General features: G+C 71.0%; 42 protein-coding genes, 5 pseudogenes and 1 riboswitch. Of the genes and pseudogenes, 26 read left to right on the forward strand and 21 right to left on the reverse strand.

What is annotated here, in order from left to right:
* Positions 1-3: 3 nt before the first annotated feature.
* From IEJ02_RS42110 to IEJ02_RS42120, 3 genes are all read left to right on the forward strand, one after another.
* Positions 4-3,201: a type I polyketide synthase gene (locus IEJ02_RS42110; protein ID WP_223865351.1), complete on the forward strand. Its 3,198-nt coding sequence runs from the start codon at positions 4-6 to the stop codon at positions 3,199-3,201.
* A gap of 55 nt (positions 3,202-3,256) precedes the next feature.
* A complete protein-coding gene (locus IEJ02_RS42115; RefSeq protein ID WP_191069614.1) occupies positions 3,257-4,048 on the forward strand; it encodes an arylamine N-acetyltransferase family protein in 792 nt (263 codons plus the stop codon).
* 61 nt (positions 4,049-4,109) lie between these two features.
* The gene (locus IEJ02_RS42120) at positions 4,110-4,220 is read left to right on the forward strand and encodes an FAD-dependent monooxygenase (protein WP_191069615.1); all 111 of its coding nucleotides are present in this window, start codon (positions 4,110-4,112) and stop codon (positions 4,218-4,220) included.
* A 426-nt stretch (positions 4,221-4,646) separates the two neighbouring features.
* Here the strand turns inward: IEJ02_RS42120 and IEJ02_RS42125 are convergent.
* Together IEJ02_RS42125 and mhpA are read right to left on the reverse strand one after the other, a co-directional pair.
* Positions 4,647-5,243 (reverse strand): annotated as a pseudogene (locus tag IEJ02_RS42125) (transposase); the annotation flags it as partial.
* A gap of 222 nt (positions 5,244-5,465) precedes the next feature.
* Positions 5,466-7,094 (reverse strand): bifunctional 3-(3-hydroxy-phenyl)propionate/3-hydroxycinnamic acid hydroxylase MhpA, encoded by a 1,629-nt coding sequence (gene mhpA / locus IEJ02_RS42130; protein ID WP_191069616.1) that lies wholly within the window; start codon positions 7,092-7,094, stop codon positions 5,466-5,468.
* A 268-nt stretch (positions 7,095-7,362) separates the two neighbouring features.
* Between mhpA and IEJ02_RS42135 the strand changes: the two genes are divergently transcribed.
* The 5 genes from IEJ02_RS42135 to IEJ02_RS42155 all read left to right on the forward strand — a co-directional run bounded on the left by IEJ02_RS42135 (position 7,363) and on the right by IEJ02_RS42155 (position 11,327).
* Positions 7,363-8,052: a thioesterase II family protein gene (locus tag IEJ02_RS42135; RefSeq protein WP_317986060.1), complete on the forward strand. Its 690-nt coding sequence runs from the start codon at positions 7,363-7,365 to the stop codon at positions 8,050-8,052.
* Between the two features lie 125 nt (positions 8,053-8,177).
* Positions 8,178-9,533, forward strand: coding sequence for a crotonyl-CoA carboxylase/reductase (ccrA, locus tag IEJ02_RS42140; RefSeq protein ID WP_191069617.1), 1,356 nt, complete (start codon positions 8,178-8,180; stop codon positions 9,531-9,533).
* Between the two features lie 27 nt (positions 9,534-9,560).
* Positions 9,561-10,406 (forward strand): 3-hydroxyacyl-CoA dehydrogenase NAD-binding domain-containing protein, encoded by an 846-nt coding sequence (locus IEJ02_RS49425; RefSeq protein WP_317986061.1) that lies wholly within the window; start codon positions 9,561-9,563, stop codon positions 10,404-10,406.
* Positions 10,288-10,722, forward strand: a complete 435-nt coding sequence (locus IEJ02_RS42150; RefSeq protein WP_223865347.1) for a winged helix-turn-helix domain-containing protein — start codon at positions 10,288-10,290, stop codon at positions 10,720-10,722. Before IEJ02_RS49425 ends, IEJ02_RS42150 begins: the two co-directional genes overlap by 119 nt.
* 38 nt (positions 10,723-10,760) lie before the next feature.
* A complete protein-coding gene (locus IEJ02_RS42155) occupies positions 10,761-11,327 on the forward strand; it encodes a transposase (RefSeq protein ID WP_317986056.1) in 567 nt (188 codons plus the stop codon).
* Between the two features lie 207 nt (positions 11,328-11,534).
* Here IEJ02_RS42155 and fxlM read toward each other — a convergent pair whose 3' ends face one another.
* The 5 genes and pseudogenes from fxlM to IEJ02_RS42180 form a co-directional block, all read right to left on the reverse strand.
* Positions 11,535-13,832 carry a methyltransferase, FxLD system gene (gene fxlM / locus IEJ02_RS42160; protein ID WP_191069620.1) on the reverse strand — a complete coding sequence of 766 codons (2,298 nt, stop codon included), beginning with the start codon at positions 13,830-13,832 and terminating at the stop codon, positions 11,535-11,537.
* Positions 13,833-13,865: 33 nt separating this feature from the next.
* Entirely contained in the window at positions 13,866-14,021 is a 156-nt protein-coding gene (locus tag IEJ02_RS42165; RefSeq protein ID WP_191069621.1) for a hypothetical protein, read from the reverse strand.
* Between the two features lie 138 nt (positions 14,022-14,159).
* A complete protein-coding gene (locus tag IEJ02_RS42170; protein WP_191069622.1) occupies positions 14,160-15,677 on the reverse strand; it encodes an NUDIX hydrolase in 1,518 nt (505 codons plus the stop codon).
* Between the two features lie 50 nt (positions 15,678-15,727).
* A complete protein-coding gene (locus IEJ02_RS42175; protein WP_191069623.1) occupies positions 15,728-17,737 on the reverse strand; it encodes an ABC transporter ATP-binding protein in 2,010 nt (669 codons plus the stop codon).
* 648 nt (positions 17,738-18,385) lie between these two features.
* Positions 18,386-19,155 (reverse strand): annotated as a pseudogene (locus IEJ02_RS42180) (transposase).
* Between the two features lie 198 nt (positions 19,156-19,353).
* On the opposite strand from IEJ02_RS42180, the gene IEJ02_RS42185 reads away from it, so the two are divergent.
* Entirely contained in the window at positions 19,354-19,776 is a 423-nt protein-coding gene (locus IEJ02_RS42185) for a mycothiol transferase (RefSeq protein WP_263408035.1), read from the forward strand.
* 45 nt (positions 19,777-19,821) lie between these two features.
* On the opposite strand, the pseudogene IEJ02_RS49430 reads toward IEJ02_RS42185, so the two are convergent.
* The 4 genes and pseudogenes from IEJ02_RS49430 to IEJ02_RS42200 form a co-directional block, all read right to left on the reverse strand.
* Positions 19,822-20,193 (reverse strand): annotated as a pseudogene (locus IEJ02_RS49430) (recombinase family protein); the annotation flags it as partial.
* Positions 20,194-20,266: 73 nt separating this feature from the next.
* Positions 20,267-20,422, reverse strand: a pseudogene (locus IEJ02_RS42190) (nitrate reductase); the annotation flags it as partial.
* 69 nt (positions 20,423-20,491) lie between these two features.
* Positions 20,492-21,367 (reverse strand): isocitrate lyase/PEP mutase family protein, encoded by an 876-nt coding sequence (locus IEJ02_RS42195; protein WP_191069624.1) that lies wholly within the window; start codon positions 21,365-21,367, stop codon positions 20,492-20,494.
* Positions 21,368-21,539: 172 nt separating this feature from the next.
* Positions 21,540-22,772 (reverse strand): MFS transporter, encoded by a 1,233-nt coding sequence (locus IEJ02_RS42200; RefSeq protein WP_191069625.1) that lies wholly within the window; start codon positions 22,770-22,772, stop codon positions 21,540-21,542.
* Positions 22,773-22,968: 196 nt separating this feature from the next.
* Between IEJ02_RS42200 and IEJ02_RS42205 the strand changes: the two genes are divergently transcribed.
* The 11 genes from IEJ02_RS42205 (at position 22,969) to IEJ02_RS42255 (ending at position 35,127) form a co-directional block, all read left to right on the forward strand.
* The gene (locus IEJ02_RS42205; protein WP_191069626.1) at positions 22,969-24,195 is read left to right on the forward strand and encodes an ROK family transcriptional regulator; all 1,227 of its coding nucleotides are present in this window, start codon (positions 22,969-22,971) and stop codon (positions 24,193-24,195) included.
* 129 nt (positions 24,196-24,324) lie between these two features.
* Positions 24,325-25,629, forward strand: coding sequence for an alginate lyase family protein (locus IEJ02_RS42210; RefSeq protein ID WP_191069627.1), 1,305 nt, complete (start codon positions 24,325-24,327; stop codon positions 25,627-25,629).
* 977 nt (positions 25,630-26,606) lie between these two features.
* Positions 26,607-26,737: riboswitch (FMN riboswitch) on the forward strand.
* 165 nt (positions 26,738-26,902) lie between these two features.
* Positions 26,903-28,054, forward strand: a complete 1,152-nt coding sequence (ribD, locus tag IEJ02_RS42215) for a bifunctional diaminohydroxyphosphoribosylaminopyrimidine deaminase/5-amino-6-(5-phosphoribosylamino)uracil reductase RibD (RefSeq protein ID WP_317986057.1) — start codon at positions 26,903-26,905, stop codon at positions 28,052-28,054.
* 1 nt (position 28,055) lies between these two features.
* On the forward strand, positions 28,056-28,688 hold the full coding sequence (locus IEJ02_RS42220; protein WP_191069628.1) for a riboflavin synthase: 633 nt from the start codon (positions 28,056-28,058) through the stop codon (positions 28,686-28,688).
* Positions 28,685-30,016, forward strand: a complete 1,332-nt coding sequence (locus IEJ02_RS42225; protein WP_223865348.1) for a bifunctional 3,4-dihydroxy-2-butanone-4-phosphate synthase/GTP cyclohydrolase II — start codon at positions 28,685-28,687, stop codon at positions 30,014-30,016. The genes IEJ02_RS42220 and IEJ02_RS42225 overlap by 4 nt, the downstream gene beginning before the upstream one ends.
* Before the next feature lie 82 nt (positions 30,017-30,098).
* Positions 30,099-30,584 (forward strand): 6,7-dimethyl-8-ribityllumazine synthase, encoded by a 486-nt coding sequence (ribH, locus tag IEJ02_RS42230; protein WP_137980387.1) that lies wholly within the window; start codon positions 30,099-30,101, stop codon positions 30,582-30,584.
* A 36-nt stretch (positions 30,585-30,620) separates the two neighbouring features.
* Complete coding sequence (locus IEJ02_RS42235; protein ID WP_014056301.1) at positions 30,621-30,893, forward strand: phosphoribosyl-ATP diphosphatase; 273 nt, start codon at positions 30,621-30,623, stop codon at positions 30,891-30,893.
* A gap of 81 nt (positions 30,894-30,974) precedes the next feature.
* Complete coding sequence (gene hisG, locus IEJ02_RS42240; RefSeq protein WP_191069629.1) at positions 30,975-31,823, forward strand: ATP phosphoribosyltransferase; 849 nt, start codon at positions 30,975-30,977, stop codon at positions 31,821-31,823.
* 56 nt (positions 31,824-31,879) lie between these two features.
* Complete coding sequence (locus tag IEJ02_RS42245; RefSeq protein ID WP_137980389.1) at positions 31,880-32,335, forward strand: PH domain-containing protein; 456 nt, start codon at positions 31,880-31,882, stop codon at positions 32,333-32,335.
* Between the two features lie 315 nt (positions 32,336-32,650).
* A complete protein-coding gene (locus tag IEJ02_RS42250; protein WP_275559344.1) occupies positions 32,651-34,021 on the forward strand; it encodes a hemolysin family protein in 1,371 nt (456 codons plus the stop codon).
* Complete coding sequence (locus IEJ02_RS42255; protein WP_191069630.1) at positions 34,018-35,127, forward strand: hemolysin family protein; 1,110 nt, start codon at positions 34,018-34,020, stop codon at positions 35,125-35,127. Before IEJ02_RS42250 ends, IEJ02_RS42255 begins: the two co-directional genes overlap by 4 nt.
* 45 nt (positions 35,128-35,172) lie before the next feature.
* Here IEJ02_RS42255 and IEJ02_RS42260 read toward each other — a convergent pair whose 3' ends face one another.
* Together IEJ02_RS42260 and IEJ02_RS42265 are read right to left on the reverse strand one after the other, a co-directional pair.
* A complete protein-coding gene (locus tag IEJ02_RS42260; RefSeq protein ID WP_137980391.1) occupies positions 35,173-37,062 on the reverse strand; it encodes an AAA family ATPase in 1,890 nt (629 codons plus the stop codon).
* A gap of 399 nt (positions 37,063-37,461) precedes the next feature.
* On the reverse strand, positions 37,462-38,091 hold the full coding sequence (locus IEJ02_RS42265; RefSeq protein ID WP_137980392.1) for a uridine kinase family protein: 630 nt from the start codon (positions 38,089-38,091) through the stop codon (positions 37,462-37,464).
* A gap of 172 nt (positions 38,092-38,263) precedes the next feature.
* Between IEJ02_RS42265 and IEJ02_RS42270 the strand changes: the two genes are divergently transcribed.
* Entirely contained in the window at positions 38,264-39,679 is a 1,416-nt protein-coding gene (locus tag IEJ02_RS42270) for a C39 family peptidase (protein ID WP_191069631.1), read from the forward strand.
* A 14-nt stretch (positions 39,680-39,693) separates the two neighbouring features.
* On the opposite strand, the gene IEJ02_RS42275 is transcribed toward IEJ02_RS42270, so the two are convergent.
* The 4 genes from IEJ02_RS42275 to IEJ02_RS42290 are packed head-to-tail and all read right to left on the reverse strand — an operon-like array spanning position 39,694 to position 43,398.
* Complete coding sequence (locus IEJ02_RS42275; RefSeq protein ID WP_191069632.1) at positions 39,694-40,923, reverse strand: ABC transporter permease; 1,230 nt, start codon at positions 40,921-40,923, stop codon at positions 39,694-39,696.
* Positions 40,920-41,627 (reverse strand): ABC transporter ATP-binding protein, encoded by a 708-nt coding sequence (locus tag IEJ02_RS42280; protein WP_191069641.1) that lies wholly within the window; start codon positions 41,625-41,627, stop codon positions 40,920-40,922. Before IEJ02_RS42280 ends, IEJ02_RS42275 begins: the two co-directional genes overlap by 4 nt.
* Positions 41,627-42,709, reverse strand: a complete 1,083-nt coding sequence (locus IEJ02_RS42285) for an efflux RND transporter periplasmic adaptor subunit (RefSeq protein WP_191069633.1) — start codon at positions 42,707-42,709, stop codon at positions 41,627-41,629. The genes IEJ02_RS42280 and IEJ02_RS42285 overlap by 1 nt, the downstream gene beginning before the upstream one ends.
* Positions 42,706-43,398 (reverse strand): hypothetical protein, encoded by a 693-nt coding sequence (locus IEJ02_RS42290; RefSeq protein WP_223865349.1) that lies wholly within the window; start codon positions 43,396-43,398, stop codon positions 42,706-42,708. Before IEJ02_RS42290 ends, IEJ02_RS42285 begins: the two co-directional genes overlap by 4 nt.
* 133 nt (positions 43,399-43,531) lie before the next feature.
* On the opposite strand from IEJ02_RS42290, the gene IEJ02_RS42295 reads away from it, so the two are divergent.
* From IEJ02_RS42295 to IEJ02_RS42305, 3 genes and pseudogenes are all read left to right on the forward strand, one after another.
* A complete protein-coding gene (locus tag IEJ02_RS42295; protein WP_182469628.1) occupies positions 43,532-44,218 on the forward strand; it encodes a response regulator in 687 nt (228 codons plus the stop codon).
* Positions 44,215-45,701, forward strand: a pseudogene (locus IEJ02_RS42300) (ATP-binding protein). Before IEJ02_RS42295 ends, IEJ02_RS42300 begins: the two are co-directional and overlap by 4 nt.
* A complete protein-coding gene (locus IEJ02_RS42305) occupies positions 45,698-46,207 on the forward strand; it encodes a hypothetical protein (RefSeq protein WP_191069634.1) in 510 nt (169 codons plus the stop codon). The pseudogene IEJ02_RS42300 and the gene IEJ02_RS42305 overlap by 4 nt, the downstream one beginning before the upstream one ends.
* A gap of 21 nt (positions 46,208-46,228) precedes the next feature.
* Here IEJ02_RS42305 and IEJ02_RS42310 read toward each other — a convergent pair whose 3' ends face one another.
* A complete protein-coding gene (locus tag IEJ02_RS42310) occupies positions 46,229-46,861 on the reverse strand; it encodes an HhH-GDP family DNA glycosylase (protein WP_191069635.1) in 633 nt (210 codons plus the stop codon).
* A gap of 63 nt (positions 46,862-46,924) precedes the next feature.
* Positions 46,925-47,164 carry a hypothetical protein gene (locus tag IEJ02_RS42315; RefSeq protein WP_191069636.1) on the reverse strand — a complete coding sequence of 80 codons (240 nt, stop codon included), beginning with the start codon at positions 47,162-47,164 and terminating at the stop codon, positions 46,925-46,927.
* 829 nt (positions 47,165-47,993) lie between these two features.
* Between IEJ02_RS42315 and IEJ02_RS42320 the strand changes: the two genes are divergently transcribed.
* Positions 47,994-50,258: a putative bifunctional diguanylate cyclase/phosphodiesterase gene (locus tag IEJ02_RS42320; protein WP_223865350.1), complete on the forward strand. Its 2,265-nt coding sequence runs from the start codon at positions 47,994-47,996 to the stop codon at positions 50,256-50,258.
* Positions 50,259-50,430: 172 nt separating this feature from the next.
* Here the strand turns inward: IEJ02_RS42320 and IEJ02_RS42325 are convergent, their stop codons facing one another.
* Both IEJ02_RS42325 and IEJ02_RS42330 read right to left on the reverse strand, forming a co-directional pair.
* Positions 50,431-50,787, reverse strand: a complete 357-nt coding sequence (locus IEJ02_RS42325; RefSeq protein ID WP_137980395.1) for a DUF779 domain-containing protein — start codon at positions 50,785-50,787, stop codon at positions 50,431-50,433.
* Positions 50,788-50,937: 150 nt separating this feature from the next.
* On the reverse strand, positions 50,938-52,140 hold the full coding sequence (locus IEJ02_RS42330) for a cytochrome P450 (protein WP_191069637.1): 1,203 nt from the start codon (positions 52,138-52,140) through the stop codon (positions 50,938-50,940).
* A gap of 329 nt (positions 52,141-52,469) precedes the next feature.
* Between IEJ02_RS42330 and IEJ02_RS42335 the strand changes: the two genes are divergently transcribed.
* The coding region (locus tag IEJ02_RS42335) for a condensation domain-containing protein (protein WP_317986059.1) at positions 52,470-53,853 on the forward strand (1,384 nt) is incomplete at its 3' end.

Raw genomic sequence — 53,853 nt, forward strand, 5'->3', positions numbered from 1 at the left:
AGGCTGGCGGAGCAGGGCCGCAAGACCAAGCGCCTCACGGTCTCCCACGCGTTCCACTCGGTCTTGATGGAGCCGATGCTCGACGACTTCGCCGCCGCGCTCTCCCGGGTGTCGTGGTCGGAGCCGAAGTTCCCGGTGGTGTCGAACGTGACCGGGCAGCTTGCCGGGCTGGGGGAACTCACCGATCCGGGGTACTGGGTGGAGCATTTGCGCCGTCCGGTCCGTTTCGCCGACGGTGTGGCGTCGGCAGCCGGCGGCGGAGACGTGGTGTTCGTCGAGCTCGGGCCGGGTGCGGCCTTGTCGAGTGTCGTGGTGGAGTCCGCCGGTGAGCGGGCGGCCTGTGTCGCCGCTCTGCGGGACGGCCGTCCCGAGGCGCAGACCCTTCTCACCGCGACGGCTGAGGTCTTCGTCCATGGAGGGTCGGTGGACTGGGCGGGGATGCTGCCGGTTGCTTCGCATCTCGATCTCCCGACGTACGCCTTCGACCACCAGCACTACTGGCTCCCGGCGGGCGGCACCGGCGCGGGCGGCGATGTCGCCTCGCTCGGTCTGACCGGCACCGATCACCCCATGATCGGCGCGTTCGTCGAGGTGCCCGAGACCGGCGGTGTGCTTTGCACCTCCCGGCTGTCACTCCGTACCCACCCCTGGCTGGCCGACCACGCCATCGGCGGCACCGTTCTCGTGTCGAGCGCGGCGCTGGTCGAGCTGGCGGTGCGGGCGGGCGACGAGGTCGGCTGCGGCATGCTCGACGAACTGGCCGTCGAAGCGCCCTTCGTCCTGCCCGAGCAGGGCGGCGTCCGCGTCCAGGTCGCCGTAGGCGGCCCCGACGAGGACGGTACCCGCGCCATCACCGTGTACTCGGCGTCCGAGGACACCGCCGGGGATCACGACAGCGACGTCTGGACCCGCCACGCCACCGGCCGGCTGGGAGCGGCCCTGGCCGGGAGCGCGGACATGGCCGGCTTCGATGTCTCGGTCTGGCCGCCGGCCGGCGCCGAGCAGCTCCCGGTCGAGGGTGGCTACGATCTTCTGGCAGCGGCGGGTTACGGCTACGGTCCGGCGTTCCAGGGTGTACGCGCGGTGTGGCGGCGTGGCGAGGAAGTGTTCGCGGAGATCGCTCTGCCCGACGACGAGCGCGGCGACGCGAGTCGCTTCGGCATTCACCCCGCGCTGCTGGACGCCGCCCTGCACTCCAGCATGTTGGCCGTGGTGCTTGCGGGCCCGGCGGACGAGGACCGCGCCGGCACAGGAGCTGGCATACCCGTGCCTTTCTGCTGGACGGGGCTGCGCCTGCACGCCGTCGGTGCCTCCGAGCTGCGCGTGCGGATTGCGCGGTCCGTCGACAACACCTTCTCTCTCGAGGCTGCCGACTCGACGGGTGCTCCGGTGCTCAGCCTGCAGTCGCTGATCTCCAGGCCCGTGTCGGCCGAGCAACTGAGCCGGACGACGGCCGACGACAGCCGCGACGCAATGTTCGGGGTGGACTGGACCGAACTGCCGGCCGTGAGCATGCCTACAGCCATACCGGTGCCGTCCTGGGCGTCGGTCACGTCCGCCGAAGAGGTGGCCACCCTGGCCGACGACGTGCTGACCGGGGTGTCCGACACGCCCGAGGCAGTGATATTGACGGCCGCCACCAAGGACGCGGACGTCAGCCCGCTGGACCTGACCGACCGGGTCCTGGAGGCCGTCCAGACGTGGCTCGCAGGTGGCGGCTTTGCAAGTACACGGCTGGTGGTGGTCACTCGGGGCGCCGTGGCGGCGGGAGGCGACGCGACCGTCACCGACCCGGCTGGTGCCGCGGTGTGGGGATTGGTGCGCGCCGCACAGGCGGAACACCCGGAGCGGATCGTCTTGCTGGACACAGAAGCCGACGAAGCGGCAGAGACCCCTCAAAACACCGCCCTCGATGCACTGTTGGGCACCGTTCTCGCGCTTGGTGAGCCCCAGGTGGCGCTGCGTGGCGCAGGATTCTATGTTCCCCGGCTCACCCGGGTCGGCGTTCCGGCGTCAGCCGCCTCGCCTGCCGGTGCGGTGCTGGACCCGGAGGGCACAATCCTGGTGACCGGCGGCACCGGCGCTCTCGGTGCGATGCTGGCCCGTCACCTCGTCACCAAGCACGGCATTCGCCATCTCGTTCTGGCCAGTCGGCGTGGTCTGGAAGCGGACGGCGCTCGAGATCTGGTCGCCGAACTCCAGGCACTGGGCGCGGAGTCGGTCGCTGTCCCGGCCTGCGACGTGGCCGATTCGGAGGCACTGAGGACTCTGCTGTCCGGGCTGACCGAGCCGTCCAGGGTGAAGCACCGGCTTTCTGCCGTCGTTCACACCGCGGGCCTTATCGATGCCGGAGTCATCGGTGAGATCGACCGGGAGAGTCTGGAGCGAGTGTTCGCAGCGAAGGTGACGGCGACACGTCAACTGGACGAGGTCACCCGAGTGTTCGCCCCAGACCTCGACGCGTTTGTCGTGTATTCATCTGTTTCTGCAATCTTCATGGGTGCTGGTACGGGCAGTTATGCCGCTGCCAACGCCTACATGGACGGTCTGATGGCCAGGCGTCGCGCTGACGGCCTGCCTGCGCTGTCCCTTGCCTGGGGCCCGTGGTTGCAGGACACGGGTATGGGGGCGAGCCACTCCGACGAGGTCGTCCAGAGAAGGCTGAACCGGCTCGGTGGAGTGCAGCCCATGACTTCCGCGGAAGGCCTGGAACTGTTCGACGCCGCCCTGCACAGCGACCGTTCCCTGCTCGTCCCGACCAAGCTGAACGTGCGCGCCTTGCGGGCCGATGCCGCCGCGGGCCGGGAGACTCCCACACTCCTGCTCCGGCTGGTCGCGGCCCGGCGGAAGGCGGCGCGGCCCAGTGTTTCGGGCGACGAGCGTTCTCGGCTCACCGAACAACTCGTGGGACTGCCCCCGGCTGAACGGGCGACGGCCCTCCTCGACCTCGTACGGACCGAGGTAGGAATCGTCCTCGGCTACGGAGCGACCCAGCTGATCGATGCGGACCAGGGCCTCTTCGAGGTCGGCTTCGACTCGCTCACCGCGCTTGAACTGCGCAACAGGATAAGCAAGTCCCTCGGTGTCAAGCTCATGCCAGACCTGGTCTTCAGCAACCCGACGCCGGCGCTGGTCGCCGCCCACTTGTACGGGCAGCTCTTCGGTGAGGAAGCGCCTGCTCTCCCGGGGGTGGCCGTGTGACAGGAAATCGGCACCAGCCACAAGGCGGAAACGAACGGCGAAAGGAGCCCGGGCAGTGTTCAACGCGGAGGCGTATCTCCGGCGCATCGGCTGCGACGGAGAGAAAAAGGTAGGCATCGAGACGCTGCGCAGGCTTCAGAAGCGGCACCTCATGGCGATCCCGTACAGCATCGAAACGGTCCAGGTTTCCACCGACGGCATCCAACTCGTCGAACTCGACGAGGACGCGATGTTCCGGACGGTCGTTCTCGAAGGGCGCGGCGGCACCTGCTTTCAGCTGAACCGCCTGTTCTTCCGTCTCCTGGGCGAACTGGGCTATGACGTCACGCTGCTGGCGGCAAGCACCGCCGAGGGCTGGGAGAACCTCGGCATCGAGGTGGAGCACATGTTCATCCGGGTCGCGCTGGACGGCGCCGAGTGGCTCGTCGACGCCGGCTACCCGGGACCCTCGTACCTCGAACCGCTCCTTGTCACCGACGCGGTCCAGACCCAATACGGCAGCCAGTTCCGGCTCGTGGACCAGGGCGACGGCGCGTACGCGCTGCAGCGGCGCGCACGCGCCGGGCGTTGGGGTGTCGTCTACACGTTCCGGCTCCAGGAACGACAGTGGGACGACTGGAAGGAAGTGGAGGCCGGCCTGCGCGCCATCGCTCCCGCGCCCGACGGTGACGTGCAGGGCGGGGGGTTGTACGGCCGGACCTTCGACAACGGCCAGGTCGTCCTCAAGGGACGCCGGTACCTGACGGTCCGCGACGGCCGCGAACGCGCCCGAACAGTCGTCGACGACGACGAACACCGGGCATTGGTGACGCACATCCTCTCCGAGGACTTTCCAGGGCCGCCTTGAACGGCCGCCTGCCGGGAAGCAGCACATCCGCGATCCGAAACGAAGGCTAGAAGGAGTCAGAATGGTTGAGAAAACGGCTGACGTGGTGGTCGTAGGCGGCGGACCGGCGGGGGCGGTCAGTGCCTTCATGCTGGCCCGCCAAGGCCACTCCGTCGTAACTCCTGGAGGGTGACGAGTTCCCGCGGTTCCACATCGGCGAGTCTCTGCTGCCGTACATGATGGGCCTGTTCGACCGGATCGGTCTGCGGGAGGCACTGGAGTCCAAGGGCCATGTGCCCAAGTTCGGCGGCGAGTTCATCGACCCGACGGAGACCACGTTCTTCTCCGGGGTCTTCCGCGAGGATCGCGAACAAGTTCGGGCTGCGCAAGACGCTGGAGAAGCTCCGCATGGTCGGGGTGTTCCGCCACTACACGGGCCTCGACGAGCGGTACAACCTCGGCCACGAGGGCGACATCCAGGTCGGCGCGGACGATGACGGCTGGGTGTGGGCGATCCCCATCTCCAAGGACGTCATCAGCGTCGGCACCGTGATGCCGCGTGACGTGTTCCGCAAGAGCACCCCGGAGGAGGTTTTTGATGAGCACCTGAACCGGGTGCCTCGTCGTTCCAGGCAATCCTGGGTTTGCCCGGGTCGGTGTAGTCGTGCGCGGTGCAGCACGCGGCGATGACCTGGTCGGCCCCGGGGACCTCGCGGAGCACCGCACGGATCGCGGCGACGAGCTGAGTGAGGGTGTCCCGGGTGGCCACCGCGTCGTCGAAGACGGTGGGGTCCAGCGCCCGGCGCTGTCTTCCCCCCAGCGCGCCGGTCGCCACGATGACCTCCTTGACCTTCGCGAACAGCCGGTTCGGATCTCGCGAGTGCTGCAGCCGACGCCGGAAGTAGGTCAGTAACGATGGGTCGAAGGCTGTGTCGAGCAATCCCAGCCCGCAGGCAGCTTTCCACCGCAGATCGCAGCGCAGTTCCAGCACCGCCTCGAGGTCCGAGCGCCGGTACAGGCTCTGCAGTACCACGGCGGCGGCCAGTACCTGAGGCGGCATCGACGGGCGCCCGTTGGCCGACGGATACATGTCCGCGAACATCTCCGGTGGGAAGAGCACCTCACGGTGCTCGGCCAGGAACGCGAAGACACTGCCCTGTGGAATCAACTCCCGGCAGGTCTCCCACACATTAGGCCCGACCGGCCCCCGGTCCACTCGCCCTGCATACCCACGAGACTGGCCCCGGATCGCATGATCCGGAGCCAGAACCCGCAACATTTTCAGTGATCTTCTAGACGATTGAGTTTCGGCTGGTCAGCCGGATGTGGGCTGTAGTGCGAAGACCTGGTCGGGAACGGGGGGTGTGCAGCTTCGCGAGCAGGTCTCGCTGGGGCTTGGTCGGGACGGTGACCTGTGGGAGCCACGAGGGAGCAGCTGCTATCTCCTTGCCTCCGCCGGAACGCCCGCACCTAGGCGGGCCCGTAGGTCGTCCACCAGGGCCGCCGCTGCCCCCAGGCCTGAGGCCGCCCCATACACGTGGTAGTCCGGACGGATCAATACCGCGTCGGCCCCGTGGCGAGCCAGGAAAGTGCGGTAGACGCCGCCCACGTCGGCCACCGACATGTTCTGCGGCGTCCCGTCCTCGGGGAGCAGCGTCACCACGTGCGTGCCCAGGTCCGTGAGGAATGCCGACTGCTCCGCGTTGAGGTCGGCGTCCGCGCCTTCTGCCAGCATGAGAACGAAGCCGCGGCCGACCACATCGTCGAAAAGGCCAGTGCCTCTGAGGCTGTGTATCTGGCCTTGGGGAACCACTTCGCCGGCCGGGGATATGGGCGCCCCGTCTACTCTCCGGTGGAGGAGCCCCTGTGTGAGGGGCAGCGCCGGGTCCGGGACCGCCGGACCGCGGCCGCGGCGGCCCGCCAGGATCGTGGAATCGCGCTCGGCCGCAGCCACGGGGTCCGTCACGCAGATCACCCGGCCCAGCTGGACCGAGGACAGAATTGACTTCTGTACCTGCGCGCGGCGTTCCTCTGTGTAGGTGTCGATGAGCGATTCCGGGGCGAGGCCGCCCAGTATCAGGTCCAGCTTCCACGCCAGGTTGACGACGTCGCGGATGCCCGAGCACATGCCCTGCCCGGCGAACGGCGGCATCAGATGGGCCGCGTCCCCGGCCAGCAGTACCCGGCCCACCCGCCACTGCTCCGCCCAGCGGGACTGGAAGATGTACGTGGTGCTGCGCAGTAGCGTCGCGGTGTCGGGGGTCACCCCGTAGGGAGCGAGGAGCCGCCAGGCAGTCTCCTCCCGGTTCAACTCCGCGGCACGCTCGCCGGGCAGCCGCATGAACTCCCAGCGCCGATGCCCCGGACCGCTGCCAGCCAGAGTGGTCGGCCTGGCTGGGTCACAGATCTGGACGTTGGTCGGGACGAACTCGCCCGGCTCGTGCAGCTGCACATCGCACAGCAGCCACTCGTAGGAAAAGCCGAGATCGGTGACCGGCACGTCCAGATGGTCCCGGACGAAGCTGTTGGCACCGTCGCAGCCCACCACCCACTTCGCGGTGTACGTCTGGGCTGCGCCGTCCTCGTCCTCGGCTGTCACCGCGACCCGGTCGTCTTGCTCCTCGATTCCCACGACCTGGCGGCCCTGTACCACGGTCACTCCAGGCTGCTCGGCTGTCCGCGCGGCTAGCAGTTCCTCAAGGGCGGGCTGGTGCATGGTACTGGCGTCAGGCCACCCATACGGGCCCTCTGTGCGGAAGACGATGTCGATGAGGACCTCACCATCGGCTGAGCGCCACTGGTAACCGGTGGCGGGCTCAGCGATCTTGCCGAGGCTCGGGCCCGTCCCGCAGCCGGCGAGCAGCCGTGCCGTCTCGCCGTCGAAGCTGGTCGCCCTCGGCAGCATGTAGGGGCGTCGGCGCCGTTCCAGGACGATGGACTGTCGGCCGCGCTGTGCTAGCAGGATCCCGAGAGCGGCCCCGACTGGGCCGTTGCCGACGACGATCACGTCCGCATCTGTCTCGGGGCTCGCGCTGGCGGGCGGCTTGTCCGGTGACGTCTCGGGCACGGGAAACCCCTCATCTCATCGCAGGGTGGCTGGCGCAGGCACAACTGCCGAAATCGGAACGGCGCAAGACTAACCATCCGTACCGGCGTTCGGGCCGCTCGAGGGCTTGGGACTATCAGATCTGGGGATACGCGGTTCCACCTGCACGAACCTAGGCTTCCGATATTCCCTCACCAACCACGAGGAGTTCGTCCGGCATGCATCGCATCAAGCAACGGCGCAGTTCGAGAAATGGGTGAGTGTCTCGCACCCCGCGCCGCAGAGCAATGTGCGGCTTGCGTGCCTTCCGTACGTGGGCGGCTCTGCAAGCTTCTTCTTCCCGGTGTTCAAGGCGCTGCACCCATCGGTGGAGGTGTTGGCCCTCCAGCATCCAGGTCGGCAGACCCGGCTCCACGAACCGAGGATCGACAACATCCCCGAGTTCGCGGACCAGATCTTCGCCGCGCTGCGGCACCTGGACGACAAGCCACTGGCCCTGTTCGGCCACAGCATGGGCGCCGTCCTCGCGTACGAGGTGGCGCTGCGCATGCAGGACGCCGGGCTGCCTGCGCCGGTACGGCTGTTCGCGTCCGGTCGGCGGGCGCCGTCCCGCTATCGCGACGAGCGGGTGCATACGTCGAGCGACGCTGAACTCGTGGCCGAGCTCAGGGAGCTCAGCGGAACCAACGAGATGATGCTCAGCGACCCGGAGGTGGTGGCGATGATCCTGCCGGTCATCCGCAGCGACTACACCGCCATTGAACAGTATCGGCACGAGCCCGGCCGACGCCTCGACTGCCCGGTGACCGTGCTCACCGGAGACAGCGACCCTCGGGTCTCCCTTGATGAGGCCGAGGCATGGGCCGAGCACACCATCGGGGCGAGTGAAACGGAGGTCTTCCGGGGCGGCCACTTCTTCCTCGTCGACCGCGCAGCCGAGGTCATCGGCCTGGTGGCCCGGCGGCTGGGGCCGTTCTGACAGATCTCCGCGACGCCATGGCACCTGGCATGCTTCCCCGCTGCCTCAAGTGCATGCGAGGAACCCCCAACTCACCGAAAATTCCGCTCCGAGGCCTCGGCAGCGCCACATGAAGAAGACAGCCTATGAACGAGATCATCAGCGCTCTCCTCTCCGAGGAGGTCACATCGGGGGATGTGGCGGGTGTGCGTCTGCCGGAATACTACCGGGGCAATGTGGTGCGCCGGGAGGACACTTCGACGTTCGAGGGGATGGACTCGAAGGCGAAGGATCCCCGTAAGTCCCTGCGGGTGCAGGAGGTCGCGACACCGCAGCCGGGTCCGGGCGAGGCGTTGATCGCCGTGATGGCGAGCGCGATCAACTACAACACGGTGTGGTCCTCGATCTTCGAACCCCTGCCGACCTTCGGTTTCCTGGAGCGCTACGGACGCCTGAGTGAGCAGGCCAGGCGCCATGACCTGCCGTACCACGTGCTGGGCTCGGACCTGGCGGGGGTGGTGCTGCGCACCGGACCCGGTGTGAACCGGTGGCGACCCGGCGACCGGGTCGTGGCGCACTGCCTCTCCGTCGAGCTGGAGAGCCCCGACGGCCACGACGACACGATGCTCGACCCCGAGCAGCGCATCTGGGGCTTCGAGACCAACTTCGGCGGCCTTGCCGAGCTGGCGCTGGTGAAGTCCAACCAGCTGATGCCCAAGCCGGAGCACCTGACCTGGGAGGAGGCCGCGTCGCCGGGGCTGGTGAACTCGACCGCCTACCGGCAGCTGGTCTCCCGCAACGGTGCGCAGCTCAAGCAGGGCGACAATGTGCTGATCTGGGGCGCGAGCGGCGGACTCGGCTCGTACGCCACCCAGCTGGCGCTCGCCGGGGGAGCGAACCCGATCTGTGTGGTCTCCTCGCCGCAGAAGGCGGCCGTCTGCCGCTCGATGGGAGCTGAAGCGGTCATCGACCGCAGTGCCGAGGGCTACCGGTTCTGGAGGGACGAGAACACCCAGGACCCGCGTGAGTGGAAGCGGTTCGGCAAGCGTATCCGCGAGCTGACCGGCGGTGAGGACGTCGACATCGTCTTCGAGCACCCGGGCCGGGAGACGTTTGGTGCGTCGGTGTATGTGGCGAGGAAGGGCGGCACCGTGGTCACCTGTGCGTCCACGTCCGGGTACGTGCACGAGTTCGACAACCGTTACCTGTGGATGTCGCTGAAGCGGATCGTCGGCTCGCACTTCGCCAACTACCGTGAGGCGTGGGAGGCCAACCGGCTCGTCGCCAAGGGCAGGATCCACCCGACGCTGTCGAAGGTCTACCCGCTGGAGCAGGCCGGGCAAGCCGCGTACGAGGTCCACGCCAACCTCCACCAGGGCAAGGTCGGCATCCTCTGCCTGGCACCACAGGAGGGCCTCGGCGTACGCGACCACGCACTGCGGGCGAAGCACATCAACGCCATCAACCGCTTCCGCGAACAGAAAGCGTCAGCAACGCCATGACCACCAACCCGCGACCCCCTCACCGGCATCGTCGGCCTCGGCACAGTCGGCGAGGCCTTCCTGCGCCTGGCCCACCAGGCCGGCCATCGCATCGTGGCCGTCGACACCGACCCCGACGCACTCGTCCGCGTCGGCAACCGCCTCAAGGCGCTCACCACGGACGCGGCGGAGTCTGTCGTCCTCACGCACGAGGTGGCCGAACTCGCCCACGCTGACCTGGTGATCGAGGCCGTTCCCGACGACCTGGCCGTCAAGACGGACGTACTGCGTCGAATCGGCGAGATCTCACAGGCTCCGGTCCTCACGACGACCGCCGCCCTCTCCGTCCCCCACCTCGCCATCGCGTCCGGCCGCCCAGAGACGGTCGCGGGCCTGCGCTTCCTTGTCCCGCCCGGCCCCAGAGGCGCGGTGGAGCCGGTACCCACCGCGATGACCTCCCGGGCCGCCGAGGGCGCCATCGACACTCTGATCAACGATCTGGGCCTGGCTCGGGTTGAGATCGGCGCCGGACCAGCGGCGGACGCCACCGCACTCGTCATGGCCTACCTGAACCAGTCCGTGGCCTTCCTCGACGCCGGTCACTCCACCCGCGACGACATCGACACGGCAATGCGCCTACTGAGCTTTTCGTTAGTTCTGTGGGTGCAGGGGCTTCGGCGGTGTGAGCATGTTGGTGTGTCTTCCGAGTCGCAGGCCGTTGTTTCCGATGTCTCCGTTCTGCCGCTGACGCGGCCGCTTGGCCGAGGCCCGGCGCATGCGCGCGGTCGAGTTGTTCGAGCAAGGACGTTCTTCATCCGTGGTTGCACGGATGGCGGGGATCCACCCCGAGAGCGTGCGCCGGTGGAAACGCCTGTGGGAGCAGCGCGGGGTTGAGGCACTGCGGCGGCGTCCGGCCACCGGCCGGCCACCCAAGCTGGATGACACCCAAGTCGAGCTGGTTCGGACCGGGTTGAAGCAGGGCGCCCAGGCGCACGGGTTCGAGGCGGATCTGTGGACCTTGGAACGGGCCGGCGTGGTGGTCGAGCGGGTGACCGGGGTGAAGCTGGCCCGGGCATCCGTGTGGCGCTTGCTGACCGGGCGGCTGGGGTGGAGCCTGCAGCGGCCCAGGCGTCAGGCCGTCGAGCGGGACGAGTCCGAGATCGCCCGGTGGGTTGCACAGGAGTGGCCACGCATCAAAAGGGGGCGGTGAAGAAACGTGCCTGGATTGTGTTCTTCGATGAATCAGGTGTGTCACTGCTGCCCCAGGTTCGCCGCACCTACGCACCCCGCGGGCGCACTCCCACGCTGCGGCACCGGCTGAACTGGAAACGAGCCGGGATGGCCGCCGCGCTGGGCTACCACGCCGCTGACCTCGAACGTGGCCCGCGGCTGTGCTTCCACCTCAAGCCGGGCAGCTATGACACCACTTCCTTGATCGAAGTGTTGGAACACGTCAAGACCTTCTACGCCGGCGAGTCGGTGGTGTTGGTGTGGGACGGACTGTCGGCCCACTGGAGTCGGAGCATGCGGGCCCGGGCGGCCGAGCAGGACTGGCTGACGCTGGAGCGGCTGCCGGCCTACGCACCCGAACTCAACCCGGTGGAACTGCTGTGGTCGGCCATCAAGGCCCGCGAGCTGGCCAACCTCGCCGGCGACCACCTCGCCGACGTCGCCGACGCGGCAGAACGCGGCATCCACCGGATCTGCTCCAACGAACAACTCCCGTGGTCCTTCCTCACTCACACCGGATTGACAATCCATCCCGAACCACCACAGAACCCCCAGCCCGGCTTGTCAGTGCGGTGCTCGGAGTAGACGGTGCCTACGGATCCGGCGACGCTGGGGAGGGTGACGGGGCCGGCGGTGATGTCGCGGGTGACGTTGTACGGCATCGGGTGTTCCTCCAGACTGAGCGTGGCATGGGTCCGTCTTCCTGACGAAGTGAGCGATGGAGGGCGTGCCGAAAGGCTGTGCGGCTTCCGTACTCCGGTGGAGAGTGCGCGCGAGACGGAGGGCTGGTCATCAGGCGGTGTCGGCGTGGTGTGGGTGTGTCCAGTCGAAGTCGAGGCGGGCGTGCCTCTTCACGAGGGTGCGGGCGCCGCTCGGCTTGGTGTCCTCCTCGAGGACGGAGTGGACCGTCAGGAGGGGAGCGTCGCTGATGTGGTGCTTGCGGTCCCAGGCGAGGACTTGCTGGGCCATTTCCTCAGCGAGCTGCTCTGCGGCCGGTCCGTAGGCGTGGATGCCCCACTCCCATGTGGAGGGGCCTATCTTCCGGTTCAGCAGGCGGGCGAGGGAGCCGTCTCGGACGACGGCAGCGGCGTCCCAGCCCTTGGGGTGGTCGACGATCCCTGTGTCGAGTTCGGGGTCGACGGCCAGGCGGCAGAAGCCGTCCAGTGTGGTGGCGAGCCACAGCATGAGCTTGTCGAAGGGGGTGTTGCCGGGGATGGTGACGCCGGTCCATCGCTCGTACCGTGGTGATTCCAGGGCCTGGGTGAGCTGCTCGGCGTCGGCTGTGCCTCCCTCGGGGAAACGTACGCGAATCTCTCCGCCGCGCAGGGATACGGCGTCTTCCTTCCGGGCGCCGGCACCTTGCATGGGGACGAATCCGCACACTGTGTACGACCGGCTGACCAGCTGGTCGCCGCGTTTGTCGAAGGCGATGGCCCAGCTGTATCCGTGAATTTTCAGCGGGACCACGAGGCGTCCGCCCTCGACGAGTGGGGTGATCCAGGCCGGCGGGATGTCGGCGGCCTGGACGGTCACGATGATCGTGTCGAGGGAGTCCTTGTCCGTGAGGCCGGGAGCACCGTGCTCGCCGTCGCCCAGCACAACCCGCACCCGGTCGTATCCTGCTGCGGGCAGGAACCGTGCCGCGCGTTCGACGACGAATGGGTCGATGTCCATGGTGGTGATCAGTCCGTCGGGGCCGACGAGTTCCTGCATGAGCGCGGCGTTGGGGCCGCCGGAGCCGATCTCCAGCGCGGTCTGTCCGGGGTGGAGCGCGGCCTCGCGGAGCATGACGGCCTGCAGCCAGGGCGCCGAGACGGAGCTGGTGGCCCGGCCGTTGCGGTCGCGTTTGGTGGTGATGACCGCGTCGGCTGCGGCGTACACCGTTTCCAATGCGACCCCGGGGAGGAAGAGGTGGCGGCGCACGCGGCGGAAGGCCGCTTCGATTGAGGCGTTGTCGATGTAGCCCTGGTGGATGAGCTGGTCGGTCATTTCCTGGCGCAGTCGGTTGGCTTCGCGTGCCTGCTGGGGAGCATCGGGTGGAGCGGGCTGGCGGACGAGGTTGCGGTGCACGGGCGGCAGCCCGGCCAGGAGCCCGGGCCAGACGGTGTTCAGCACGTGTGCGGAGGGTGTGAACAGCGTGCCGGTGAGAGCGGGGAGGTCGGCGGGCCAGTGCCATTCCCAGCGGTGGAACAGGTCGGGTTCGGTCACGGTGGGGGTGCCGTGGTGGGCTGTGACGCGCACGGCGGCGGTGAGGCGGGGGATGTCGGAGGTGGTGTCCATCAGGAAGGCGAGGACGTGCGCGTCGTCTGCCGAGGCGCTCAGTCCGGTCTCCTCGGCCAGCTCGCGTACGGCTGCCTGCTCCAAGGATTCACCGGGGTCGGGTTTGCCGCCGGGAAGTTCCCAGACTCCGTGTACGGAGCGGCCCAGCAGTACGCGGCCGTGCTCGTCGGTGATAACGACACCTGCGCCGATGAGGCCCTGTGGCGCGGGGTGTGGCTTGTCGGCGATGGACACCGGACCTGCGGCGGGTTCCCGGAGGACCAGCACGGTCATGCCGTCGGCTTCGAATCGGGCGGCCGTGGTCCATCCAGTTGTGGCCAGGGCGATCTCGTCTTCGTCGAGGGCGATGTCGCGCCGGTCTGCGGTGACGGTGTCCGCGAGCGGGGTGATGATGCAGATCGTGCCGCCGGGGCGCAGATGCTCGCGTAGGCGGTTCAGGAGCCAGGTGCGGTTGTGGAGGAAGGCGTAGCTCAGGCGGAAGGTGATCAGGTCGTACGTGTCATGGGGCAGGGCGGCGAGGTTGTCGCGTTCGATGTCGTGGCGCAGGAAGCGCACGTCTGCGTCGTCCGGAGCCTGAGTGGCGGCGAGTTCGACGGCCGACTTTGCGTAGTCCACGGCGTCGACGGAGTACCCCATCTCGTGGAGGTAGAGGGCGAGTTCGCCGACCCCGCAGCCCACGTCCAGGGCGACGGCGGGGCCAGCGGGGCGAAGAGCGGTATTCAGTACGGCGCGTTCGGAGGCGGTCAGAGTCCGGAAGCGCTTGCCGCTGGCGTAGTGGTCGTGCCATTCGGCTTGGTGCGTGTATCCCACCGAGGCTGCTCCTTGTGGTCGTGGGGTTGGTGGTCAGGGCTTGTGGGTGTGCTGGAGGCGCGGCTTCTCGTCCGGGGCGCTGGGCCGCATGTACGCCTGCGGCATCAGGACCTCACGCTCCAGCGCGAGCAGGGCCTCGTGTACCGGGCCGAGGCCGAGGTCGCCGTCCGCCTTCAGCCGGGCGACCATCGCCGACCGTGTGGCCGCCGCTTTGTCTCCCGGCGCTGGTCTTGAGCTGCTTGTCCCGGTCGGCCGGGTCCGGGCCCTGCCGGGGTGATGAGCCCTCCTGCGTGCCCGTGTGGCGGGCGTGGGTGGTCTTTTCAGGGGTCATGCCCAGCCCATCTCCGTGTAGAGGCGCTGTGCGCGGATGCCCTCGATGGCTGCCCGGGTGTAGGCCACGGTCTGTACTGGGAGCTCGTCGGGATGCCAGAAGCTCCAGCTGGTGCACTTGTCGGGCTCCCGGACCTCTGGGGTGCCCTCCCAGTGGCGGGCCCGGAACACGAGCTGCATCCGGGGCCGGTCGCCGGGGGTGTCGACGAGGTGGACGACGTGTGCGAGTTCGACGTCGCCGGGCTCGATCCGCAGGCCGGCCTCTTCCTGCGCTTCGCGGACGAGACAGGCCAGGGCGGCTTCCTGCTCGCAGTGTCCTGCCAGGAAGTGGTACATCGAAGCGGCGTAGGCCGAGTCGGGGTGACGCAGGCCCAGCAGCACCCTGCTGTCGGAGTCTTCCAGATAGAGGTGGACGCCGACGACGTTCAGCACGGTCCCGCTCGGCGCCGCCGCCGGAGGTGATGCCGGCGGCCGGCACGAGCCGGGGGGCTCGGCCTCCCGCGGCGTATCGGAGCGGACGGCCTCGTGGTCGCCCTCGGGCCCGCTCGCGGCGTGGCGGTACACCAGGTCGCGAGTGGAGGAGCTGATCCGGAGGCGAGGGAGGACGTCTGGGGCGAACCAGTGCAGCATCACCCCTTCGGTGAGCGTGAGGTCGGCGGGATTTCCGTTCCACCGGCCCGCGTAGACGGCGATGGGGATGGTGGTGCCGTCGCTCCCTCGCGCCTCCTCGACGGCGAACGGCCGCAGGACGGGGACATGGAGACCCGCCTCTTCCCTCAGCTCCCGCCGGACGGTCTCCTCCAGCGTCCGGTCCTGCGGTTCGCGGCCACCACCGAGGAGCGACCACGCTCCTGGCTCCCAGATGACGCCTGGCAGATGGTCGCGCAGATGCAGCAGGTACTGGCCCTGGTCGTTGTAGATCAGCGCCGAGGCGTTCACCGGCTCGCCCGCGGGCGCCGCCGTGCCGAGCTTGAGGAGTTTGTCGCGCAGCGTCGGCGCGGCGACGCGGTCGATGGGACGCCACTCCCGTTCGCAGACAGCTTCGGCCTGAAGAGCGATGGCCGCATCGACGTGGCGGAGTCGGAAGCAGAAGCGCAGGTCGTAGTGGTGGTGGGCCAGCGTGCTCGTGGCCGGGTGGGCATCGATCTCGAGTACGCCGATGTCGAGGGGCAGGCCGCCCAGCCCCGGCCAAGGGGCCACCGCGCCGGGCGGAATGCCTGCCTCCTCGTGCAGCGCACGCAGGGCCGCCGCTGCGAGCGTGTTGTCACCGGGCTCGTTGTGGCCACTGGGGGTGAGAACCTTGCCGCCGGCCCGGTGGTGAATGTGCAGGACACGGCCAGTGTCGTCGATCACGATGGCACTGCAGGTGATATGACCGGGAAGGGCAGTGCGGCTGGCCGGGTCGGCGGGGCGGCCGAGAGCCGCGAGGAGGGTGCCGAGTCCGGCGCGCTCGCCCGGATGGCGGGCGAGGTACGCCTCGATGGTGCTGTGGATGTGGGAGCGGCTGGGCGGCATGTCGTCACCTCGGAGTCCACAGAGCAGGGGAGTTAGGAAGCGGGCGGGCTTCACCGGGCCTGCCTGTGCTGAGGCTCGGCGCTGCGGCGCGGTGCGGGGAGGTCGCCTGTCGATGGTGAGGCCAGCCCGTACTGGGCGGCCTGGGCCTGGAACATCTCCCGGTACAGACCGTCCCCGCGGGCCATGAGCTGGTCGTGGGTGCCCTCTTCGACGATGAGCCCCTGGTCGAGGACGTAGATGCGGTCGGCCTTCGCGGTCGCGGCGAGACGGTGGGTGACCAGGACGATCGCGTTACCGTCCTCGGCCAGGCTCCACAGCCGCTCGAATGCGGCGATTTCCGCATGCGGATCCAGCGCCGAGGTGGGCTCATCGACCAGGAAAAACGGCGCGCTCCGGTACCTGCTGCGCGCGGTGCCCAGCTTCTGCCACTGCCCACCGGAGAGCTGGACGCCCCGCTCGTATCCCTTGAAGACGATCGAATCCCACTGGTGCGGCAGCCCCTCGATCAGCGCGTGCACGTCGGCCGCCTTGGCAGCCTCCTTGACCCGGTTCATGTCCCGGGGACGGTCACCGGCGCCGATGGCCACGTTCGTGGCGGCTGTCATCTCCCAGCGCGGGAAATCCTGCGCGAGCAGTCCGACGGCCGCGAACACCTCCGCGCGGTCGGCCTCGCGGATCTCGACCCGCTCGCCGCTCGCTCCTTCCCACCACACGTTCCCGCTGGTGGGCAGCAACAGGCCCGCGAGGATCCGGGTCATGGTCGTCTTGCCCGAGCCGTTCGCACCGACCAGCGCGGTCACCTCACCCCGCCGCACCGACAGGCTCACCCCCTTCAGCGAGGGGGACGAGGCCCCGGGGTAGGTGAAAGACACGTCCTCCACGTGGATGGCCTGCACGGGGGAGGGCAGTGGCACGCCTGTCTGCGGGATGGCGTGCTTCGCAGCCAGCTCGGTGGCGTTCTGGGTGTCGGTGAGGAACAGCATCTCCTCGTAGAGGCGGTTGACCTGCTGGACCAAAGAGGTGAGCCGCGCGGTGGAATTACGGATGGCCACCACCGCGGTGCCGCCGACCGCCAGCGGCAGCCCACCACTGGTCAACAGCCACCACAACACCCCATAACAGCCCAGGGACGCCAGACCGGAGAAACCGCCGGCGACCAGGTCGGTGTGCGCCTGCGCCCGCGCCAGACGCCGCTGCTCGGCCTCCATCTGCCGCGACATCTCCTCATAGCCGCGCAGCAGCTTCACCCCGGCCGCGTGTGCGCGGATCTCACCTGCGGCATGGGGCCTGGTCAGATACGCCAGCAGCGAGGCCACAGCGCGCCGGTGATCCACCCAGTTCAGCCGTGAGATGTACTCGCGCCGCGCCGAGCGCACTGCCCCCCACCCCCTTGGCAGGGCGATCGCCAACAGCATCGGAAGCAACGCCCAGTGGAGGGAGGCCAGCACGATGGCCGCCGCCACCAGGCTGATCAACACGTTTCCCACGCCCACCGACAGTCTGAGCATGTTGCGTGCCGAGTCGGTGCCGAACTTCCCCGCCTCCAAGACGCGTTGGATCTCGGGCCGCTCGGTCGCCTCGACTTCCACCCGGGTGACGGCCCGGTAGTACCGGGCGGAGATGGCCCGCTCGACCTGTGGCTCCAGCCGACCGGACATCGCCGTCGACCACGCCGCCAGCAACGCCGCCCCCACCGACACCGCCGCCAACACCATCAGGGAGGGCAGCGCCTCGCGGAGCCTGTCCGCGGTCGGACCGGCGGCGAACAGCCGGGTGAGGATGTCGTTGACCGCCAGCAGGCCCCACGCGGCCATCACGCCCTCTCCGGCCTGGGCCACAACGACACCGGCCAGGGCCCGCCAGTCCGCTTCCCATCCGGTGCGTAACACCATCCCGACCATGCGCGGAAGTGCGGCAGCCATCTTCCCGAACCCCAGGCGGGTCAGCGCGCCTTGGTGGTGCACGAAGGACTGATCCCAGCGCAGCCGACCCCCGAACAGCTCCTGCTCCGCGTCCGAGATCCCGCTCGCCGTCTCTCCCGGCTTCCTCTGCGGCTTCATGCGCACCGCCCCTGCCCCAGCCCTGCAGCGGGCTGGGCGATGACCAGAACCTGGGCACCGGCAGACGCACCCCACCACCGCTCCGCTGAAGGAAGCTGTTGGCCGCGCCGCCGCAGCGGGGAGAGCGGCAGCACGGACCACTCGGTGCGGGCCGGTAGGGCGGCAGCCAAGGCCGGTTGTGGGCCGCAGCCGATGGCGGAGGGTGCCGACGCGGCGTGGCTCCTTTGGCTTGCGTCACCACTCATCCAGCCCGCCTCCGGCTGGAAGGTGCCGCCTGCGGCAGCGTCAACACGGCGCCGCATCAGTGCGGTGGTCAGCCCGCCGGAACGATGTTGTTCGATTAAGGCAAGGGCAGGCGCTGGAACAGAACTGGGGGCCACGGCGTCCTCCGGATGGGCGCGTCTGAGGTACTGGTGCTCTAATAACGGGGCCGAACAGGACACCGTTACGGGTATCTGGCGAACAAATGTTCCCTACGGCGGCGGTTCGCCCGTCGTGGTGGGCTCGTCGGCCTCCGGGGTCATTCGAGCAGGATGACCTCACTCGGCCGGGTGATTGACCTGCTGGCAACGAGCTCGCCGAGAACGCCACCTACGGGATGTCCCGTAAATGATCTGCGGCGTGCTGGGTGACCTGGTCGTTTCTCCCTCACTCGGCCAGGGTGAGGTTGTGCAGGCGAGCGATGCCGAGCATGGCGTGGTGCACGCCGTCTCCTTTCAGACGGCAGTCGCGGAGGATCTTCCATGTCTTCATCCGGGCGAAGACGTGCTCGACGCGGGCGCGGACCTTACGGTGTGAGGCGTTGTGCTCCTCTTTCCAAGCCGGGAGCTCCACCTGTCCGCGCTCGCGGCGGTGTGGGATGACCAGGCCGGTGCCCCGGTAGCCGCCGTCTGCGATCACCGTGGTGTTGCCGACGGCGTCCTTGGCGCCGGACAGTTCCCACGCCTTGCCGTCGTTGCGGTTGCCTGTGACCGGCCGGCCGGCTGCGACGACGAGCCGGGTGTCGGCGTCGATGACGACCTGGTGGTTGGTGGAGTACCGATAGTTCTTCGACTGCTCGGCGATGGCGTGGTCGCGGGTGGGGACCAGGGTGCCGTCCGCGATCAGCACCGTGTCCCTGCGGAACCGCTTGCGCTGCTGGAGCGCGAGTTGCGGCCCGAGGTGGTCGATGATGCGGTCCGCGGCCGACTTCGAGACGCCGAAGAGCGGGGCCAACTGTCGCAGCGTGAGGTTCGTCCGCCAATAGGCGGCGACCAGGAGTAGGCGGTCTTCAGCGGCAGGCTCCACGGTCGGCCCTTGCGCACCGGGTCCGCTCCCTCACGCCGGAGCGCGGTGATCAGCTTGCCGAACTGGCGCGGGCTCAGCCCGGTGAACGGGGCTATCCACGACGGCTCCGAAGCGGTGATCACTGCTGCCATTCCAAGATCATGCCAGCGGCCCGGAGTCTTGATCGTTGGGTTCAACGCAGCACGTTGGATCGGGGGGTGCCACGCTACCTTCGAAGGATGCAGCAGTCTCCGCGGCAGGTCCCCGCGCTCCTTGACGGGCCCGGCGTCAACGTCTCCGATGCCCGTGACCTCCTCATCGGTTACCTTGCGTGGTATCGCGAAGCCTTGATGCGGAAGCTCTCCGGGCTGTCCGACGCCCAGCTCCGGACGCCCGTGCAGCCGCTGGGCTGGTCACCGCTCGGCCTGGTCCAGCACCTGAGCTGGGTCGAACGCCGTTGGATGCGCTGGGGATTCGCTGCCGAAGACGTCCTCGCATACCCGCCTGGGGGCGATGAGGCCGAATGGATAATCCCTGTCGGGACACCTACCGCTGAGATCATGGCCGCCTATCGCAGCGAAGTGACCACGTCGACCTCGCTGGCCGCGGCTGCCGACCTGGCCGACAAGGCGAGCCTCGGCGGTCGCTTCCGAACACCCGACCAGGCTCCCTCCCTCGGACGGATCCTCTTCCACCTGCTCCAGGAGTACGCCCGCCACGTCGGCCAGCTCGACGTCGCCCGAGAGCTCATCGATGGGGCAACAGGCGAGTAATACGCGCCAAGCCCGCTGCCCCGATTGCGGGACAACACTTAGGTGCTGAAGGGATTCCTTGAGGTTGCGCCCGAAGCGCGACCAGATCCAGAGGATCAAGACATCGAACTCGCGGTTGCGAGCCATCTGCTTGATGTCCTCGATCTTGCGTTCCTCGAAGGCTCGACCGGACTCGCCCAGGTCCATGATCGGCTTGAGGATGACGTCGATGTTGTTGGCATCTGCCAGCTGCTGAGCGTGCCCGACCTGAAGCTCGGGACTGATCATGTCCTGTCGTGCAACGGATACGCGAACGTAGATGACGCCGCGCTTAGGACGCTTGAAGGCGTCCGGGACGTTGTCCTCGACGGTCGGCCGAAGCCGCATAGGTGCAGGGGCGGGGACCATGGTGCTCACGCCTTCCAAAGGTACGTGCATGCATCTCGCATCCGTCCCTCTTGTGGCGCAAACCACCAGTTCAGGGCGCTTGGCCGATCTAATGATGCACTCTCGGAGCGACGAAGCTGGCCCCGAACATGGCCACGACGTGCTGCGCGCCGAGCCCCACCGTCCGCGGCCACGACAGCCGCTCATCCGGCTTGACGACGGCACCGGGGGCGGGGGTGCGCCCATCGCCGTGCAGGGTCCAGCCCACGCCGAGGCCCATGACTGCTCCACTTCATCGCTACGGGGGATGCGCAGCAATGTTAGTTGGCCGAAAATGTGCGCCTTGCGGCTATGTGGGATCGGCCCCGGTGACCTCGTTGGTGAAATCGTCGGCCAGTGACTGCGCCTCGGTGTAGCTGGGCAGGCCGGCCGCTTGATCGGCTTGGCCGCGGGCGCCGGGGTGGCCGATCGACCAGGCCAGCTCGACGGCGTGGTCCAGGGCGGCCCGGAAGAGCAGCGAACCGCAGCTGATCCGCCGCACCCCGAGCTCGGCCAGCCGCCCATAGGTGTGGCGGCCGGGCGTGAAGAGGATGTTCAGCGGGATCTCGCCGAGGTCGCCGGCCAGTGCGCCGATGTCCTGCTCATCGGTGAGCGCGGGCACGAAGATCCCGTCCGCGCCCGCCCGTACGTACGCCTCGATGCGCTCGGCGGCGGTGGACAGCGAGGGCGGGGTGCCGCCACCGATCGCGGCGAGCCAGTGGGTGTCGGTCCGGGCGTTCACGAACAGCCGGGGCACCCGCTCCTTGACGGCCGCGATCACCGCGGTCTGGTGGTCCAGCGGGGCGAGGGTGCCGTCGGGGCGTCCGTCCTCGATGTTCACGCCGACCACCCCGGCCCGGTCCAGCTCGGCCGCGACCGCCGCGACCTCCTCGGGCCGGTCGCCGAACCCGCCCTCGATGTCGACGGTCACCAGCGCCGGGAGCCGGGCGATGCCCCGGGCGAGGGCGAGGGTTCCCTCGCGGGCGGCGCCGGTCGCGTCCGGCAGTCCGGCCGCCGCGGCCACACCGAGGCTGGTGGTGCCGATGGCGGCGAAGCCGCGCCGGACGAGGGCGGCGGCGGAGGCGTGGTCCCATGCGTTGGGCAGCAGCAGGGGCCGGTCGCCGTGGTGCAGCCGGCGGAAGGCGGTGTGACGGTCGGGGGCCGGGCCATCGCTCGTATCGCTCATATCACCGACCGTACGGCCGGATCCTTTCGGCGCTCGCCGAACGATGGCGGTGCCGGAGCCGGGACGGTGCCGGAGCCAGAGGGTGGCGGTGCCGGAGCCGGGACGGTGCCGGAGCCAGAGGGTGGCGGTGCCGGAGCCGGTGCACCGCCCCGGCGGCCCACCCCGTGACGCGTCAGGAGAGCGTGGTCCGGGACGTCGACGGGTCGGGCTGCGGGGCGGAACCCGTGGTATCTGTCCCCGCCGGGGTCCGCAGCACCCCGGCCCCCGCCACCAGCCCCAGCGCCAACGCCGTGACCAGGCAGAACGAGATCGTCAGCGAGGTCAGATCCGCGATCGAACCCATCGCCGCCGGAGCGACCAGCCCCGAGGTGTAGGTGATCGTGGCGACGCCCGCGATGGCCTGGCTCGGGGCCGGGCCGCTGCGCCCGGCGGCGGCGAAGGCCAGCGGCACCACGACCGCGATGCCCAGGCCGATGAGGCCGAATCCGGCGATGGCGAGGACGGGCCCGGAGGCGGTGACCACGAGGAGGCCCCCGGCGGTGGCGAGGACGCCGCCCGTGCGTACGGTCCGCACCGGCCCGAAGCGGCCCACCACCGCGTCCCCGACGAGCCGGGCGCCGGCCATCGTGCAGGAGAAGGCGGTGGTGCAGGCGGCGGCGACACCGGGGGAGGTGTCCAGGACGTCGCGCAGATAGACCGCCGACCAGTCCAGGCTCGCCCCCTCCGCGAAGACCGCGCAGAATCCCACCGCCCCGATGATCAGCGCGGAGCGGGGCGGCAGGGCGAAGCGGGGCGGTGGGTGCTCCTCGGGGGCGCTGCGCAGGTCCAGGACCCAGTGGCAGGCCACCGCGCCGAGCACCGTGAGGACCCCGGCGGCGATGGCGAGATGGAGCCGGGCATCGGCCTCGGCGTGCGCGGCGACCGTGCCCGCCGCCGAGCCGGTGAGCGCGCCGACGCTCCACATGCCGTGCAGCCCGGACATGATCGAACGGCCGAGGCGGTTCTCGACCTCCACACCGAGGGCGTTCATGGCGACGTCGGACATCCCGGCGGTCGCGCCGAAGATGAGCAGCACACCGCACAGCCAGACCAGCCCGGGCGCGAGCGGGGGCATCACCAGCCAGGCGGTCCACAGGGCGAGCAGTCCGCGCAGCGCCGCGCGGGCGCCGAAGCGGTGGCTGATCCGCCCGGCCAGGGGCATCGCGACCGAGGCCCCGATGGCGGGGAAGGCGAGCGCGAGGCCGAGTTGACCGGCGCTCAGGTCCAGCCGCTCCTGGATCCAGGGGATACGGGTGGCGAAGTTGCCGGTCACCGCGCCGTGCACGGCGAACACCGCCGCCACGGCGATTCGTGCCCGCCGTACCGGGCGCATCTCAAACGCCCCGGACTCCTTGAGCCTGCCCATGCTTGTCGCACCCTCCCCGTAGCGCCGACCCGCTCGTACCCGTACCCGTGCCCGTACTCGTGCCCGTACTTGTTCCCGTGCTGGTGCCCGTACCCGTGCGTGCTTGCGCCCGGCCCGTGCCGTGGCCCACCGGAAACTATCAGGAAGGCTCCCTGATAGATAGGCTTTTTCCCCGGCCTTCTGGAAGGATCCCGGCATGACCTCGACGAGCGTGTCCGTGGCGGGCCGCACCGCCTCTCCGAGTACGGCGCGGGCCATCAACGACCGCCTCGCCCTGCACCTGCTCAAGGACAAGGGGCCGTTGACCGCGGGGGAGCTCAAGTCGCTGACCGGGCTGTCCCGTCCCACCATCGCGGACCTGGTCGAGCGGCTGCGGCAGACCGGTCTTGTGGCGGTCGTGGGGGAGTCGGGGGCGGAGCGCCGGGGGCCCAACGCCCGGGTGTACGGGATCGTCGCCGACAGCGCGCATGTGGCCGGGGTCGACGTCCGTACGGATGGCGTCGCCGTCTGTGTGGCCGATCTGCTGGGCCGGACCGTGGCCGAGGAGTCGCTTCCGGTGGCCCCGGACGGGGATCCGGCGCACACCGTGGCGGCCGTGGTGGCCCTGGTGGAGCGGGCCGCCGAGCGGGCGGGGGCGGCGCGGCTGCACCACATCGGCATCGGGGTGCCCGGTCTCATCGACCCCGCCACCGGGGAGCTCAACTCGACTGGCGGGCTGCCCTCCTGGCACCGTGAGCTGGCCACCGCGCTGCACGACGGCCTCGCGGCGCCGGTGCTGCTGGAGAACGAGGTCAATCTCGCGGCCGTCGCCGAACAGCGGCTGGGCGCGGTGCGCGACCGCGACACCTTCGTGCTGCTGTGGCTCGGCCACGGCATCGGCGCGGCCGTGGTGCTGGACCGGGTGCTGCGGCGCGGAGCGTCCGGCGGCACCGGGGAGATCGGCTTCCTGCCGGTGCCGGGCACCGTGGGGCTGCCCTCCGCCACCGGCTGCGACGGCGGGTTCCACTCCCTGGTGAGCAGCGCCGCGGTCTGTGAACTCGCCCAGGAGCACGGTCTGGAGGCCGCGGCGGGCGGCTCGCGTGGGGAGGGGGCGGAGGACTCCGGCGCGGCGGAGGCGGTGATCCGCGCGGCCCTGGAGGCGGGGGAGCGGGGCGAGACCTTCCTGGACGCGCTGGCGGCCCGTATCGCGCTGGGCGTCGCCGCGATCTGCGCGGTGCTCGACCCGGGGTGCGCGGTGCTCGGCGGCGAGGTCGGCCGGGCCGGGGGCGAGGGGCTCGCCCGGCGGGTGGAGGAGCATGTGGCCCGGCTGTCGCCGCTGCGGACGCGGGTGCGGGCGGGGGTGGTGGGCGGTGGCGGGGTGCTGCGGGGCGCCGTGCTGACGGCGCTGGACGCGACGCAGAACGAGCTGTTCGGCGCCCCGTAGGCCGTGCACCCGCCGAATCCGTGGGGTGAGCGGATTCCTGTGCGATCTCTTGTCGTGCCCATGGAGCCGCCTTACTCTGAGCCCGATCTCAATTCTGAATAGCGTTCAGCTATCTGATTGGAGTGCTCGATGGGTGCACCTCCAGCGGGACGCGGGCGGATCGCCCGGGCGGTCATCGCCGCCTCCGCCCTCCTGGCCGTCCTGGCGATCCCCGCCGCCCCTTCCGCGCAGGGCGCCGAGCGCGTCCGGCCTTCCGGCCCGGCGCCCCGTACGGTGGTGCTCGACGGGCCCCGACTGTCCCTCACCAAGCTGAAACTGCAGCTGGGAGACCGAAATCTGCGGCGGACCGTACGCGATCTGACCACCCAGGCCGACCAGTGGATGAAGCAGGGCCCCTGGACGGTCACCGACAAGGACCAGGTGCCGCCCAGCGGCGACAAACACGACTACTTCAGCCAGGCCCCCTACTGGTGGCCCAGCCGGCCCAAGACCGAGGACAATCCGTACGGCTGTCCCTACGTTCAGAAGGATGGCCAACGGAACCCCGACGTGGACAAGATGACGGACCGTCCCGAGGTCGGGAAGGTCTTCGAGTCCGCCTACGAGCTCTCGCTGGCCTGGTACTACACCGGTAAGCGGGCCTACGCCGAGCACGCCGCGGACATCCTGCGCACCTGGTTCGTCACCCCGGCGACCCGGATGAACCCGAACCTGAACCACGCGCAGTTCATCCCCTGCAAGTACGACGGCCGCTCGATCGGGATCATCGACTTCTCCCAGGCCTTCACCAGCCTCCTCGACGCCGCCGCGCTCCTCGACACCGGCGCTCCCGGCTGGTCCAAGAGCGACCACGCGGGCTTCCGCACCTGGAACAAGCAGTTCCTGGACTGGCTGGTGAACAGCGACTTCGGCAAGGAGGAGGGCGCCGCAGAGAACAACCACGGCACCTTCTACGACATGCAGGTCGCCGCCATCGCCACCGCCGTGGGCGACCGGGACCGCGCCCGCCAGGTGCTCCTCGACGCCCGCACCAAGCGCATCGACACCCAGATCGCGGCCGACGGCACGCAGCCGCAGGAGCTCGAGCGGACCCGGAGCTTCCACTACTCGACCTTCAACCTGGTCGCGTACACCCGGATGGCCGCCATCGGCAAGCACCTCGGGGTGGACCTGTGGAATTACACCGGGCCCGGTGGCGGGAACCTCTTCAAGGCGGTCGACCTCCTGCTCCCGGCGGCCACGGGCGCCGCGCCCTGGCCGTACCCGGAGCTCGACTTCCGCGCCTACGCGGCGAGCGACATCGTCCACGCGGCGGCCGACGCGGGTGACCGCAAGGCTCGCGCGGCGCTGCCCAAGCTCCAGACCCCGCCCGGCGGCGACCTGTGGGCCCTGCGGCCGGCGGTCGAACAACTCGACAGCATCGCCCAGGGCTGACGGGCATCTCTCCCCGCCCCGCTCCTTCCCGATCCGGGGGCGGGCCCCCGGGCCCCGCTCGGTGGCGGTCTCCGTGCGATGGCCCCTGGCCGGGCCCGAGGGGGCCGGGCCGGGCCCACGGCCAGCGGTTACGACGCCCCCGGGCTGCCGCTGGCGGGGTCGTCTTTTTCTCCGCCCCGCTCCTTCCCGATCCGGGGCCAGGCCCCCAGCCCCCGCCCGGGTGCGGCCTCTGCGCGGTGGCACCTGGCTGGGACCTAGGGGTCGGGGTGGGCCCAGGGCCAGTGGTTGCGACGGCCCCCGGGCTGCCGCTAACGGGACCGTCTTTCTCCCCGCCCCGTTCCTTCCCGATCCGGGGGCGGGCCCCCGGGCCCCCGGGTCCCCGCTCAGGTGCGGGCTTCATGCCGTGGNCGGGTCCCCGCTCAGGTGCGGGCTTCATGCCGTGGAGTTCTGCCGAGGTGCCGCGCCTTGCGGGTGGCTGGGTGGGTGTTCTTTGCCGGGCCGGGGCCGATAAGCCTGGGCCCGGTCGCGCGGCGCGGGGCGGTGACGTGACCGTGTGGTGTCACCGGTAGCGGCTGCCGTTGCGGCGGTGACGACCGAGGCCACTCCCGAACGGGGTCCGGGGCAGGGTCCGTTGTGCAAGTGGATCTGCGGATGCGGACACTGGGCCGCCGGGGGTCGGGGATCGGGGGCCGGGGGCTGGGCCCCCGGTTCGGGAAGGGGCGGGGTGGGGAATCCGCTCCGGGGCCCGGGCGGGGAAACCGTTCCCGACCCGGGTGGGGATACGGCCCGGGGCGCGGTGGGCCCCCTTCCGGGCGGGTTCGCCTCCCGGGGCGGTTCGTTCCGGGGTCGGGGCGGGGGAGTCCCGGGGTCGGGTGGCCGAGGGAGGCCCCGGGGGCGGGTGGGTGAGGGAGGCCACATGGGGGTTGCCTCCCACCTGCGTCGATGGCCATGGCACACTGGGCCCGTACCAGTGACGTCAGCGCACTCCGGGGTCGGTGAAAATCCGAACCGGCGGTTACAGTCCGCGACCCGTCCGCCGCCAGCGGCCGGTTGACCAGGTGAAATTCCTGGACCGACGGTGAAAGTCCGGATGGGAGGCAGTGCGCGGCGGTAGCGACATCACCGGTGCGCCGCCTCGGCGGTTCGCCCTCGCACAAGCGGGATCAAGCGGGATGCGAACCCTTGCCGAACCCGGCGTGCTGGCGGCGGCGTTCCCGCTTCCGTGTCATCTCGACAGCCCCGGAGTCCGTGCCCGAAGAGGCAGGAGGACCCGGTGGCCACCGCAGCCGAAGCCCAAGCGATGCGCCATGCCGTCGCGCTCGCCGCACGAGGCCTCGGCCACACCAGCCCCAACCCCGTCGTCGGCTGCGTCGTCCTCGACGCCGGTGGCCGCGTCGTCGGCGAGGGCTGGCACCAGCGGGCCGGCGGTCCGCACGCCGAGGTCCACGCGCTGCGCGCGGCGGGGGAGCGGGCCCGCGGCGGCACCGCCGTCGTCACCCTCGAACCCTGCGACCACACCGGCCGCACCGGCCCCTGCTCGCAGGCCCTGATCGCCGCCGGGATCGCCCGCGTCCACTACGCCGTCGCCGACCCCACCGCCCAGGCCACGGGCGGCGCCGCGACCCTGGCCGCCGCCGGGGTCGAGGTCGAGGCCGGGCTGCTGGCCGAGGAGGCCGAGGCGGTCAACGCGCCCTGGCTGACCGCGATGCGCCGCGGCCGCCCCTTCGTGCTGTGGAAGTTCGCCGCGACCCTGGACGGCCGCAGCGCCGCCGCCGACGGCACCAGCCGCTGGATCACCTCCGCCGAGTCCCGTGCCGATGTGCACCGGCTGCGCGCGGAGGCCGACGCCGTCGTGGTCGGCTCCGGCACCCTGCGCGCCGACGACCCCCACCTGGCCGTACGGGACCGGGAGGGCGCCACCCAGCCGCTGCGGGTCGTCGTGGACACGGGCGCCACCATCAAGCCCGGCGCCCGGGTGCTGGACGACGCCGCGCCCACGCTGATCGCCGTCGCCGAGGACGCGGGCGTCGCGCACCTGCCCCGGCGGCCGGGCGTGGAGACCGTAAGGCTGCCGCGCGCGGAAACCGGCCTCCGGATCCCCGCGCTCCTGGCCGAGCTGCACCGCCGTGGGGTGCGCTCCGTCCTGCTGGAGGGCGGGCCCACCCTCGCCGGGGCGTTCCTCGCCGCGGGCGCCGTCGACAAGATCGTCGGCTATCTCGCCCCCGTTCTGCTCGGCGCGGGCCCCGCCGCCCTCGCCGACGCCGGAATCACCACCATCGCGCAGGCGTTGCGCCTCGAGACGGCCGATGTGACCCGGCTCGGTCCCGATCTGCGCGTCACCGCCGTCCCCGTCACCGCGATCCCCGTCCCCACCGACCCCGTTCCTGTTCCCGTCGCCCCCGCCCCCCTCGCCGAGGAGAACTGAAGTGTTCACCGGAATTGTCGAAGAACTGGGTGAGATCGTCGCCATCGAGCACCTGGGCGACGCGTCCCGCTTCCAGGTGCGCGGCCCCGTCGTCACCGAAGGGGCGAAGCACGGCGACTCCATCGCCGTCAACGGCGTCTGTCTCACCGTCGTCGACATCATCGAGGACGGTGAGTCCACCCGGTTCAGCGCCGACGTCATGGCCGAGACCCTGAACCGCTCCAGCCTCGGCGCGCTCGACATCGGCTCCCGGGTCAACCTGGAGCGCCCGATGGCGCTGGGCGGGCGGCTCGGCGGCCACATCGTGCAGGGCCACGTGGACGGCACCGGCGTCATCGTGGACCGCAAGCTCTCCGAGCACTGGGAGGTCGTGAAGATCTCGCTGCCCGCCGAACTCAGCCGCTACGTCGTCGAGAAGGGCTCCATCACGGTGGACGGCATCAGCCTCACCGTGGTGGACGCGGGCCCCGACTACTTCACGGTCAGCCTCATCCCGACGACCCTCGCGCTCACCACGCTCGGGGTCAAGCAGGCCGGGGACCCGGTCAACCTCGAGGTGGACGTACTCGCCAAATACGTCGAGCGGCTGCTCGGACGGGACAACGGCACGCAGGACAAGGAGGCCACATCATGAGTGAGGCATACGCGGTGACCGACCCGCACCCGAGCGGCCAGGCCGCCTCCCTGCGAGCCGCGCACTGGCCCGACGAACTGGCGCTGGACCCCATCGAGCGCGCCATCGCCGACATCGCCGCGGGCCGCCCCGTGGTCGTCGTGGACGACGAGGACCGGGAGAACGAGGGCGACCTCGTCGCCGCCGCCGAGACGATCAGCCCCGAGATCGTCGCCTTCATGATGAACGAGTGCCGGGGGCTCATCTGCGCGCCCATGGAGGCCACCGACCTCGACCGGCTGCGGCTTCCGCAGATGGTCGAGGAGAACACCGAGTCCATGCGGACCGCCTTCACCGTCTCGGTCGACGCCACCGCCGAACACGGCGTCAGCACCGGTATCTCCGCCGCCGACCGGGCCACCACCCTGCGGCTGCTGGCCGACCCGGACACCACCCCCGGCGACCTCGTCCGTCCCGGCCACATCTTCCCGCTGCGCGCCCGCCCGGGCGGGGTGCTCGAGCGCGACGGCCACACGGAGGCCGGGGTCGACCTCGCCCGGCTGGCCGGACTGCGCCCGGCGGCCGTGATCTGCGAGATCGCGGGGGAGGACGGTGCCATGCTGCGCCTGCCCGACCTGGTGGCCTTCGCCCACAAGCACGACCTGGCGATCGTCTCCATCGCCGACCTGATCGCGTACCGCAAGCCCGCCGAGCCGCTTGTGCGGCGCGAGGCCGAGACCCGGCTGCCCACCGCCTTCGGCGACTTCCGGGCGTACGGCTACCGCGCGGCCGACGGCGTCGAGCACATCGCGCTGGTCCAGGGCGACATCCGGGACGGCGAAGACGTGCTCGTCCGCGTCCACTCCGAATGCCTCACCGGAGACGTCTTCCACTCGCTGCGCTGCGACTGCGGCCCCCAGCTGCACGCCGCGCTGGAGCGGGTCACCGCCGAGGGCCGGGGCATCGTCCTGTATCTGCGCGGCCATGAGGGGCGCGGGATCGGACTGCTGTCCAAGCTGCGCGCGTACGAGCTCCAGGAGCTGGGCCGGGACACCCTGGACGCCAATCTGGAGCTCGGCCTGCCCGCCGACGCGCGGGACTACGCCGCAGGCGCGGAGATCCTCGCCGACCTCGGCGTGCACTCGCTGCGGCTGATGACCAACAACCCCGAGAAGACCACGGCGCTGGTCCGGCACGGGCTGCGGGTCACCGGCCGGGAGCCGATGCCCGTCCAGGCCGGGGAGCACAACCTCCGCTACCTCCGCACCAAGCGGGACCGGATGGGGCATGACCTGCCCTGGCTGGACGGCGACCGCGCCGAGCCCATATCGGCCTGCGGCAACCAGTAGCCACGGAGAACCAGCCGCCGCACCAACGCACATCCACGCACCACCACAGAAACACCGGAAAACCAGGAACACGAGGAGAGACGTGAGCGGTAAGGGCGCCCCCGAACTGTCCGTGAAGAACTGCGGGGACCTGCGCGTCGCCGTCATCGCCGCACAGTGGCACGAGAAGGTGATGGACGGGCTGCTCGACGGCGCCCTGCGCGCGCTGGGCGAGCTCGGCATCGACGAGCCCACCGTGCTGCGGGTGCCGGGCAGCTTCGAACTGCCGGTCGTCGCGAAGGTGCTCGCGGGCCGCGGCTATGACGCGATCGTGGCCCTGGGCGTCGTCATCCGCGGCGGCACCCCGCACTTCGACTATGTGTGCCAGGGCGTCACCCAGGGGCTGACCCAGGTCAGCGTGGACACCGGCGTGCCCATCGGCTTCGGCGTGCTGACCTGCGACACCGAGGAGCAGGCCCTGGACCGGGCCGGGCTCGCGGGCTCCAGCGAGGACAAGGGCCACGAGGCGGTCACCGCGGCCGTCGCCACCGCCACCACCCTGCGCTCGGTCGCCGAACCCTGGCGCTGAGGGGCGTCGCACGACCCAAGTAGGATGACGGACACGATGCCCAAGAAGACGTTCGAGGAGCTTTTCACCGAGCTCCAGCAGAAGGCCGCCACGGCCGACCCGGCCACGTCCCGCACCGCCGAGCTGGTCCACTCCGGTGTGCACGCCATCGGCAAGAAGGTCGTGGAGGAGGCCGCCGAGGTGTGGATGGCCGCCGAGTACGAGAGCGACGAGGCGACCGCCGAGGAGATCTCCCAGCTCCTGTACCACCTTCAGGTGATGATGGTCGCCAAGGGGCTGACCCTCGACGACGTCTACGCCCACCTCTGACCACCCCCGTCAAACACCCGCACCCCCGCCACCGAGCCACCCGGCCACCGAGCCACCGAGCCACCGAAGGAAAGAGCACTCATGCTGCGCATCGCCGTCCCCAACAAGGGTTCACTGTCCGAGCCTGCGTCGGCGATGCTCCATGAGGCGGGCTACCGGCAGCGCAAGGACCGCAAGGAGCTGGTCCTCGTCGACGCGGAGAACGAGGTGGAGTTCTTCTTCCTCCGCCCCCGTGACATCGCCGTCTACGTGGGCTCCGGCCGGCTGGACATCGGCATCACCGGCCGCGATCTGCTGCTGGACTCCGGCTCCCAGGCCGAGGAGATCATGCAGCTCGGCTTCGCCGGGTCCACCTTCCGCTACGCCACCCGTCCCGGCACGGCCAAGGACGTCAGCGAGTTCGGCGGGATGACCGTGGCCACGTCCTTCGCCGGACTGGTCACCAAGCACCTGGCCGACAACGGTGTGGACGCCGCCGTGGTCCACCTCGACGGCGCCGTCGAGACCGCCATCCAGCTCGGTGTCGCCGAGGTCATCGCGGATGTGGTCGAGACCGGCACCACCCTGCGCAACGCCGGGCTGGAGATCATCGGCGAGCCCATCCTGGAGTCCGAGGCGGTCGTCATCCGCCGCACCGGCGACCCCAGCGACGACCCCAAGGTCCAGCAGTTCCTCCGCCGGATGCAGGGCGTCCTGGTGGCCCGGCGCTACGTGATGATGGACTACGACATCCGGGTGGAGCAGGTGGAGCGCGCCGTGGCGCTCACCCCCGGCCTGGAGTCGCCCACCGTCTCCCCGCTGCACCACGAGGGCTGGGTCGCGGTCCGCTCGATGGTCCCCGCCAAGGACGCCCAGCGGATTATGGACGAGCTCTACGAGCTGGGGGCCCGGGCCATCCTCACCACCGGCATCCACGCCTGCCGCCTCTGACGGCCCGCCCCACCCCCGCCCCCGTCCCGTTCCCTCCCAGCCGAGAGGCCGACCACGTGTCCGCCGCCGCGCCCACCCCCGCCCTGCCCGTCACCTTCCGGCCGACCAGGACGCGTGCCGTCCTGATGACCGTCGGTGTCGCCGTCCTGGTCGTCCTCACGGCCGTCGCCCTGCTGCTGGAGCGGCTGGGGCCGGGGGAGCGGGCCAGCTTCATCTTCACCGGACTGCTGTTCTTCGGCGGGTTGATGCTGCTCAGCCGCCCCAAGGTGGTGGCCGAGGAGGGCGGTGTGACGGTGGTCAACCTGACCACCAAGCGCCGGCTGGAGTGGGCGGAGGTGCTCCGGGTCAATCTGCGCCCCGGTGACCCCTGGGTCTATCTGGACCTCGCCGACGGCACCAGCCTGCCCGCGATGGGCATCCAGCCGGGCATCGCCAAGGCGCACGCCATCAGCGACGCGCGGGCCCTGCGCGCCCTCGCCGAGCGGCACGGGACGGGCCGTGCCGCGGACTGAGCCATCCGGCGGGACCGCCCAGCGGCGTTGAGCAGCCCCTTCACGTCCGCTTCCGCCCCCTGCCGGGCGGGCCCCCGCGAACCGGCCGACGAGCGGATCGGCACTCCAACGGCGTGAGGGGCCTGCCCGTCACGCCCCATCCTTGTTTACTCTGTTGCCGGGGCCGAACGATGCCCCGCCCCGCCTCTCCAGCGCGCACGCCCGCGTGCGCCCCCGGCGGGCTCCCCTGCGACCCGAGGAGTGACTCCCTCAGCAGATGGACGGATCGTCCTGTAGTACCTGCGCCGCCGCCGACCACGAGGCGGCGGCATGAGCATCACCCTGTCCCTCCTGCTGCTGTCCGCGGCACTCGTCCTGATCCTCGCCAACGGCTTCTTCGTGGCCGCCGAATTCGGCCTGGTCACCGTCGAGCGGCCGGACGCCGAGCGAGCCGCCGACGAGGGCGACAAGCGCGCCCGTACCGTCGTCGAGGCGCTGCGCGAGCTGTCCTTCCAGCTCTCCGGCACCCAGCTCGGCATCACCATCACCTCGCTGATCGTCGGCATGCTGGCCGAGCCCGCGCTCGGCCATCTGCTGACCGCGCCGCTGGCGGCGGTCGGACTGCCGCACGGCGCCGTGTCCGGTGTCGCCATCGTGCTCGGCATGCTGCTGGCCTCCGCCGTCCAGATGGTCATCGGCGAGCTGGTGCCCAAGAACTGGGCGGTCTCCCGGCCGCTGCAGGTCGCCCGCTTCGTCGCGGGCCCGCAGTACGCCTTCGCCCGCTTCTTCCGGCCCGTGATCGCCCTGCTCAACACCGTGGCCAACCGGCTGGTGCGGGCGCTGGGCGTGGAGCCCACCGAGGAGCTGGCCTCCGCCCGCACCCCCGGTGAGCTGGTCTCGCTCGCCCGCCACTCGGCACGGGCCGGCGCGATCGAGCAGGACACGGCCGATCTGTTCGTCCGCACCCTCTCGCTGGGCGAGCTGACCGCCCAGCACGTGATGACCCCGCGGGTGCGGGTGAGCGCGCTGCACTCCACGGCGACCGCCGTGGATGTGCTCAACCTCACCCGGGCCACCGGGCTGTCCCGCTTCCCCGTCTACCGCGACCGGCTGGACGAGGTCATCGGGATGGTGCACCTCAAGGACGCCCTCGCGGTGCCGTCCGACGACCGGCTGCGCACACCCGTCAGCCGGATCGCCCAGCCCCCGCTGCTGGTCCCCGAGACGCTGCCGGTCCAGCCGCTGCTGGAGCGGCTGCGCAGCGAGCAGCCGATAGCCGTGGTCGTCGACGAGTACGGCGGCACGGCCGGTGTGGTCACCCTGGAGGACATCGTCGAGGAGCTGGTCGGCGAGGTGCGCGACGAGCACGACGACGAGGCCGCGGAGACCCCCGACCTGGTGCAGACCCTCACCGAGGACGGCCGCACCGTATGGGACGCCGACGGCGGCTGCCGCGTCGACACCCTGCGCCGGATCGGCCTCGACGCGCCCGACGGGCCGTACGAGACCGTGGCCGGGCTGGTGGCCGATCTGCTGGCGCGGATCCCCGCCCCCGGCGACATCGCCGAGCTGCCCGGCTGGAAGCTGGCCGTCCGGCAGGTCGGCCACCACCGGGCGGAACTGGTGCGCATCGTCCGCACGAAGCCGGGTACGCCGCCTGTGCAGATGACCGCACACGCCGCGGCCGGGGAGGGGAACGGACGATGAGCCTGGTACAGCTTCTCTTCGCCGTCCTGCTGGTCCTCGCCAACGGCTTCTTCGTGGGCGCCGAGTTCGCCCTGGTCTCGGTGCGCCGCAGCCAGATCGAGCCGCGCGCGGCCGAGGGCTCCGGGCGCGCCCGTACGGTGCTGACGGGCCTGGAGAACCTGCCGCAGATGATGGCGGCCGCCCAGTTCGGCATCACCGTCTGCTCGCTGACCCTCGGCGCGGTCGCCGAGCCGACCGTCGCCGAGCTGCTGGAGCCGGTCTTCCACGCCGTCCACCTGCCCGAGCAGCTGATCCATCCGCTCGGCTACGCCATCGCGCTCGCCCTGGTGGTCTTCCTCCACCTGGTCATCGGCGAGATGGTGCCGAAGAACCTGGCCATGGCGGCGCCGGACAAGACCGCGCTGTGGCTCGGCCCCGGGCTGGTCGCCTTCGCGCGGCTGTGCCGGCCGGTCACCGCGCTGCTGGGGGCGTGCGCCCGGCTGGTGCTGCGGCTGTTCCGGGTGGAGCCCAAGGACGAGGTCGAGGCCGTCTTCACCAGCGAGCAGCTGACCCATCTGGTGGAGGACTCCCGGCAGGCCGGGCTGCTCGACCCCGGGGAGCAGGAGCGCCTCGCGGACGCCCTTGAGCTGGGCAGCCGCCCGGTCACCGACGTCCTCCTGGACCCGGCGGGCCTGGTCACCGTGGATCCCTCGGTCACCCCCCGGCAGATCGAGGAGCTGACCGTGCGCACCGGCTACTCCCGCTTCCCGGTGCGCGGCCCCGGCGGCGCCTTCATGGGCTATCTGCATGTGAAGGACGTCCTGGAGCTGGAGTTCCCGGAGCGGGCCGTGCCGCAGCGGGTCTGGCATCCGATCGAGACGCTCCGGGCGGAGCTTCCGCTGGACGACGCCCTCACCGCGATGCGCCGGGCCGCCTCCCACTTGGCGGCCGTCGCCGACGCGTCGGGCACGGTGCTGGGGCTGGTCGCCCTGGAGGACGTCCTGGAGAAGCTGGTCGGCGAGGTCCACGACCCCGCGCACCGGGGTGGGGCCCGGGACCGGGTGGCCGAGCCCAGGGGCGAGGCGGCGCCCGCGCCCTCGGAGGAGGAGCGGGCGATGGTGGGCTGAGCGGCGCGGTCGCGCTGCGGCTCTGCGCCTGCGGCGCGCTATCGCCTATCCCAGGGGCGGGTCCTGCGGGTCGCGGTACATCGGACCGCGACCCGACAGGACCTCCCCGTACGCCTGCATCAGATCCGGCAGCCGCAACGTGGCGAGGTCATCCCGGGTCGGAGTCCCGCTCCACCCCGACAGCCGCAGATCCCGGTAGGCGCAACTCTTCTCGTACAGCGTGCGCAGAAACCGCCCGTTCCCCAGCTCGTCGATCCAGCCCTGGTCCACCACATGGCCGCTGATGCTCCGCAGCTCCTCCACGGCCTCCTCGTCCCACACATCCCCGTTCTCCGCCGCCAGCACCTCCCCGATCCGGGTGAGCTCCAGCGGGCGGTAGCTGGGGAAGTCGACGCGGGTGGTGAAGCGCGAGCCGAGGCCGGGGTTGGCGGCCAGCAGCCGGTCCATGCCCTCGGGATAGCCGGCGAGGATCACCACCAGCCGGTCGCGGTTGTCCTCGGCCCGCTTGAGCAGCACCTGAAGCGCCTCGTCGCCGTACGCGTCGCCCTTGCTGTAGCCCGAGTTGGACAGGCTGTACGCCTCGTCGACGAAGAGCACCCCGCCGAGCGCCGAGTCGATCAGCTCATTGGCCTTCACCGCCGTCTGGCCCAGGTACTCGCCGACCAGATCGGCGCGCCCGGCCTCCACCAGATGGTCGCCGCCGAGCAGCCCGAGGGCGTAGAAGACCCGGCCGAGGATGCGGGCCACGGTGGTCTTGCCGGTGCCGGAGGGCCCGGAGAAGACGAAGTGCCGCTTGGGCGGCTGGACCGGCAGGCCCTGCCCGGCGCGCAGCCGCGCCATGTGGAGCTGCGCCGACAGCGCCCGGACCTGCCGCTTGACCGGCTCCAGGCCGACCATGCGCTCCAGCTCCTGCAGCGCGCTCTCCAGCAGTACCGGATCGGAGGGGCCGGGCTGGGAGGGCAGACCGGCCCGGTCGCGCGTGCCGCCCGCGCCCATCACGGCGGGGCCCATCAGCGGCGGGCCCTCGGGCCCCTCGCCCGCGGCGCGCGGGTCGCGGCCGTCGGACAGCGTGTCGGCGGGGTCGGTGGCGGTGGCGTCCCGGCCGTCCGTGGCGTCCTGGCCACCGGCCCCGGCCAGCGAGACGGCGGCGAGGTCCGCGGGCTCGTCCAGCCCGTCGGACTCGGCTATCGCCGCCAGCCGCGCCGAGGTGTCCATGAAGGTGGAGTCGATGCGGTGCACCGCGCGGTAGAGGGGGAGCGCGGCGGCGCTGCGCCCGGTGCCCTCATGCGCGCGGGCGAGCCAGTAGCGCAGCTCCTTGCGCTGGGGCTGTTCGCTGCGACAGCGCATTAAGGCGGCGGCCAGCAGCGGTTCGGCCTGGCTGTACATCTCCAGCCGGACCCGCGCCATCCCGGCGAACAGACCGGCCTCGATGCCCAGGAACGGATCGTCCAGCAGCGGCTCGGTGTGGCGCACCAGCTGCTCCCAGTCCTTGACCAGATAGGCGCGGCAGGCGTGCAGGAAGCGGGCCTGCGGATCGGCCTCGACCGGGGGGCAGCCGGCCAGCGCCCGGTCCAGCTCGGGCACATGGCGGCCGTCGAGCCAGTGGGAGGCGTGGGCGAGCAGCAGGTCCCGGCTGGTCTCCAGCACCGGCTGGACCCACCAGCCCAGCCAGTACCAGGAGTTGAGGGTGCGGCGGTGCCGGGCGCGCTGCTCGCCGAAGCGGTCGCGGTGCCGGTACATCCGCAGCAGCGCCGCCGCCGTGTCGGCCCGCAGCGCGTGCAGTCCGAGCCAGGCGTCGGCCATTCCCGGATCGAGCCGGGTGGCGGCCCGGAACTCCTCCTCGGCCTGTGCGTACGCGCCCATCGTGTAGGCGTCGACGGCTCGCAGCCAGGCGAGGTCGGCCGGGGCGTGCGAACCCTGCGTGCCGAAATCCATCACGTCCCCCACAACCCCTGCCCCCGTGGATGCCGCAGGGGCGACTGCCCCTTTCGCATCGTACCTGCGCAACTCGCATGGGCCGAGGGTGCCGCACTGTTGTTCGTCGCAATCACACAAGGCCGGACGGGTGTGCGCGGGGGCGTGTAAGGGGCGCACGAGGTCCGGGGCGAGTCGTCACCCAGAGTGAGGAAGTGGCCGCGCAAAGTGGCGGAAAACCGGCGCCAGACAGGACGAAGCCCCCGATCACGGGGGAACAACCGGGGGCTTCGCGTTGTGGGACGACTCGTACGAGTCGCACATTGAGAACGTAAGACCTGTATGGGCCCCAGGTCAAGCCGAGTTGGAGTACGCGTCATGCCCCGGGCGGCGGCGTCAGGGCCGGTCCGGGGCATCGGCTCACGCTGTGTGAGGCCAGGGGGTGTTTCCGTCGGTCGCCGCAGGTCCCGGTAGCACCTCATACCCCTCCTTCCGCTGCCGTACCAAGGCTCCCGCGTACGGACGGGACGGGTCGGCGGCGAAATGCGCGCGTTCGGCGGGCAGCCACCCGTCCCAGAATGCGGACATCCCCGGACCGTCCCGCAGCTGCCCGCGCCGCCAGGAGTCCCGCTCCGGCAGATCCATCCACAACAGCTGCGCCAGCCGCGGGCGCATCGCGCGGCGGCCGCTGCCCACGCCCTCCAGCAGCACGACCGGCGCGGGGTCGAGCCGCCGCCGGGCGGTGGCGAAGCGGCGCTCCACCCAGTCGTACGGGGCGTAGCGCGCGGCCGCGCCCCGGGCCAGCGGGGCGAGGACGTGGGTGTGCAGCCGCTCCGCCCAGCCGAAGAGCTCGTCATGGGTGGCGAAGTCGTCCGTGTGCAGCACGGGCGCACCGCCGAGCGCCTCGGCCAGCTGCCCGGCGAAGGTGGTCTTCCCCGAGCCCGCGTGGCCGTCCACCGCGACCAGCCGGACCGGCCCGCAGGACGGCGGCAGCGCACGCAGGCGCCGCGCCAGCGCGTCCAGGCTGCCAACCGGTCGGTAAGTTCGCATCGGGGACCACCATACGGCCCTTCGGGCTCGTTCACTCCATTGGTTCACACCAATATTGATGAGGCGGGCGCTGGGGGAATCACTGGCCTGAGACCACTCGTAGCGGCCATAGTTGTGCGACTGTCGCGCACCCGCCGCCCACTGGACCGGACGACGACTGGGGGAACCCCGCATGACCAGATCTGGATCCACGCCACGCCGCTCCGTGCTCGCCGCCGCCCTCGGCGTCGCGGGCGCGGCGGCCGTCACCACGACCGCCGCCGCTGCCGCCGGAACGGCCCGCCCCTCGGCGACAGGGACCTCGGAGGCCCCCGGGGCCGCGGCCCCGGCGGGCTCGAAGGCCAAGCGGATCGCCGAGTACCACGGCTGGACCAGCCACGCCGACTGGCTGGCCGGTGCCGCCAAGGGCGTCCGCGCCGAGGCCGGCGCCCGCCCCTGCATCGTCATCGCCCGCCCGCTGGGCAGCGTGGACTACACCGATCCGCACACCGGCACCAAGGCCGCCTGGGAGTACGCCACCTGGACCTCCCCGGTGCGCACCCTCTCCGTGCCCGCGACCGAGGCCATCGTCTCCTGGAACGCCCGCACCCCGGCCGGCACCTGGATCCAGATCGAGCTCAAGGGCACCTACACCGACGGCTCCGCGACCCCCTGGTACGTGATGGGCCGCTGGGCCTCCGACGACGGCGCCTCCTCCATCCGGCGCACCTCGGTGGACGGCCAGAGCGACGACAAGAGCTCGGTGTGGACCGACACCTTCTCCATCGACGACCCGGCGAGCGGGCTGCGGCTGGCGAAGTACCAGGTGCGGCTCACCCTCCACCGCAAGCCCGGCACCGCGCTCACCCCCACGGTGTGGCGGGTCGGCGCGATGGGCTCGGACGTCCCCGACCGGTTCGAGGTGCCCGCCTCCACGCCGAGCCTGCCCAAGGGGCACGAACTCGTCGTACCGCGCTACTCGCAGGAGATCCACAAGGGCCAGTACCCGGAGTACGACAACGGCGGCGAGGCGTGGTGCAGCCCCACCTCCTCGCAGATGATCATCGAGTACTGGGGCCGCAAGCCGTCCGCGAAGGACCTGGCCTGGGTCAACCCGGACTACGCCGATCCGCAGGTCTGCCACGCCGCCCGGTCCACCTTCGACTACCAGTACGAGGGCTGCGGCAACTGGCCGTTCAACGCCGCCTACGCCGCCACCTACCGCGATCTGCAGGGCGTGGTCACCCGGCTCGGCTCGCTCACCGACGCCGAGAAGCTGATCGAGGTCGGCATTCCGCTGATCACCTCGCAGTCCTTCCTCAAGACGGAGCTGGACGGCGCGGGGTACGGCACCTCGGGCCATCTGATGACCGTCATCGGCTTCACGGCGGACGGCGACGTCATCGCCAACGACCCGGCCTCGCCCAGCAACGAGGCGGTCCGCCACGTCTACAAGCGGCGGCAGTGGGAAAATATCTGGCTGCGGACGAAGCGGTACAACGCCGACGGCAAGGTGGTCTCGGGCACCGGCGGCGTCTGCTACCTCTACTTCCCGGCCAAGCCCACCGCCGCCCAGCGGCGAGTGCTGAAGGAACTCGGCATCCGCTGAGGCGGCCGGCCCGCTCAGGAGGCGTTGAGCGCCACGGTGGGGTGGAGGCGAGCGGCGCGGATGGCCGGGTAGAGCCCCGCGAGCACGCCGATCCCCAGCGTGGCGCCGAAGCCGCCGGCCGGCGCCCAGGGCGGGATGACCGTCGTCCAGCCCTGGGCCAAGGCGAACGCCCAGGTGGCCACCGAGCCCAGCGCCACCCCCGCCAGCCCGCCGAGGGCCGACAACAGCAGTGACTCGGTGAGGAATTGCAGCCGGATGGCGTTGCGGGTGGCCCCGATCGCCCGCCGCAGACCGATCTCCTGGCGGCGCTCCAGCACCGAGATCACCATGGTGTTGGCCACGCCGACCCCGCCCACCAGGAGCGCCACGGCCCCGAGCCCGAGCATCAGCGCCGTCAGCCCCTCGTCGGTGGTGGCCTTCGCCGCCAGGGCGTCCGACGGCCGTGAGACCTTCACGGTGCCCTCCTGGCCGGGGTTGACGCTGCGGGCCAGCACCGCCGCCACGTCCGCCACCGACGCGTCCGTGGAGCGCTCGAAGATCGTGGTCGGGTGGCCGTTGAAGCCGAAATACCGCTCGGCGGCCGGGAATCCGACCATCGCCACCCGGTCCAGCGTGGGCACCAGCTCGACCGGCCGGAGAATGCCCACGACCACCACATAGCGGTCATTGACCATGATCTTCTCACCGGGCTCGGTGACGCCCAGCCGCTTCGCGGCGATCGACCCCAGGACGGTCACCGGCAGCCGCTCATTGGCGTGGTTCAGCCAGACGCCCCGGTCCACCCCGGCGCCGAGCGTCTCCAGCAGATCGGGCCGGGCGGCCTGGGTGGTGACCCCGGCCGTCCGCTCCTCCGGCACCACATCGCTGCGCCGGATGCGGGTGTCCACCTCGCCGGTCGCCGTGGCGTGCCGCACCGGGCCGATGCGTTCGACCATCGCGACCGCGTTCTTGGGCAGCACGATGTCCTTCCCCAGCGCGTCCTCACCGGCCTCCGCGGTGAGGAGGTTGGTGCCCAGCCGGTCCAGCCGGGCCATCAGATCGGCCCGGCTGGAGGTGGAGAGCCCCACCACCGCCACCATCGTGGCGATGCCGATCGCGATGCCGAGGGCGGACAGCACCACCCGGGTCCGGCGCGCCCGCAGCCCGACGGCGCCCACGCGGAGGATGTCACCGGCGGTCAGGCGGGAGGGCTTCAGCCCGCGGCCGACGGGGGGCGTGCCCGCCGTGGTCTTCCGGCCGGTCATGACCTCACCTCGTTCGAGTCGGCGACGACCTCGCCGTCGCGGAAGCGGACCCGCCGTGGCAGCGCGTCCGCGATCTCGTGGTCATGGGTGATGACGCACACCGTGGTGCCCGCCGCGTTCAGCTCCCGCAGCAGCTCCATCACCACCTCGCCCGACGCCGAGTCCAGCGCCCCGGTCGGCTCGTCCGCGAGCAGCAGTTGGGGCTCGCCGACCAGTGCCCGGGCGATGGCCACGCGCTGTTTCTCACCGCCGGACAGCTCATGCGGCCGGTGGTCCAGCCGGTGGCCCAGGCGCACCCGCTCCAGCGCCGTACGGGCCAGCGCCCGGCGCTCGCGCGCGCCCACCCCCGCGTACAGCAGCCCGTCCGCCACGTTGTCCACCGCGTCCCGGCCGGGGGAGAGGTGGAAGTGCTGGAAGACGAAGCCGATGTGACGGGCGCGGAGGGCGGACAGTTGGACGTCGGAGAGCGCGTTCACATCGTGGCCGGCCACCCGGACCGTGCCCGAGGTGGGGCGGTCCAGGGTGCCGATGATGTTCAGCATGGACGACTTCCCGGAGCCGGACGGGCCGACGATCGCCAGGAGTTCACCGGAGACCACGGTCAGATCCACCCCGCGCAGGGCGTGGACGTCGCCCGGATAGGTCTTGGTGGCCCCCACCAGCTCGATCACGGCCGCCGGGCGGGGCGGTGGCGCGGTGGCGATCACTGCTCCGCCACTCCCACCGTCATGCCCTCGCGCAGTCCCGGGCCGCTGACCTCGATCCGCCCGTCGGCCGTCATCCCGGTCTCCACCCGCACCATCCGGGTGGTGTCGCCCGCCACCAGCTCCAGGCCGTAGCCGCCCTGCTCACCGCGCAGCGCCACCACCGCCTCGACCGGGACGGCCAGCACGTTCTCGCGGCTCTCGCTGACAAACGACACGTTCACCGTTGCCTTGGCGTCCTCCCCGGACACCGCGGAACGGCCGCCCTCCAGGGTGACCTCCACGGTGATGCCGTCCCGCGCCGCGGCCGACGGATCGTCATCCGGGGACTCGGGGCGGACGGTGCCCGACACCTCGCCTCGTACGGTCCGCCCGCTGGGCAGCGTCACCTTCACGGTGGTGCCCTTGGCGGTGAGAGACACATCCTGCTGATCCAGCTGCGCCCGGACCACCGGCTTGGTGGAGGCGACGGTGAGCACCGTGGCGTCCGGGCCCACGTGGTCCGCGGCCGCGGCGTCCGCCGAGACGACCTTCACCCGGTCGGGCTGGAAGACCACGTCTCCCTTGCCCACCGTGCCGGTGGGGGTGCGGTTGAGCGACTTCTGCCAGCTCTTGACCGCCGCCTTGGTGGCCGCGTCATAGCGCGGATCGATGTACAGCCCGGCCCCGAACCCCAAGTCACGCAGATTCCGCTCCAGTTGGAGGACATCGGAGCCGCGGTCCCCGGGCTTCATGGCGCGGAACATCGGGATCTGCCCGTACAGCAGGGTGACGGGCTTGTCGTTCAGCTCGTACAGCGCCTGCCCCTGGATGACCGTGCGGCCCGCGTCGGCCGCCACCGTCACGGTGCCGTCGACGGCGGAGGACACCTCGCGCCGCTGGGCGTAGTCGAGCTGTCCGTCGACGGTCTTGCTCTGGACCAGATCGGTGCGGACGACCTTGGCCGTGGCGGGCGGCCGGTCGCCGTCCCGGGACGAGGCGTCCGCCCCGTCCCCGCCGCCGAGGACCAGGGCGGCGGCCCCGGCCCCGGTCGCGGCGGCGACGAGGGCGCCACCCGCGATCCACGCGGTGCCACGCCTCACTGCATACCGTCCAGACCGTCGAGCAGCTTGCCCTCGCACGCCTCACGGGCCTGCTTGTACACCGAGGAGTCGGGGTCGATCCGGGGGTTCGTCGGGTCCGGCTCACCACCGGGCACCGCGTTGCCCGCGGACATGGTGGGGTTCTGGAACTCCGAGACGCCGTGGTCCCGCATGCACGTGGCGTGCGCGAGCATCGACTCGTAGTCCTTCTGGGCGTCCCGCTCGGGCTCGAACGTCATCGCCTTGCGCAGCTCATCGGCACAGGCCCCGTCCTTGCCGCCCTTCGTCACCTCGCCGGTGCCGCTGGGATCCTCCAGCTTGTTGATCTTGTCCCAGTCGAGGTAGCCGCTGAGTTTGGGGTCGGGGAAGTCCTTGGCCCCGCCCTTGGTGCGCATGCAGCGCACATAGTCCATCTGCGCGTCGTAGAAGGCGCTCTTGCCCTTGGCGGAACCGCCACCGCCGGTGTCCTTGGAGGAGCCGCCGGAGTCGCTGGAGCCGCCTGAGCCCCCGGTGTCCCCGCCCGGCGCGGAGGCGACCCCCTCCACCCGGGTCGAGTCGTCGTCACCGCCGCAGCCCACCGCGAGGGCCAGGAAGGGCAGCGCGGTGAGGGCGGCCAGGGTGCGCCGGAAGGCGATACGAGAGCAGGCGGCGCGGGAGAAGGCGGCGTGGGAAGTGGTGTGCCGTGTCATGGCGACCACCTTTCGGCGGCCACATGATGGTCCGTCCATGACCATATGATGGATGTGTAACAAAGCCCGTATGCCTTTGATTCATCGGCCTGACCAGCGGTTTCCGGCGATTTCATGGGTCATAATCGGCCGCATGCCGCATGTACTGCTCATCGAGGACGACGCCTCCGTGCGCGATGGCATGGAGCTCGTGCTGCGCCGCCACGGCCATCAGGTGTCGGTCGCCGCCACCGGCGAGGAGGCCCTCGCACTGCTCGACGCCCCCGCCGGGACGGCCGTCGAACTCGCGGTGCTCGACCTGATGCTGCCCGGTATGGACGGCTTCGAGGTGTGCCGCCGGATCCGGGCCCGCTCCACCATGCCCGTGATCATGCTGACCGCGCGCGGCGACGATCCGGACATCGTCGGCGGTCTGGAGGCCGGGGCCGATGACTATGTGGTCAAGCCCGTCACCGCACCCGTCCTCGAGGCACGGATCAAGGCGGCGCTGCGGCGCGCCGACCCCGTGCCCCGGCGGCCCGGCGAGGTCTACGCCGGGCTGGTCATCGACCGGGCGGGGCTCACCGTCAGCCGCGACGGCACCCCCGTCCCGCTGCCGCCCACCGAACTGCGGCTGCTGCTGGAGCTGTCCGCCTCGCCGGGCCGGGTCTTCAGCCGGGAGCAGCTGCTCGCCTCGGTGTGGGACCACTCCTTCCTCGGCGACTCACGGCTGGTCGACGCCGCGGTCGGACGGCTGCGCGCGAAGATCGAGGAGGTGCCCGCCCGGCCCCGCTACATCCAGACCGTGCGCGGCTTCGGCTACCGGTTCGGTCCGCTGTGAAACGCTTCCGGCCGCGCCTGGGCGGACTGCGCACCCGGCTGGTCATCGCCTTCGTCCTCGTCGCGCTGATCAGCACCGTCACCGCCACCGCGCTCGCCTACCGGGAATCCCGCAGCGCCGTCCTCCAGCGCACCCAGGACGCCTTCCAGACCGACCTCCGCGAGCGCGTCGACAGCGCCGCCCCCGACTTCGACATGCCCCCGACATGCGCACGCTGACCGCGCTGGCGGACTCGGTCTCCTCCGGCCTCTCCGGCGCCCCGCTCGTCGTCACCCGCTATCAGGGCCTCACCGCGTCCTCCGACGGCCTGGCCGACCGCACCCGGATCACCCCCGAACTGCGCGCCTCGGTCCGCTCATCGGGCCGCACCCGCTTCCAGCGCGTGGCGTACCGGGGCCGGCCGTATCTGGTGGTCGGCACCCCCGTCTCGTACGAGGACGGCCGGGCCTCCGGGCTCGAGGTGTTCGCCGTCACGTCCCTGCGGGCGGAGGAGGAGCACACCGCCGCCCTGCTGGACTCGGTGCGCGGGGGGCTGCTCCCGGTGCTCGGCCTCGCCGCGGTGCTCGCCCTGCTCGCCGCCGGAACCGTGCTGCGGCCGGTGCGCGAACTGGGACGCGCCACCCGGCGGCTGGCCGAGGGCGACCTCGACTCGCGGGTAGAGGTCAGGGGCCGTGATGAACTCGCCCGGCTCGCCGCGGACTTCAACACCACGGCCGACGCGCTCCAGCGCTCGGTGACCGATCTGCGCGACCAGGAGGCCAGGGCCCGGCGGTTCGTCGCCGATGTCTCGCACGAGCTGCGCACCCCGCTGACCGCCATGACGATGGTGACGACCGTGCTGGACGAGGACGCGGCGCGGCTGCCCGCGGACGCCGCCCGCGCCGCCCGTACCGTCAGCGACGAGACCGCGCGGCTGGCCCGGCTGGTGGAGGACCTGATGGAGATGTCCCGCTTCGACTCGGGCGCGGCCCGGCTCGACGCGGCGGAGACCGATCTCGCGCGGATCGTCCACGGCACGCTGGAGCTGCGCGGCTGGACCGGTCAGGTGACGGCGCGGCTCCCGGAGGGGATACGGGCGGTGGTGGACCGGCGGCGGGTGGACGTGGCCGTGGCCAACCTCGTGGGCAACGCGCTCCGCCACGGTGAGCGGCCGGTGACGGTGACGCTGTCCGCCGACGCGGACCGGGTGGCGGTGGAGGTCACCGACCGGGGGCCGGGGCTGCCGCCCGACGCCCTCGCCCGGGTCTTCGACCGCTTCTACAAGGCGGACAGCGCCCGGGCCCGCTCGGAGGGCAGCGGCCTCGGCACGGCCATCGCGCTGGAGAACGCACGGCTGCACGGCGGCACGATCGAGGCGGCCAACCGGCCGGCCGAGGAGGGCGGCGGCGCCGTGTTCACCCTGCGGCTGCCCCGCCACCCGCGGCAGCGCGCCGGGCAGGGCTCTGGCACACAGGCAGTGGCGACGGACGGAGGGGCGCGATGAGAGGGGGGACGAACCGCCCGCGTACGGCGGCGGTGGCCGTGCTCCTCGCCCTGGCGGCGGCCGGCTGCGGGGTGCGGCCCACCGGGGTGGTGGACGGCGGCGAGCCCGCGAAGGGGCTCACCAAGGATCTGCGGATCTACTACGTCCGCGGCTCCGCGCTCCAGGGCGTCACCCGCCCCGACGCCTCCATCGAGGAACCCGTCGGTGCCCTCAAGCTGCTGTCGGACATGCCGGCCTGGGTCGCGGAGCGCGGCCTCGTCAACCTCGTCCGGCTCGGGTCGTACTGGACCAGCGGCACGGGCCACCGGATCACCCTGCACTCGCCCGGCGCCTCCTTCGACAGCCCGAGCGACCGGCTGCCCAACGGCCAGCTGGTGTGCACCCTCGCCCGTGCCCAATCCTTCCTGCACCGGGACGAGTCCATCCGGCCGGACGACGTCCGGGTCTCCCTGGACGACGGCGAGCGGGCGTACGGCCCGTACCAGTGCTCGCAGTTCCTCACGTGAACGTGTTGTCGCCCGACCGCGCTACGCCGCCGCACGCACCTCGCGCGCGGCGTCCGCGTGGAGCGCGACCCGGACCAGGGCGGCGGCCAGCCGGGGAAGGTCCTTCTCGGCCACCAGTCCCTCCAGCGACCGCGCGCTCTTCGGCAGCCCGACGCGCTCGGCGCCGTCCAGCGCCTTGCTGTCGAAGTACGGGGCGAACTCGGGCCAGACGCCCTGCACCTCGCGCAGGAAGATGTTCACCCCGGCCGGTCCGATGCCCTTGACGCCCTGAAGCAGCTTCTTCACGTCCCCCGCCTCGCGCATCCGCCGCAGATCGCCCCCGTACTCCCGGTTCACCAGCTCGGCCGCCTCGCCCAGTTGGCTGGCGGTCCGCTCGTCGTAACGCCGGTAGCCACCTTCTCCCAGCGCGTCGACCCGCTGCTGCCAGGTGGCCTCCGCCATCCGCCGCGGGTCGCGCATCCCGGCGTCGAAGAGGGCGCGCGCGGCGGCGACGGCGATGTCGGAACTGATCCGCGCGGACAGCAGATGTGCGAGCACCAGCAGCTGGTAGAGGGGGCCGGGGGTGTTGCGGAGCTTGATCCCGGCCTCGGCGGCGAAGGTCGTCCCCTGCTGGTCGAGCAGGGTGCGCGCCACACGCTTGTTCTTGTCGCTCATTGCCCATCCCGCCTCGTGGTGTGGTGCCGTTGCCTCGGTCACGGGTGCCCGGCGGCGCCCCGCTCACTCGGGGCCGCGCAGCCGTTCGTCCTCGCCGGGCCGGGCGCGGTAGCTCACCACGAGGGCGCCGTGCAGACCGTCGGGCGCAGGCGACTCGTGCCGGTCATCCCGCGCATGCGGCCCGTGCGGCGCATGGGGCCCGCGTAGGGAGCCCCGCTCGCGCCGCCCGAAGGCCCAGCCCCAGCCCCTGGCCCGCCGGGGGAAGCCGGACCGGGGCCCGTCCCGCCCGGCCAGCTCCCTCACCCGCGCGTCCAGGACCTCGGCGGCCCGCTGACCGTCCGGCCTCGGCGCGGCCGGTGCCGACCGCGCTGACCTGGGCCATCGCCCGGCGCAGCAGCTGATCCCGGGCGACACCTGGTGGGGTCATGGGGTCACTCCGTGCGTTCCTCCATGTCCTGTGCGTCGTCGTGCCTCCTTGGGGAGACGCCTCCGTGAGGAGATGTACCTCCTTGTAGATATCTATCGGGCGAGTACCCCTATTCACGGCAATTCATCGCATGGGGTTAAAAGGCGGCACGGATTTCGATCCGCGAGGGGGAGGGGCGGGCGTACGGGCCGGGAGTGCCCCTGCCTCGGCCGGGAAGGTCCCGGTGTGGCCCCGGCGCGGCGGACGTGATGAATTTCCTCATTCGACTGCTCAGGCGCGGGGTTGGCGCACCGCCAGAACGGGTCTCCTGAAGGGAGTTCGCCGAGGCGCTTTCAAAGGCCCGTCCACTGGAGGGCCGAGGTCAGCGCGGGGTTCGGGCCCCTGGCAGATGCCTCTGACAGGTGCTCGGCAGCCCCCGGCGGCGCCCGCCTCCATGATCAGATCCGGATTGAACTTTTCCGTTTTTCCTTTCCTCATCGAACGGTTGATCAGTAATCTCGCCTCAGCAGCGGGTTGCCGTGCCGCTCTTCGTCGTGCTCCACTTCCCCGAGGACGCGGACGACCCGAGGGCGGCCCCGGAAGCCGGAAGAGGGCGAAGGAAGTGCAGGACGTGGACTGGCGGCCGGAGGGCATCGACGCCGCAGGCGAGGACGCGGCAGGCTACAGGGACACAGCCCATGGCGGTTGCCCCGGGGAGCGCACGATATGACCTCCGAATCGGGTGGGCCGAGATGTGACCGCGGCGCCGGGGACGCCGCCGGGCACCCCGCCCCCAGGGAGAGCGATCCGCTGAGGCGATTCGCGGGCATCTGGTGCCGGGCCGTTCATCCGCTGGCCGCCACCACGATGACCCCCGAGGAGTTCGAGGGCTATCTGCTGCCGCTGGCCCACCGGTTGAGCGCCGCCCTGCGCTCCTCCCCCTTCGACACCGAGGCCGCGTACGAGGTCGGGGCCGCGCTGGTGGACGCCCAGTGCACCGAGCCCGACGCGCTGCCCGCCATCCTGGGCGTCATCGACGCGCATCTGGTGTCCTGCTCGTCGCTCGGACTGCCCTTCTCCGTACCATCCGGTGAATCGTTCCCAGTCCCGTCCGACGGGTCCTCCCGCGAGCCCTCCCACGAGCCCCTGGCCGACGAGGAGGCGCGCGCCCGCTGTGTGCGGCTCCAGCACGCCCTCGCCGCCGGATTCGTCCGGGAGCTGCGCGAGCGCGAGCGCGATGAGCAAGAGGCGATCTCGCGGGCCGCGATGGCCGCCCGGACCGAGGCCGAGAAGGCGCTGCACGCGAGTGAGGCCAAGTTCCAGGCCGTCTTCGAGGGCGCGGTCATCGGCGTGGGCATCGCCGGGCTCGACGGCGAGGTGCTCGTCGTCAACGACGCCATGGCCCGGATGTTCGGCGGGATGGACTTCTTCCGCCCCGGCCGCAACGTCACCGAGTTCGTCCACCCCGACGACGTCCCCGGCGCCCATGAGCTCTACCGCGAGCTGGTCAACGGGGAGCGCGACCACTTCCGCATCGAGAAGCCGCACTACCGCGACGACGGCAGCGAGCTGTGGACCAATCTGACGGTCACCCTGCTGCGCGACTCCAGCGGCGCCCCGCAGTACCAGCTCGCCCTCGCCGAGGACATCACCGAGCACCGGCTGCTGCGGGAGCGGCTGCGCTACGAGGCCACCCACGACGAGCTGACCGGACTGCCCAACCGCACCCTGTTCCTGGAGCGGCTGGACCAGGTGCTGGCCGCCGACGCCGACGCCGAGCGGTTCGGCGTGTGCTACCTGGACCTGGACGGCTTCAAGGCCGTCAACGACAGCCTCGGGCACGCCGTCGGCGACCGGATGCTCAAGGCCGTCGCCGAACGCCTCCAGCGCTGTGTGAAGGCTCCCGCCGAGCTGCTCGCCCGGGTCGGCGGCGATGAGTTCCTGGCCCTGGTCACCGGCCCCGCGGCGCAGGCCGACGGCGCCGGACTGGCCCGCCGGATGCTCGCCGCGCTCGCCGAACCCGTCCGGATCGAGGGCCGTGAGCTGCGGGTACGGGCCAGCATCGGCGTGGTCGACGGCCTGGCCGGGGAGATCGGCCGGGCCGAGGTGCTGCGCAGCGCCGACATCACCATGTACCGGGCCAAGGCCGCGGGCGGCAATCGCTTCGAGATCGCCGACGCCGACTCCAACGCCCGGGTGATCGCCCGTCACAGCCTCACCAACGGGCTGCCCTCCGCCCTGGAGAAGGGCGAGTTCTTCATCGAGTACCAGCCGCTGGTACGGCTCACCGACGGCACCGTGCGCGGCGCCGAGGCGCTCGTACGCTGGCTGCACCCGGTGCACGGAGTGCTCGGCCCCGACCAGTTCATCCCGCTCGCCGAGGACACCGGGCTGATCGTCCCGCTCGGCCGCTGGGTGCTGGAGCAGGCCGCCCGGCAGGCGCGCGAGTGGCGCGACGCCGCCGAGGACGACGCGTCGCTGCGCGTCAACGTCAACCTCTCGCCCTGCCAGCTGAGCCATCCCACGCTGGTCTCCGACACGGTGGCGGTCCTGGAGAACGCCGGGCTGTGCCCCAGCGCACTGTGCCTGGAGGTCACCGAGAACGACCTCATCGGCGCCGACGAGACCGCCCTGCGGCCGCTGCGGCAACTCGCCGACCTCGGCGTGGACATCGCCCTGGACGACTTCGGCACCGGCTACTCCAACCTGTCGTATCTGCGCCGGCTCCCGGTCTCCCAGCTCAAGCTGGACCGTTCCTTCACCCGGGGCATGCAGCGGGCCCCGGCCGATCCGGTCGACGTCAAGATCGTCGAGGGGATCGTCTCGCTCGCCCACACGCTGGACCTCGCGGTGACGGTCGAGGGCGTGGAGACGGCCGTACAGGCCGAGCATCTGCGGGGGCTGGGTTGCGACACCGCCCAGGGCTGGTACTACGCACGGCCGGGCCCGCCGGAGCGGCTGCACACGCTGGCACTGGCCGACGCGAGCTGAGGCACGGCCGCGAGCTGAGGCACGGCAAGGCGGCACTCACGCTGAGGGCGCGAGGGCGCGAGGGCGCGAGGGCGCGAGGGTGCGGGGGCCAGAGGGTGAGAGGGCGCGAGAAGGTGGTGCTCACCCCCTCGTGCCCATCCGGCGGCGTGCCGCGCTGAGTTGTTCGCCGCGCTCAGCTCGCCGTGTCGTCCAGCAGCCGTGAGCGGATCAGGAAGCGCACACCCTCCGGTGCCTCCAGGGAGAAGCCGCTGCCGCGGCCCGGCACCACGTCCACCGTGAGATGCGTATGTGCCCACAGCTCGAACTGCGAGGCCGACATCCAGAAGCCCACCGGCTCCTCGACCCCGTCCACCTCCAGCTCCCCGAGCAGCACATCCGACCCACCCGTACGGAACTCGCCGAGCGGATAGCACATCGGCGCGCTGCCGTCGCAGCAGCCGCCCGACTGGTGGAACATCAGCGGCCCGTGCTCGGCCCGCAGCTTGCGGATCAGCTCGGCCGCGGCCGGTGTCAGCGCGATACGGTCCATGGGCGATCCCTCTCCGTCATGCTGGTCATGCTCACGGCGCGGTCAGGGGTCCGGCCCAGCGAACCCTCCGCCACGTTGCGAGAACGTTGCCCTCACCACGTTCCCCGTCACGACGCTGCCCTCACCACGTTCCCCGTCACGACGCTGCCCTCACCATGTCACCGGCAGCTCGCGCAGCCCATAGGTGTTCTTGTCCGTACGGACGTGGATGTCGTCGAACGGAACGGCCGGCCGCAGGGCGGGGAACCGGTCGAAGAGCCTGGCGTACGAGCAGCGCATCAGCGAGCGGGCCAGCTGCTGCCCCAGGCACTGGTGGATGCCGTATCCGAACGCGGCGTGGTGGGCCGACGAGCGGGTGACGTCCAGGGTGTCGGGCGCCGCGAAGTGCTCCGGATCGCGGTTGACCGCGGGCAGCGCGAGGGTGACCGAGTCCCCGGCCCTGATCAGGTCGTCGCCGACCTGGACATCCTCCAGGGCGGTGCGGATGGGCCCGAAGTGGGTGACGGTGACATACCGCAACAACTCCTCCACGGCGGAGTCCATCACGGCCGGGTCGGCCCGCAGCGCGTCCAGCTGCTCGGGGTTCCGCATCAGCGCGAGGGCGCCGAGGGCCAGGGTGTTGCCGGTCGACTCGAAGCCGGCGGTGAGGATGACCATGCCGATCGTCGCGGCCTCGTCCTCCGGCAGACCGGGCTCGGCGGCCAGATGCCCCAGAAGGTCCTCCGCCGTCCCGGTCTTCTTCTGTCCGATCAGCTCACGGAACCGCTCGTGGATGGCCTGGGTGGCGCGGGTGATCTCCTCGGCGCCGGAGTCGAGTTCGAACAGCGCCGCCGAATCCTTCCGGAACCGCTCACGGGCCTCGTTCGGCACGCCCAGCAACTCCGTGAGGAGGTCGAGTGACAGCGGCATGGCGAAGTCGGCCACGAGGTCGGCCGGCGGCCCCTTCCGCTCCATCTCCGCCAGCCGCCCGTCGGCCAGCTGCTCGATCCTCGGGACCAACCGGTCCATGCGGCGCACGGTGAAGTGGCGGGTGAGCAGCCGCCGGTAGCGCGTGTGCTCGGGCGGGTCCATGCGGTGGAAGACACCGGGCGGCACCGCACGCCGCGACCGCTCGGCCTCGGAGGAAATCGCCACCGGCATGCGGGCCAGGTCGGCCCGGTTGCTGAATCGGCTGTCGCCGAGCACCAGCCGAGCGGCCGAATATCCGGTGACCAGCCATCCCAGATGGCCATCGGAATAGTGCATACGGCTCAACGGGCCCTGTTCGCTGAGCCGCAGGAGTTCGGTGGGCAGGTCGAACGGACACCGACGCGTGGTGGGCACGCCGGTGGGAATCGGAAGAGCGTCCGTCATCGTATCTTCCTCTATGTCCGGATCACGAGTCTTCGTGACCTTGTTCGCGGGAAGGGAAATATCTGAGTGGCAGGATGGTGCCATACGGCCTCCTAAGTCTGCCCACGGCTCTTGTCGCGATATAGGGGCGGGGTTAGACTCCCGATGCAAAATGACATGAGTATTTCGAAATTAATTCGGTGCTGCTGCCCGGGAAGTGACCCGATATTAGGCAATGGGTGGTGCTCGTGCAAGACGGGGGAATGAATGGGTCTCGCTATCCGCAAGGGTCTCGCTATCTTCCTCAGGGTTCTCGCTACCCGCTATCCGCTGCCCAGCGGGAGATCTGGGTGGCGCAGCGCATCAATCCGGATGGCCTGCAATTCCAAGTAGGCCAGTATGTCGAGATCCGTGGGCCCCTCAACCCCGCCCTTTTCGAATCGGCGCTGCGCCGGGCCGTCGCCGAGGCCGATACGCTGCACGCGCGCTTCCTGGACGTCGACGACCTCGACGACGTCGACGACATTGACGTCGACCTCGACGGCGTGCCCCATCAGGTGCTCGGCCCGCCCGGCGACTGGGCGCTGCGGACCCTCGACCTGAGCGGCGGCCCCGATCCCCGGGCCGCCGCCGAACGGTGGATGCGCGAGGAACTCAGGACGCCGATGGACCTGGCGCGCGGTCCGCTGTTCTCCTTCGCCTTGATCAAGACGGCGGCGGATCGGTTCGTCTGGTACCAGGGATATCACCACATCGTGACCGACGGGGCGGGCAGCACACTCTTCGCCCGCCGGGTCGCCGAACTCTACACGGCATTTCAAAAGGGTGAACCCGCCGGTGAGTCCCCATTCTGTTCGCTGGCCGCCCTGCTCGGCCAGGAAGCCGAGTACCGGGAATCCGAGGAATTCGAGCGTGACCGCCGGTACTGGCTGGAGCGTTTTGCCTCCCCGCCCCAGGCCGCGCGTCTCACCACCGCTCCAGGCACCGAACCCAGCGATTTCCTGCGCCATACCACCCCGATCGGAGCTGATGAGGCCGACCGCCTCAGAGAAGCCGCCCGCGCCGCCCGGACTCACTGGTCGGTGGTGCTGACCGCTGTTGTCGCGGTTTACCTGCACCGCTTGACCGGGGCGGAGGACATCACGCTCGGCTTCGCTGTTTCGGCGCGAAAGGACCCGATTTCCCGCCGTACTCCCGGAACCCTGGCCAACATACTTCCACTGCGCGTGGAATTGAGCGCCGCGACGACCTGGGCCGATGTCCTGCGACGCCTTTCCCGGGAAGTCCGCATGGCCCTGTCGCACCAGCGCTACCGGGGTGAGGACCTGGCCCGCGACCTCCGTCTCACCGGGGGCGTTCCGGCCCTCGTGGGGCCCGAGGTCAACGTCATGTCGTTCGACTGGGACCTGGAGTTCGGCGAGTGCCGGGCCACCCACCACAACCTGGCCAACGGCCCGATCCCCGATGTGTCGGTCATGGCCTACGAACAGCCCGACGGCGGTATCCGCATCGACCTGAACGGCAACGCCGACCTCTACAGCCCCCAGGATCTGGCCGACCATCAGCGGCGCCTCTTCGCCTTGTTGGAGGCGGTGGTGGTGGATGCGGGTGGGTGTGTGGGTGGGGTGGAGTTGGTGTCGGTGGTGGAGCGTGGGGTGTTGTTGGGGTGGGGGAGTGGTGGGGTTGGGGCGGTGGGGTCGGGGACGGTGCCGGGGGTGTTGGGTGAGCGGGTGG

This window comes from Streptomyces sp. 5-10 (genome assembly GCF_014712245.1).
GTDB lineage: Bacteria > Actinomycetota > Actinomycetes > Streptomycetales > Streptomycetaceae > Streptomyces > Streptomyces violaceusniger.

Excerpts from the sequence above, each read along its gene's own strand:
- IEJ02_RS42275 (WP_191069632.1), bottom strand. The coding sequence starts at position 40,923 with ATGACCGGCCGGAAGACCACGGCGGGCACGCCCCCCGTCGGCCGCGGG.
- IEJ02_RS42295 (WP_182469628.1), top strand. The coding sequence starts at position 43,532 with ATGCCGCATGTACTGCTCATCGAGGACGACGCCTCCGTGCGCGATGGC.
- IEJ02_RS42255 (WP_191069630.1), top strand. The coding sequence starts at position 34,018 with ATGAGCCTGGTACAGCTTCTCTTCGCCGTCCTGCTGGTCCTCGCCAAC.
- IEJ02_RS42170 (WP_191069622.1), bottom strand. The coding sequence starts at position 15,677 with ATGCCGCCCAGCCGCTCCCACATCCACAGCACCATCGAGGCGTACCTC.
- IEJ02_RS42165 (WP_191069621.1), bottom strand. The coding sequence starts at position 14,021 with ATGGTCGCCCGGCTGAAGGCGGACGGCGACCTCGGCCTCGGCCCGGTA.
- IEJ02_RS42205 (WP_191069626.1), top strand. The coding sequence starts at position 22,969 with ATGACCTCGACGAGCGTGTCCGTGGCGGGCCGCACCGCCTCTCCGAGT.
- IEJ02_RS42320 (WP_223865350.1), top strand. The coding sequence starts at position 47,994 with ATGACCTCCGAATCGGGTGGGCCGAGATGTGACCGCGGCGCCGGGGAC.
- IEJ02_RS42200 (WP_191069625.1), bottom strand. The coding sequence starts at position 22,772 with ATGGGCAGGCTCAAGGAGTCCGGGGCGTTTGAGATGCGCCCGGTACGG.
- IEJ02_RS42210 (WP_191069627.1), top strand. The coding sequence starts at position 24,325 with ATGGGTGCACCTCCAGCGGGACGCGGGCGGATCGCCCGGGCGGTCATC.
- IEJ02_RS42195 (WP_191069624.1), bottom strand. The coding sequence starts at position 21,367 with ATGAGCGATACGAGCGATGGCCCGGCCCCCGACCGTCACACCGCCTTC.
- IEJ02_RS42150 (WP_223865347.1), top strand. The coding sequence starts at position 10,288 with ATGCGCGCGGTCGAGTTGTTCGAGCAAGGACGTTCTTCATCCGTGGTT.
- IEJ02_RS42310 (WP_191069635.1), bottom strand. The coding sequence starts at position 46,861 with ATGAGCGACAAGAACAAGCGTGTGGCGCGCACCCTGCTCGACCAGCAG.
- IEJ02_RS42235 (WP_014056301.1), top strand. The coding sequence starts at position 30,621 with ATGCCCAAGAAGACGTTCGAGGAGCTTTTCACCGAGCTCCAGCAGAAG.
- IEJ02_RS42330 (WP_191069637.1), bottom strand. The coding sequence starts at position 52,140 with ATGACGGACGCTCTTCCGATTCCCACCGGCGTGCCCACCACGCGTCGG.
- IEJ02_RS42260 (WP_137980391.1), bottom strand. The coding sequence starts at position 37,062 with ATGGATTTCGGCACGCAGGGTTCGCACGCCCCGGCCGACCTCGCCTGG.
- IEJ02_RS42325 (WP_137980395.1), bottom strand. The coding sequence starts at position 50,787 with ATGGACCGTATCGCGCTGACACCGGCCGCGGCCGAGCTGATCCGCAAG.
- IEJ02_RS42290 (WP_223865349.1), bottom strand. The coding sequence starts at position 43,398 with ATGACACGGCACACCACTTCCCACGCCGCCTTCTCCCGCGCCGCCTGC.
- IEJ02_RS42175 (WP_191069623.1), bottom strand. The coding sequence starts at position 17,737 with ATGAAGCCGCAGAGGAAGCCGGGAGAGACGGCGAGCGGGATCTCGGAC.
- IEJ02_RS42305 (WP_191069634.1), top strand. The coding sequence starts at position 45,698 with ATGAGAGGGGGGACGAACCGCCCGCGTACGGCGGCGGTGGCCGTGCTC.
- ccrA (WP_191069617.1), top strand. The coding sequence starts at position 8,178 with ATGAACGAGATCATCAGCGCTCTCCTCTCCGAGGAGGTCACATCGGGG.
- IEJ02_RS42120 (WP_191069615.1), top strand. The coding sequence starts at position 4,110 with ATGGTTGAGAAAACGGCTGACGTGGTGGTCGTAGGCGGCGGACCGGCG.
- IEJ02_RS42270 (WP_191069631.1), top strand. The coding sequence starts at position 38,264 with ATGACCAGATCTGGATCCACGCCACGCCGCTCCGTGCTCGCCGCCGCC.
- IEJ02_RS42185 (WP_263408035.1), top strand. The coding sequence starts at position 19,354 with ATGCGGAAGCTCTCCGGGCTGTCCGACGCCCAGCTCCGGACGCCCGTG.
- IEJ02_RS42225 (WP_223865348.1), top strand. The coding sequence starts at position 28,685 with ATGAGTGAGGCATACGCGGTGACCGACCCGCACCCGAGCGGCCAGGCC.
- hisG (WP_191069629.1), top strand. The coding sequence starts at position 30,975 with ATGCTGCGCATCGCCGTCCCCAACAAGGGTTCACTGTCCGAGCCTGCG.
- IEJ02_RS42265 (WP_137980392.1), bottom strand. The coding sequence starts at position 38,091 with ATGCGAACTTACCGACCGGTTGGCAGCCTGGACGCGCTGGCGCGGCGC.